The organism is Flavobacteriales bacterium (assembly GCA_016124845.1).
Taxonomy (GTDB): Bacteria; Bacteroidota; Bacteroidia; order UBA10329; family UBA10329; genus UBA10329.
The window spans coordinates 1-54,999 of the sequence record WGMW01000042.1 but is presented as its reverse complement, the minus strand read 5'-3'; the positions used below and the strand labels follow the sequence as shown (position 1 = coordinate 54,999).

Annotated in this window: 50 protein-coding genes; 21 read left to right on the top strand and 29 right to left on the bottom strand. The window is 48.6% G+C overall.

Annotation, left to right across the window (positions count from 1 at the left end; translation table 11 throughout):
• Window positions 1-124: 124 nt before the first annotated feature.
• Complete coding sequence (locus GC178_15325; protein ID MBI1288938.1) at window positions 125-1,297, top strand: hypothetical protein; 1,173 nt, start codon at window positions 125-127, stop codon at window positions 1,295-1,297.
• 40 nt (window positions 1,298-1,337) lie between these two features.
• Here GC178_15325 and GC178_15320 read toward each other — a convergent pair whose 3' ends face one another.
• A complete protein-coding gene (locus GC178_15320; protein ID MBI1288937.1) occupies window positions 1,338-3,569 on the bottom strand; it encodes an amino acid permease in 2,232 nt (743 codons plus the stop codon).
• Window positions 3,570-3,632: 63 nt separating this feature from the next.
• On the opposite strand from GC178_15320, the gene GC178_15315 reads away from it, so the two are divergent.
• From GC178_15315 to GC178_15295, 5 genes are all read left to right on the top strand, one after another.
• Window positions 3,633-5,240 (top strand): hypothetical protein, encoded by a 1,608-nt coding sequence (locus GC178_15315; protein MBI1288936.1) that lies wholly within the window; start codon window positions 3,633-3,635, stop codon window positions 5,238-5,240.
• A 102-nt stretch (window positions 5,241-5,342) separates the two neighbouring features.
• On the top strand, window positions 5,343-6,575 hold the full coding sequence (locus tag GC178_15310; GenBank protein ID MBI1288935.1) for a U32 family peptidase: 1,233 nt from the start codon (window positions 5,343-5,345) through the stop codon (window positions 6,573-6,575).
• Window positions 6,576-6,686: 111 nt separating this feature from the next.
• A complete protein-coding gene (locus GC178_15305) occupies window positions 6,687-6,914 on the top strand; it encodes a ferredoxin (protein ID MBI1288934.1) in 228 nt (75 codons plus the stop codon).
• A gap of 114 nt (window positions 6,915-7,028) precedes the next feature.
• Window positions 7,029-7,874, top strand: coding sequence for a hypothetical protein (locus GC178_15300; protein MBI1288933.1), 846 nt, complete (start codon window positions 7,029-7,031; stop codon window positions 7,872-7,874).
• A gap of 73 nt (window positions 7,875-7,947) precedes the next feature.
• Window positions 7,948-8,721, top strand: coding sequence for a hypothetical protein (locus GC178_15295; GenBank protein ID MBI1288932.1), 774 nt, complete (start codon window positions 7,948-7,950; stop codon window positions 8,719-8,721).
• Between the two features lies 1 nt (window position 8,722).
• Here the strand turns inward: GC178_15295 and GC178_15290 are convergent, their stop codons facing one another.
• The 6 genes from GC178_15290 to GC178_15265 all read right to left on the bottom strand — a co-directional run bounded on the left by GC178_15290 (window position 8,723) and on the right by GC178_15265 (window position 12,201).
• Window positions 8,723-9,694, bottom strand: coding sequence for a hypothetical protein (locus tag GC178_15290; GenBank protein MBI1288931.1), 972 nt, complete (start codon window positions 9,692-9,694; stop codon window positions 8,723-8,725).
• Complete coding sequence (locus GC178_15285; GenBank protein MBI1288930.1) at window positions 9,675-10,229, bottom strand: YceI family protein; 555 nt, start codon at window positions 10,227-10,229, stop codon at window positions 9,675-9,677. Before GC178_15285 ends, GC178_15290 begins: the two co-directional genes overlap by 20 nt.
• 12 nt (window positions 10,230-10,241) lie before the next feature.
• Complete coding sequence (locus GC178_15280; GenBank protein ID MBI1288929.1) at window positions 10,242-10,619, bottom strand: hypothetical protein; 378 nt, start codon at window positions 10,617-10,619, stop codon at window positions 10,242-10,244.
• Window positions 10,619-11,149 (bottom strand): hypothetical protein, encoded by a 531-nt coding sequence (locus GC178_15275; GenBank protein MBI1288928.1) that lies wholly within the window; start codon window positions 11,147-11,149, stop codon window positions 10,619-10,621. Before GC178_15275 ends, GC178_15280 begins: the two co-directional genes overlap by 1 nt.
• 298 nt (window positions 11,150-11,447) lie before the next feature.
• Window positions 11,448-11,864 carry a hypothetical protein gene (locus GC178_15270; GenBank protein ID MBI1288927.1) on the bottom strand — a complete coding sequence of 139 codons (417 nt, stop codon included), beginning with the start codon at window positions 11,862-11,864 and terminating at the stop codon, window positions 11,448-11,450.
• 133 nt (window positions 11,865-11,997) lie between these two features.
• Window positions 11,998-12,201: a DUF2892 domain-containing protein gene (locus GC178_15265; protein MBI1288926.1), complete on the bottom strand. Its 204-nt coding sequence runs from the start codon at window positions 12,199-12,201 to the stop codon at window positions 11,998-12,000.
• A gap of 189 nt (window positions 12,202-12,390) precedes the next feature.
• Here GC178_15265 and GC178_15260 point away from each other — a divergent pair, with 189 nt between their 5' ends.
• Window positions 12,391-12,702, top strand: coding sequence for a rhodanese-like domain-containing protein (locus GC178_15260; GenBank protein ID MBI1288925.1), 312 nt, complete (start codon window positions 12,391-12,393; stop codon window positions 12,700-12,702).
• 100 nt (window positions 12,703-12,802) lie between these two features.
• On the opposite strand, the gene GC178_15255 is transcribed toward GC178_15260, so the two are convergent.
• The 3 genes from GC178_15255 to GC178_15245 are packed head-to-tail and all read right to left on the bottom strand — an operon-like array spanning window position 12,803 to window position 15,303.
• A complete protein-coding gene (locus GC178_15255; GenBank protein MBI1288924.1) occupies window positions 12,803-13,183 on the bottom strand; it encodes a hypothetical protein in 381 nt (126 codons plus the stop codon).
• Window positions 13,158-14,990, bottom strand: a complete 1,833-nt coding sequence (gene mutL, locus GC178_15250; protein MBI1288923.1) for a DNA mismatch repair endonuclease MutL — start codon at window positions 14,988-14,990, stop codon at window positions 13,158-13,160. Before mutL ends, GC178_15255 begins: the two co-directional genes overlap by 26 nt.
• Window positions 14,991-15,000: 10 nt before the next feature.
• A complete protein-coding gene (locus tag GC178_15245) occupies window positions 15,001-15,303 on the bottom strand; it encodes a hypothetical protein (GenBank protein MBI1288922.1) in 303 nt (100 codons plus the stop codon).
• Between the two features lie 253 nt (window positions 15,304-15,556).
• Between GC178_15245 and GC178_15240 the strand changes: the two genes are divergently transcribed.
• Both GC178_15240 and GC178_15235 read left to right on the top strand, forming a co-directional pair.
• Complete coding sequence (locus GC178_15240) at window positions 15,557-18,661, top strand: serine hydrolase (protein MBI1288921.1); 3,105 nt, start codon at window positions 15,557-15,559, stop codon at window positions 18,659-18,661.
• 18 nt (window positions 18,662-18,679) lie between these two features.
• Window positions 18,680-19,261, top strand: coding sequence for a hypothetical protein (locus GC178_15235; protein MBI1288920.1), 582 nt, complete (start codon window positions 18,680-18,682; stop codon window positions 19,259-19,261).
• A gap of 206 nt (window positions 19,262-19,467) precedes the next feature.
• On the opposite strand, the gene GC178_15230 is transcribed toward GC178_15235, so the two are convergent.
• On the bottom strand, window positions 19,468-20,406 hold the full coding sequence (locus GC178_15230; protein MBI1288919.1) for a fatty acid desaturase: 939 nt from the start codon (window positions 20,404-20,406) through the stop codon (window positions 19,468-19,470).
• Window positions 20,407-20,520: 114 nt separating this feature from the next.
• On the opposite strand from GC178_15230, the gene GC178_15225 reads away from it, so the two are divergent.
• The 3 genes from GC178_15225 (at window position 20,521) to GC178_15215 (ending at window position 24,437) form a co-directional block, all read left to right on the top strand.
• Window positions 20,521-21,567, top strand: coding sequence for a hypothetical protein (locus tag GC178_15225; GenBank protein ID MBI1288918.1), 1,047 nt, complete (start codon window positions 20,521-20,523; stop codon window positions 21,565-21,567).
• Window positions 21,568-21,616: 49 nt separating this feature from the next.
• Window positions 21,617-22,441 (top strand): Myo-inositol oxygenase, encoded by an 825-nt coding sequence (locus GC178_15220; protein ID MBI1288917.1) that lies wholly within the window; start codon window positions 21,617-21,619, stop codon window positions 22,439-22,441.
• A 100-nt stretch (window positions 22,442-22,541) separates the two neighbouring features.
• Entirely contained in the window at window positions 22,542-24,437 is a 1,896-nt protein-coding gene (locus GC178_15215) for a tetratricopeptide repeat protein (protein MBI1288916.1), read from the top strand.
• Here GC178_15215 and GC178_15210 read toward each other — a convergent pair.
• The 4 genes from GC178_15210 to GC178_15195 form a co-directional block, all read right to left on the bottom strand.
• Window positions 24,434-25,198, bottom strand: a complete 765-nt coding sequence (locus tag GC178_15210; GenBank protein ID MBI1288915.1) for a hypothetical protein — start codon at window positions 25,196-25,198, stop codon at window positions 24,434-24,436. The genes GC178_15215 and GC178_15210 overlap by 4 nt on opposite strands.
• Before the next feature lie 194 nt (window positions 25,199-25,392).
• Window positions 25,393-25,695, bottom strand: a complete 303-nt coding sequence (locus GC178_15205; protein MBI1288914.1) for a hypothetical protein — start codon at window positions 25,693-25,695, stop codon at window positions 25,393-25,395.
• Window positions 25,696-26,148 carry a response regulator gene (locus tag GC178_15200; protein ID MBI1288913.1) on the bottom strand — a complete coding sequence of 151 codons (453 nt, stop codon included), beginning with the start codon at window positions 26,146-26,148 and terminating at the stop codon, window positions 25,696-25,698.
• Window positions 26,149-26,152: 4 nt separating this feature from the next.
• Window positions 26,153-29,161 (bottom strand): hypothetical protein, encoded by a 3,009-nt coding sequence (locus GC178_15195; protein MBI1288912.1) that lies wholly within the window; start codon window positions 29,159-29,161, stop codon window positions 26,153-26,155.
• Window positions 29,162-29,335: 174 nt separating this feature from the next.
• Between GC178_15195 and GC178_15190 the strand changes: the two genes are divergently transcribed.
• Window positions 29,336-29,713 (top strand): hypothetical protein, encoded by a 378-nt coding sequence (locus tag GC178_15190; GenBank protein MBI1288911.1) that lies wholly within the window; start codon window positions 29,336-29,338, stop codon window positions 29,711-29,713.
• A gap of 62 nt (window positions 29,714-29,775) precedes the next feature.
• Here the strand turns inward: GC178_15190 and GC178_15185 are convergent, their stop codons facing one another.
• Complete coding sequence (locus tag GC178_15185) at window positions 29,776-32,091, bottom strand: hypothetical protein (protein MBI1288910.1); 2,316 nt, start codon at window positions 32,089-32,091, stop codon at window positions 29,776-29,778.
• A gap of 432 nt (window positions 32,092-32,523) precedes the next feature.
• On the opposite strand from GC178_15185, the gene GC178_15180 reads away from it, so the two are divergent.
• The 5 genes from GC178_15180 (at window position 32,524) to GC178_15160 (ending at window position 36,500) form a co-directional block, all read left to right on the top strand.
• Complete coding sequence (locus GC178_15180) at window positions 32,524-33,018, top strand: hypothetical protein (protein ID MBI1288909.1); 495 nt, start codon at window positions 32,524-32,526, stop codon at window positions 33,016-33,018.
• A gap of 88 nt (window positions 33,019-33,106) precedes the next feature.
• Window positions 33,107-33,625 carry a hypothetical protein gene (locus tag GC178_15175; protein MBI1288908.1) on the top strand — a complete coding sequence of 173 codons (519 nt, stop codon included), beginning with the start codon at window positions 33,107-33,109 and terminating at the stop codon, window positions 33,623-33,625.
• 232 nt (window positions 33,626-33,857) lie between these two features.
• On the top strand, window positions 33,858-35,216 hold the full coding sequence (locus GC178_15170) for a T9SS type A sorting domain-containing protein (GenBank protein MBI1288907.1): 1,359 nt from the start codon (window positions 33,858-33,860) through the stop codon (window positions 35,214-35,216).
• 350 nt (window positions 35,217-35,566) lie between these two features.
• A complete protein-coding gene (locus tag GC178_15165) occupies window positions 35,567-35,953 on the top strand; it encodes a hypothetical protein (GenBank protein MBI1288906.1) in 387 nt (128 codons plus the stop codon).
• A gap of 97 nt (window positions 35,954-36,050) precedes the next feature.
• A complete protein-coding gene (locus GC178_15160; GenBank protein ID MBI1288905.1) occupies window positions 36,051-36,500 on the top strand; it encodes a hypothetical protein in 450 nt (149 codons plus the stop codon).
• 510 nt (window positions 36,501-37,010) lie between these two features.
• Here GC178_15160 and GC178_15155 read toward each other — a convergent pair.
• Entirely contained in the window at window positions 37,011-37,742 is a 732-nt protein-coding gene (locus GC178_15155) for a hypothetical protein (GenBank protein ID MBI1288904.1), read from the bottom strand.
• A 108-nt stretch (window positions 37,743-37,850) separates the two neighbouring features.
• On the opposite strand from GC178_15155, the gene GC178_15150 reads away from it, so the two are divergent.
• The 3 genes from GC178_15150 to GC178_15140 are packed head-to-tail and all read left to right on the top strand — an operon-like array spanning window position 37,851 to window position 43,239.
• On the top strand, window positions 37,851-39,164 hold the full coding sequence (locus GC178_15150) for a hypothetical protein (GenBank protein ID MBI1288903.1): 1,314 nt from the start codon (window positions 37,851-37,853) through the stop codon (window positions 39,162-39,164).
• A gap of 14 nt (window positions 39,165-39,178) precedes the next feature.
• Entirely contained in the window at window positions 39,179-40,123 is a 945-nt protein-coding gene (locus GC178_15145) for an HlyD family efflux transporter periplasmic adaptor subunit (GenBank protein ID MBI1288902.1), read from the top strand.
• The gene (locus GC178_15140; protein ID MBI1288901.1) at window positions 40,120-43,239 is read left to right on the top strand and encodes an MMPL family transporter; all 3,120 of its coding nucleotides are present in this window, start codon (window positions 40,120-40,122) and stop codon (window positions 43,237-43,239) included. Before GC178_15145 ends, GC178_15140 begins: the two co-directional genes overlap by 4 nt.
• 4 nt (window positions 43,240-43,243) lie before the next feature.
• Here the strand turns inward: GC178_15140 and GC178_15135 are convergent, their stop codons facing one another.
• From GC178_15135 to GC178_15080, 12 genes are all read right to left on the bottom strand, one after another.
• On the bottom strand, window positions 43,244-45,055 hold the full coding sequence (locus tag GC178_15135; protein MBI1288900.1) for a CBS domain-containing protein: 1,812 nt from the start codon (window positions 45,053-45,055) through the stop codon (window positions 43,244-43,246).
• A gap of 6 nt (window positions 45,056-45,061) precedes the next feature.
• The gene (locus tag GC178_15130; protein ID MBI1288899.1) at window positions 45,062-45,559 is read right to left on the bottom strand and encodes an HAD-IIIA family hydrolase; all 498 of its coding nucleotides are present in this window, start codon (window positions 45,557-45,559) and stop codon (window positions 45,062-45,064) included.
• Between the two features lie 116 nt (window positions 45,560-45,675).
• Complete coding sequence (gene aroF, locus GC178_15125; protein MBI1288898.1) at window positions 45,676-46,674, bottom strand: 3-deoxy-7-phosphoheptulonate synthase; 999 nt, start codon at window positions 46,672-46,674, stop codon at window positions 45,676-45,678.
• Window positions 46,671-47,678 (bottom strand): CBS domain-containing protein, encoded by a 1,008-nt coding sequence (locus GC178_15120; GenBank protein MBI1288897.1) that lies wholly within the window; start codon window positions 47,676-47,678, stop codon window positions 46,671-46,673. Before GC178_15120 ends, aroF begins: the two co-directional genes overlap by 4 nt.
• Window positions 47,679-47,700: 22 nt before the next feature.
• Window positions 47,701-48,060 (bottom strand): hypothetical protein, encoded by a 360-nt coding sequence (locus GC178_15115; protein ID MBI1288896.1) that lies wholly within the window; start codon window positions 48,058-48,060, stop codon window positions 47,701-47,703.
• A complete protein-coding gene (locus GC178_15110) occupies window positions 48,057-49,343 on the bottom strand; it encodes an amino acid permease (protein MBI1288895.1) in 1,287 nt (428 codons plus the stop codon). Before GC178_15110 ends, GC178_15115 begins: the two co-directional genes overlap by 4 nt.
• Before the next feature lie 10 nt (window positions 49,344-49,353).
• Window positions 49,354-50,235 carry a cysteine synthase CysM gene (gene cysM, locus GC178_15105; protein ID MBI1288894.1) on the bottom strand — a complete coding sequence of 294 codons (882 nt, stop codon included), beginning with the start codon at window positions 50,233-50,235 and terminating at the stop codon, window positions 49,354-49,356.
• 97 nt (window positions 50,236-50,332) lie between these two features.
• Window positions 50,333-51,154, bottom strand: coding sequence for a serine acetyltransferase (locus GC178_15100; GenBank protein ID MBI1288893.1), 822 nt, complete (start codon window positions 51,152-51,154; stop codon window positions 50,333-50,335).
• An 81-nt stretch (window positions 51,155-51,235) separates the two neighbouring features.
• Window positions 51,236-52,420, bottom strand: a complete 1,185-nt coding sequence (locus GC178_15095; GenBank protein ID MBI1288892.1) for a hypothetical protein — start codon at window positions 52,418-52,420, stop codon at window positions 51,236-51,238.
• Entirely contained in the window at window positions 52,407-53,162 is a 756-nt protein-coding gene (locus GC178_15090) for a TerC family protein (GenBank protein MBI1288891.1), read from the bottom strand. The genes GC178_15095 and GC178_15090 overlap by 14 nt, the downstream gene beginning before the upstream one ends.
• 242 nt (window positions 53,163-53,404) lie before the next feature.
• Window positions 53,405-53,935, bottom strand: coding sequence for a hypothetical protein (locus GC178_15085; protein MBI1288890.1), 531 nt, complete (start codon window positions 53,933-53,935; stop codon window positions 53,405-53,407).
• A 120-nt stretch (window positions 53,936-54,055) separates the two neighbouring features.
• Complete coding sequence (locus tag GC178_15080; GenBank protein ID MBI1288889.1) at window positions 54,056-54,748, bottom strand: hypothetical protein; 693 nt, start codon at window positions 54,746-54,748, stop codon at window positions 54,056-54,058.
• Between the last annotated feature and the right edge of the window lie 251 nt (window positions 54,749-54,999).

The following is a 54,999-nucleotide window of genomic DNA, read 5'->3' as shown; positions in this document are numbered from 1 at the left end:
TTTGCTTTGACCTGTTCATACTCCTTTATCAGAAAACGGAACTTCTCCAGGTAGTTCCGTTGAAGGGTCATGTCATTGGTGTTTATTCGCATAACAGAAACCTAAAGTTTTGTTACCGAATTAGTTGACTTTTACAATTGCTACGGATGGTTACGTTTCTGTGGATCGCGAAGCCATTGATTTTATCCGCAACAACTTGGGCGAGGCCAATTTCTTCTCGTTCGGAATAGGCAGCAGCGTCAACCGCTTTTTGATCGAAGGCATGGCGCAGGCAGGAAAAGGCGAACCGTTTGTACTCACGAGCCAACAGGAGGCCAAAAAAGGTGCGAAAAAGTTCCGAACGTACATTGAATCGCCTGTACTCACAGACATCAAGATCGAACTGGACGGCTTTGAGGCGTACGATGTAGAGCCGATGAACGTGCCTGATGTGTTTGCTGAGCGTCCTGTCATCGTGTTCGGCAAATACAAAGGATCGCCTTATGGCAAATTGAAGATCACAGGAACAGGCGGTCAGGGAAAGTACGTGAAGGAAATGCCGCTTGAACCCGCTTTCGCATCTGCTGACAATGAGGCGTTGAAATATCTCTGGGCACGGAAACGTATTCAGTTGTTGGATGATTTTGCCCAGTTCGGCAGAACAGAAGAGGCTAAAAAGGAAGTAACCGCACTGGGATTGAAGTACAATCTGCTGACGCAGTACACGTCATTTATTGCCATCGATTCTGAGATCCGCAACAAGGGCGGAAAGCAATCTACGGTTGTGCAGCCATTGCCGTTGCCAGAAGGTGTTTCGGATAGGGCTGTCGGTTATGCGGTTGGCGCAAATAGCATGTACAAGTCGATGAACGTTGCTGCGGCAGAGGATGTAAGCATGGCCATGGAGGCGAAGCGAGAAGAAGCTGAACTGTCTGCAATTGAAGCGTCAGCCAGGAAGCAAAGCGAGCAACAAGCTCAAATCCTCGCGCGTCAAAAAGCAGATTCAAGCATCATTTTCAGCAAGCCTGAAAAACTGGCCGAGTTTGTTGGCGGTAGCACAGCCATGGATCAGTTCATTCGCAAACATCTTGGCCTGACCGATGAGGAGATCGCCAAATGGAAGCAACTTTCCATTACGGTTGAGCTGGTGGTGAAACAGGATGGTTCCATCACGGATGTTCAGATCCATGGTTGCAACGACCGGCAACTGAAACAACGGATCCTGAAGGTGTTTGAGAAAATGCCAAGATGGAAACCTGCGGAAATATCGGGTTTGAAAGTGAACTCGAAGGTCACAATTCCGATTAAGATCGGATGAGATGGGAGCAAGGCCCGACCATTTGGTCGGGCCTTCGTTTTTAAAGCATATTGATCTCCTTCTCGCTCACCGCATGAACGAAGAGGATGTTTCCCAACCCATCGTAACCTTCAAATGTCTCGGCACCTTTACGCTTCATGGTCTCACCACGGAAACCAATAAGGATGAGGTCAGCCTCCTTCGAACGTTCGCACACAATATCGCGGAAGTTGTGGTTCTCTTCCTGCACAATAATGTTGATGTTCTTGGATGAGATGGGCAAGCGGCCGCTGGTGGTCAGATCCATCAGGTATTGCTTCTGTTCCTCCATGCGTTCTTCGCGTACAATGGCGTTGATGCTGATCTCGCATTCGGCCCATTCTGGGTGGCCGAGAATGATGTAGCCCAAGAGGATCATCAGGTTCGCATTCTCGAAATCGGTTGGCGTGATCCAAATGTGCATTTGGCTGTGATAGCCGAAGCCTTTTTCGGTGCTGCCGAGGATCACCGTGTCGAAATTCACCGAACGGATGAGGGAGTAGTTCTCTACGATCTGGTCAAGGTCCTGCGGATGGCTGCGCGCAAATTCGAACATCAGCATGTTATTGTCTTTGCCCGAAATGCCCGGAAGTTGAATGACCTGCGCAATGGCCGAAGTGGAGGATGGGCTGATGAGCGTATCGAGGTAAACATTGCTGCTCGAATGCTCTGCCATCTTTATCAGACGTTGCAACGCCACTTTAGCCTCTTTATGGGTCTTTTTGGAGAGATAACCTTCAATTAGGTGGATGAATGTTCCGAATCCGTATTTGTGCGAGATCCATCGAAGCATGTCGAAGGCGGCAAAGCGTTCGAATGAATGGCTGGTGATGCACACCACGCTTGGGCGCCAATGGTCGCTGTCATCGCCTGTGTCCGATTTCTGAAGGAATACCTGTAAACGTCTGCTCAACTGAAAGATCACACCTTGGAAGACCTTGGCCATCTGCGTTTTCTGCGGACTTAGGAACGTTACTCCGAAATAGATCAAGAGCATGATGCTGAGCGAAGCAATCGCATAAGGCGTGTTGATCTTGAACATGAGCCAAACGCTCAGCACTGCGCCAAGCAAAGAAAGGTACCAACGCGAGCGGAACGTAGGTCGGTAAGATGGATCTGCCGCGAAGTGTTCCAAGAAAGAAATGAGGCAGATGGCACCGTAGGTGACCATGAAGAACATGGTGATGATCTCGGCCACAAAATCCACCGAACCGACTGCTACGAATAACAAGGCAAGTCCCGTGGTGATGAGAGAACCGTTGATCGGTTCGTTGCCTTTCTCGGTTCCTTTGGCCAGCCAGCTGTTCACCGCATCCGAAGGAAAAATGCGGTCGTTGCCAATGGCTTGTAACGTACGTGGTGCGATAATGGCCGAACCCAACGCAGACGAAAGCGTACTTGCTGCCAACCCTATTGGGATGATCGGCCCCCAAAGCGCGATCTTCTCCATGATCATCATATCACTTCCCAGATCTTCTGGCGAAGCCGAAATGAAGAGTTTGTAGGCCACGCCCATGTAGATGACGCCTCCAACGATAGTGGCCACAATGGTTCCTCTCGGAATGGCCACTTTCGGGTCTTTCAGGTCGCCTGAGAGTCCGATGCCTGCTGCAATGCCCGTGAACGCTGGGAAACAGATGGCGAACACTTGAAAGAAATCATCCGAATTGGAAATGGTGTCTGTGAGCGAACTGGAACTCGCCACATATCCCGTAGAACCCATGAAGAACATGGCCAAAGAGGCCGTCAGCAGGATAATGACCAGATACAGCAGTTTGATGCCAATATCTGCGCCTTTGTAAAGCATCAGTCCACAAAGGATAACGGCTGTAGGAATACTGACCGCCTGTGTGTAAAGGATGCGGTAACCGAGCATTTCCGCCCATTGGTTAATGTACGGCATGAATGCTTCGGTGAAAGCCACCACGTAGAAGGCAATGCTGATGGCCTGACTCAGATACAGTGCAATACCGATGGCCGCACCGATGTTCAACCCGAACGAGCGTGAGATGATATGGTACAGGCCGCCACCTTCCACCTTTTGGTTGGTGGCAATTTCGGACACCGCCAACGCTGTTGGCACCGTTACCAAGTGTGCAATAAGCACCAAAGCAAATGTTCCCAGCAGACTGACGTTGGCAACCGAATACCCGAAACGTAGGAAAAGGATGGCGCCCAAAATGGTGGCAATGGAAGTGAGGAACACGGGCATGGTTCCCAACTGCAGCGAATTGTTCTCGAGCTTGCTTGCCATTCTGAGGTGCCAAGGTAAGAAAACCTTAATCCTGCAAAGCCTCACGAATAATAGCTTTGCGTGATGCGTTATCTCATACTGTCTATTCTACTCTTCAGCCTCAGCGGCTGTGCCTATTACTTCGGAAACAGTTGGCAGAACAGTTACAGGAAAATCCCACCAACGGAGTTTCCGACTTATAGCGAGCATTCGCAGCGCATCTCAGATGAAGCATTGAAGAATCATCCGTTGGTACTGCACTTTGCGGAGCAGGATCTTATCGATCCTTCGCAGAAAGCCAAGACAAGCTCTCCGAGAACATTGCTGGCCAAACTTGTTGCAGGTCGGGACATCAAAGAAGTGAATGAGTTTCTGTTGAATTCCGTTCCGTGGGGAAACAGCGGAACCAGCGGCTTTCTCAATCCGAACGGGGACTACGATTTCACAACCATCCTACTTTCGGCCATTCTGTTCCGATTTGAGAAAGATACCGCTACACTTTGGCCTAAAACGGCCGATTACATTGCCGATAATCTATTGATTGAAGAAGGAGGGAGGCCGCATACCAAAACGCCTCATACCATGCACATCATGAAGGATACGGAGAACCACATCCTCATGACCAATATCTCGCAATACCTCAAAAACCAATGGTTGCACGAACACGGAAATGATGCCCCAGAATTCGATAACAGGCAGAATGGCATGGAGCAGTTTCTGCTCGATAACTTGGAGGAATTACAACTGACAGGGCCGTATGAGTTCAACGCCAAGCCGTACGAGGGTTACACCATCAGTGCGTTGCTGGTGTTGTATTCGTATGCCCATTCGCAAGAGCTGAAAGCCAAGGCTGCGGAAACGCTTGATGAATGGGTTTGGGAATATCTACAGACCAGTTCCGATTTCCGAAAGAGTTCCCCGTTCAGAAGAAGGATGGAACGGGCCGAAAAGACATCCTTGGTGGATAATGCCAGCAGCAGCATGATCAAGACCTGGTTCTTGGAAAAAGAGAAAGGAGCATTCGATGTGGATGCGATTCCAGAGAACCTGCATCAGGCATTCTCGGCATTGGTGTTCGATTACAGACCGCCATCCGAAATTTGGAAAAAGGATGATTCGGAGCGGCTATTGCTCATCGGTCACGGAAAGGGAAGCAGCCCAGAGATACACAGCCGAGGTAACGGTTTTCTGCTTTCTGCGGGAGGATTCCAACGCGGAGAAGCATCGCAGATCGTAGCGCGGCCCATTGTGTTGATGTTGGATGACGGTGCCACGGATATTGACAGTTGCTTTTACATCAAAGGCAAGGGTAAATGGCAGCATTGGAACAACACGGGTGTGTATCATCGGTTTGCCGTTGGGAGAAGTACCGTACATGTTCCGCCACAGTACCAAGCGGTTGATTCTATTGGTGATTGGAAACTGTTCCGCCCAAGCGAAAAACTCACCGTGGTCACCTATTCAGAAGAAGACTTCGGACTTATTTACCTACCGACAGAAAGCGTGGATCTGCGGCAGCTGGAAGCGCAAACCCCACAGCTTTCAGAAGGTGTTTTCAAAAGTTCTCGCACGGAAATTCTTTTCGATACGAAAGCGCCCAAAGGAAAATGGGTGATCACCGAAGTGAATGGAAAATCCGTTGACAGAAAAGCGGATGGGTGGAAGCGGGTTTCACCAGATCCAAACGTGTAATTCATATCATGAAAAGAAGCAGACTCCGATTTTTGTGACTGAAAGACGGTTCTCGACAAAACTTAATACCTTCCCTATCTTCACGCCCCAAACCATCAAGTAATGACGGGAGATATTGAAGTAATGAGCCCTGCGGGGTCGTTCGATTCGCTGATGGCGGCCATACAGGGCGGTGCCGATTCGGTGTATTTCGGAATTGAACAATTGAACATGCGAGCCCGTGCGGCCAACAATTTCGTGTTCGAGGATCTGGAGAAGATCGTGGAGATCTGCGAACCGAAGGGTGTGAAGACCTATCTGACGTTGAACACGATTATTTATGACCACGACCTGTCGCTGATGAAGCGGATAGTGGATGGCGTGAAGAAAGCTGGCGTAACGGCCATCATTGCTTCCGATCAGGCCGTGATCAACTATTCGTTCAAGCAAGGAGTGGAGGTGCACATCAGTACCCAGACCAATGTGACGAACCTCGAAACGGTTGAGTTCTTCTCGAACTTTGCAGATGTAATGGTCACTTCGCGTGAGCTGAGCCTGAAGCAGGTGAAGGACATCGTGAAAGGCATTGAGCGCAATCAGGTGACCGGGCCGAGCGGGGAGTTGGTGCGTATTGAGATCTTCGCACATGGCGCGCTTTGCATGGCCGTTTCGGGTAAGTGCTATTTGAGTCTGCATACCAATAACTCATCAGCCAACCGTGGGGCGTGCGTGCAGAACTGCCGCAGAACCTACACCGTGACCGATGAGGAAGGAAACCAGTTGGAGATCGATAATGAATACATCATGTCACCAAAAGATCTTTGTACAATCGGATTCTTGGATCAGGTGATCGATGCAGGAGTAAAGGTGCTGAAGATCGAAGGTCGCGGACGTGCTCCCGAGTACGTGAAGGAAGTGACCAAGTGCTACAAGGAAGCGGTTGAGTCCATTCAGGATGGAACCTACACCAAAGAGAAGATTGAAGGCTGGAACGAGCGTTTGGCCACCGTTTACAACCGTGGTTTCTGGGATGGCTATTACCTCGGTCGTGAGTTGGGCGAGTGGAGCCCAGGCCATGGGTCGCAGGCCACCACCAAGAAGAAATACATCGGTAAGGGCGTTAAGTACTTCCCAAAGATCAATGTGGCGGAATTCAAGATGGAATCACACTCACTGAAGGTGGGAGACAAGATCATCGTCACTGGTCCAACAACAGGTGTGGTGGAGAAGATCATCGAAGAACTGCGCGTGGACGACAAGAGCGTGGATGTGGTGGAAAAGGGCGTAAGTTTCTCCATTGCCATTGATGAGATTATTCGCCCATCCGATAAACTCTACCGCGTAGAAACCCCCTAAGTCCCCCAAAGGGGGATTCATTGCAGACGGTTAGGTCAAAGCGTAATTGCGGCTTGCCCTGAGCGAAGTCGAAGAGAACGAAACAATCTGAATGGAAGGAACACGGATAGGATGATTAGAATTACCCAACAGCGAGACAAATGCATCGGTTGCAACTACTGCGTGGAGGCGGCCTTGCATCGCTGGCGCATGAGCAAGAAGGACGGTAAGTGTACGCTTATCGGTTCCAAGGAAAAGCGCGGTTTCCATTCGGTAATTGTGGGCGATGACGAGTATGACGAGAACGTGCATGCCGCCAATCTCTGCCCCGTGAAGATCATAAAGGTGGAGCAGTTGTAGCAACGAGTTAAGGGTCTCGAGTTTCCAGCATTTGCTAATTCCTCCATTTTCTCATTGAACAGGGATTGGTATGTTTGTTGTAAATCTGGCTCGAACATTAAAATCAAATACCCAATGAAACCACACATCAGTACATTTTTGATGGCAGCAGCCATTATGGTAACATCAGGCCAAGCCATTGCCCAAAAAGACAAAAAAGACGACCCGAAACACACCAATTACTTCCAAGATGTGGAAGAGGCCATTGAGACCAAAGAGTTCGTGGTGGAACTCAGCAATGGGGTCTCCCGCATGGATTTCCTGAAGTTCAAGGCCAAGTTCACCAACAACACCAACGACTTTCTAATGGTGGATCCTTCCAAACTTCTTATTACTGTTGATGGAAAAGAGATGCATCCGAATGAGAAGAGCTTTATTCTTGACCCGAACGATAACAAGAGCAAGACCATTGACCTGAAAGATGGCGCCAATTTTCATGTGGATGAATTTGAAGTGGCGCTGGATGGCTTCTCAGTAATTCCGATTAGCGATGGTAAAGAAGTTCAGATGCCCGATTTTCAACTTCCGGCATCAACCAATTCTGTTGAATCCGGGAATTTCGAGGTGAACCTGAAGAACCTGAAGCAAGAGACCAAGGAGACCTGGGCAAAATTTGAGATCACGTACAAGGGTAATGACTACGGAATTGTGGATCCAAGCCGCATTTCGGTAGTTACAGAAGGTGGCGACAAGTTTGCCAATGACGACCGTAAATCGAAAAACATCCTGTTGGAAAAGGGCGACAGCAAAACTGTAAATGCCGTTTTTCATATTCCAGCCAAGGTTGTGGACATGCAGTTTGCGAAGCTGATGGTACAATGGAATGACGCGATGGTAGAGACCAAGGCCAAGCCGTTGGATGTGGATGAAAACGCCACATTCATGCTGGATGAAGCACTCACTGCAGAAAAGAACAAGTAATTCTACTTACATATTGATGAAGATCCCGCCCAAAACTTTGGACGGGATCTTTAGTTTTACCCAAAACCTTATCATGAAACAACTGCTTTCCGGTCTCTTCTTCTTCATTCCTTTTCATGTGCTTTTGGCGCAACCGCATGAGATTCATTATGAAAAAGTAGATGAGATAGAAACCGATGAAGTGCGGATTTTGATCTATGATCAGCATTCACAGAAAACATTCACTCAGTTTACTGCACGTATCTACAACAAGACCAATGATTTCATCCTTATTCATCGCGAGGATGTGAAATTCATCTTCAACTGGGGTGAAAAGCACATGATGGAATCGGTCATGTTCATTGAGCCGAAGGGAGACATTACTCGCATTTTCAAAGTGAACGGAGGCGAAGATTACTGGCAGGACAAGTTGCGTATAGAGTTTGGAGAATTTTTCCGAGTGAACAAGCAGGGAACAAGTACCGATGCCAATAATTTTCCGATTCCCCCACAGACGAAAAGCCTGATGGACGGACCGTTTTCCATTACCGCATTAAAGTGGAATCCGAGTTCGAAGGAGGCATTTGCAGAATATAAGATCCGTTACCGTGGCGAGGGTTTGGGCATTATTTCACCCAATGAGATAAGGATCAAACTTTCCAGCGGAACCACGGTAGATAATCAGGAAACGGTGAACGAGCCTCTCTACGTCACCCCCAATAAGATGGGGATCGTCCGTGTTCTACATAAGTTCGGAAAAGGAGAGGCAAATGCCAAGGATGGCTTTGAGGTCGTTTTTTCTGAAGCGCTACGTGAGTCAACAACGGAATCGTTCAAGGTTCCGGGTGTTGATTTCATTAAAAGGTAATTTAACCCTCAACTGCTGCCTTGGCAGCACGCTTTTCTTCTCGTTTTCTGCGGATCTTGTTCCTGTCGTACACGTTAAACACGCGTGAGATGTTGAAGCCGATATGAAGGTCGCCTTTGGTGATGTCTCCGTTCGTTTCGGTGAATATCATCTTTTCAATGATGCCGCGTGAGTTGGTTACGTGTATCTGAAACACGTGCCCCCCCGTTTCAATGTTCACACCCAAGGCAAACGAATCGCGCACCTTCTGTCCACCAATGGTAGAGCTTATCTGTCCTGGAATGATCCAGTTGTATTCGGCATTGATGGAAACGCTGCGCGAAACCTTTACACGACCACCCGCACCAATGGCGAACACATCGTTCTTGTCGGCCTTGGTGGCAACCATGTTCCGGTGAACCATCGTTGGCGTCAACTGAAAGGAAAGTCTCTCTGAGAACTTCCTTGCGATCATCACCTGAAACGTGTAGTACAACCTTGAGGTGAAGTAGTTCTTACGGTTCTGGTCGGGCCATTGCTGGCTTTTGATGGCCATGCTGGCAAACAGCGTCATAGTAATTGGCATTTTTCGCTTGCCCGTACTCTGCTTCAGTACGCGGTATTTCAGAAATCCATCATAGGTCTTTTCGTAGGAACTGCGGCCAAAGCCGATATTCAGGTTGTCGGTAATACCATATTCCAATCCTAATCGAATGGTGGCGTTGTCCAGCCCGAAGAATTCCTTGGCGCTTCCGTTAACTCTGCCGAAACGGTGACCGATCATGAAGTTCAGCACACCTTCCTTATTGGTCTCTACGCTCTGACCGATCACAAGCCGCGTGGTCTTGAATGTAGCCTCGGTATAGTTGGTGGTTTCTTCCTTGGGTGGTTCCACGTCATTCAACACATCCATCAGGTCTTCATCCTGAGCGATGGCGGGCAATGAAAGAACTAAGAAGAGAAGGGGTAGAAGTTTACTTTTTGTAAGGTTCATAGGTGGCGTCAACGGTGATCTTAACTTCTTCTGCAATGTTGTCTTTTACTACTCCGGGAATTTCGATGTCATAGTCGGCCAATTTCAACATGAACTCGGCTTTCCCCATCAATTTTCCGCCCTTAACGGTAAAGATGCCATTGGTCTTGATCTCTTTATCCACACCATGCAGGTTCATCGTTCCGGATACACTTGCAGGATATTCACCGTCCTTGCTCATGTCAATGGGCTTTTCAGGTTTGAATGTTCCTTTGAACTGCGCCTTCGGAAACTTGTCCGATTCGGCATATTTCTCGTTGAAATGCTCTTCCATCAACGCCTTATCGAACTCGAACGATTTCATCAGTACGCTGAACACCATTTCATTTTTTTCAATATCCACCACGGTTGTTACCTGATGATTGGTGGCCTCGATCTTTTCCATCGGAGTGTCTGAAAAGAAGCTTATGTTGCCCGAACGTGTGAAATATTTCTGTGCAAAGCTGCCTGTGGCGGCACACATGGCAACCGCCAATATGAATATTGTCTTTATCATTCTTGAGATTGTTTAGTTGTTCGGAGCTCCATTCAAGATCCATGCCTGCATTTGGCTAATTTGACAACTGGTGAGTCCACCGCCTGGAGGCATGTCCTGCGCAACTACCACACGCTGCATCATAGAACCATTGTCGACCTTGGCCTTCACTTCAGAATAGTTCTCGAAAATGCCGTTGCCTGTGCCTCCTGCCATATGGCAGCCACCGCTTACGCAGTTACCCTGGATCATTGGCATAATATCGTTTGCGAAGGTTACCGCAGAGGTATCGCAGGTGTTGTTCTGATTGTAGTATTCGTAAACTTGCTCTTCATTGTCGTAGTAGCATGACGAGAGCAACACCATGCTTATCAGGAAAACGCCATAAAGGCCCTTGTGGTTTTTCTTCATCAGTTGTTCTGAGCTCCTTCGTTTATCCAATTTCTGATCGTACCGATCTTACAGTCATCCAACTTGTTTCCGCCAAGTGGCATGGCGTTGTATCCGTTCTGATGGGTAATGTCACCGATAAGAAATCCATTATTTACATAGGTCATTAGATTCGAGTATGGTTCTAAGGCCACGCCTCCACCAGAATTTGGTGCTGAGGTTGATGAATGACAACCGAAACAGTACAATTCCAAGATAGGAACGACACTTCCCGAATACGAAACGCTTGTGCTATCGCAGGTCGTCTCGGTACAACTGTTGTTTGCGGCTCCCTGCAGAATCCAGTTATATATGGCATCCTTCTGATCCTGCGTGAGCACTACGCCCGAACCGATAGGAGGCATGTGGTTTTCTCCTCCAGCATTCAATGAGTGATAAGCACTACTTGTCTGCGGATCACCGGCATGTATATGTCCAGTACTCATAATGTGCAGGTAATCGGTCAGTATTACACCTTCTCTTGCCGAAATGGCATCATGACAGGTGCTCATAGCGCATGATGATGTGAAAATGGGTAGTACGTCATTCACAAAATAGACCGTGTCCGGATCGCACCCTAGGCTTGTCGTAACGGTATCATCGGGGCTGGGATTGAAACTGGTGGGTACCCATGGATCATGCTTACACGAACTTGTAAAAACAAATAATGCGAGCAGAAGAACGATAGAGGCTGTGGATTTTTTCATTCTAATTCAGAGTTGGTGCAAAATAAACGAAATGGAATTCTTATTTGAATACGGATACGGCTTTTAAGGAAATCTTATGGTTGAAGCAAGTTGCACGAAAGGTTCAAGGAGTTTTCTTCAACGTGGCATCGGTTATGACCACGTCCATCAATTTACCTGTACATCTTCCTTTTACGCACACTTCTTTTCCCTCTTGGAGGTCTTCGCTTGAGAATGTCGTTTTAAAGGTGGAATGAATACCACCGATCATGGCATTGGAAGCTTCAAGTACCGCAAAAGGCTGACCGGCATCATTCGTTCCGGTCTCGATAACGGTTCCGGTTACTTCAATGGTAGCATCAAGATATTTGGCGTTTGCAGCATTCTCATCTGCTTCGTACTCATCGAAGAGTTGGTCGGCCGTAACCGTGAAAGCAGGTTTCTCATTGGCCACATCGCGATGTGGTTTATTGTAAACGAAGTAAACTGCCACACCGGCAACCAATGCACCGGCAAGAATCAGAATGAGGATTTTTTTCATGGTTCAGCGTTGTCTGACAAATGTCAACATCCGAACGGAGAAAACGGAAAGGTGTTGCCTTAAGATTCAGTAAATGTTGTCCACAAAACGACAACCATCAAGTATTCTCCTGAATTACATGAATTCGCTAAGCTCATTCTTTCGGGCAGGTTCGAATGCCAAATGGCACGTACAACGGACAAAAGCTAACGAATGCCGTAAGCAGAAAAACTACGCCTAATACGAGCAACGCAATGCCCAATGCACCCGAAACTGTTCCTGCAAAATAAAGGGCTGCAAATACCACGGCTAAAACCACTCGGATCACTCTGTCGGCCATTCCCATATTCTTTTTCATAGCAATTTGATTTAAAGTTTGCCACAAGATTACCCGACCTGAACACGGTCTTGGGTGATGTCCGTCATCTTGCTGAATGACTTTCGTTCAAGCCTACATTAAGTTGACACTGATCAACTTGGTTGTGTAACTCTGGTTACGCACCGTGCAGAATCCGCTACCGTCCTTTGTGGCAACAATTAGAAAATCATGGGACTATTATCAACACTTTTTGGAGCAAACAAGACGAACGAGAAGGTATCGGAAATGCTGAAGAACGGGGCATTGATCGTGGATGTGCGTACGCCTGAGGAATATAAGGCAGGTCACATCAAAGAATCAGTGAACATTCCGTTGAATCTCATTCCGAATAAGGTGAACGAACTGAAGCGTAAAAACAAGCCAATAATCACTTGTTGCCGATCTGGCGCAAGAAGCGGAATGGCTGCGGATCTACTGCGAAAAGCAGGCGTGGAAGTAGAGAATGGTGGGCCTTGGAATAGTGTGAAGGCGATGATGTAGAAGGTTTCTTGGTTGATGGTTATGGCCCACCTTGAACTGCCCCGAAAAGCGACAGCTTTTCGGGGCTTTCTTTTTTGCCAATGGCAGATTTGGGATTCGATTATCTCCTTAGTTCTTCAAGGTACTCGTATTGGGCACGACTTAATTCCCAATCATCAATGACTTTCCAGATCAATTTGTAGCCTTCTTCGTCCAAACGAAAATTGACTTCATAAAGGTTTTCAAGGAAACTCTCAATACCTAGTTGGGATTCATTGACCTCAACAAATTCCCGCGTGTCTTTCACAAACCTTTTGATTAATTCAGGTTCTGATTGGTCAAATCCGATTACTACTCTTGGAGGTAAATTCTCTGATACCTTTTGTAAATAGTCTACCAAATCGTCCAAACTATTGCGATTTCGACCGAAAACCGTCCTAAACATTTGAGTGTCCATACTTCGAAGCTGCGGGTTTTTACCCAAATCGTTTCTCCAGCTCATCTAAACCAAGTGTGATGAGCGTTGGTTTTCCGTTTGGGGCAGAGTAGGGAAGGTCGCAGGCGAAAAGCTCATCTATCAACTGTGTCATTTCTTCCTGTTGAAGAATCTTTCCGTACGGAATGGCGGCTTTGCGCGCCATGGCCTGCGCCAGTTTTTCCTGCCGTTTGCTGGTGGTAAGGCTGCCCGATTCGTTGTATTCATCCAACAGTTCATCGATCACATCTTTCACCGTATTCTCATCGATGTATGTGGCCAATCCCTGTATAATGAACGTGTTCTTCCCGAACGGTTCAATGTCTATTCCAAGTAATTTTACTTCATCCAAAATGGAAGTGAGCGTTTTGGTGTCCGCACTGCTCAGCTCGATGTTTATCGGGAAAAGCTGTTGCTGTTTCGGGGCCTGATGCAACGCCAAACTGCGGATGATCTGTTCGTAGATGATGCGTTCGTGCGCCCGTTTCTGGTCGATGATGATGGCACCCGAACGGATGCTGGAAAGAATGTACCGACCATGGATCTGCACAGGTTTCTTCTCCACTTCCTCACCAACCGACATGCGGCTTTGCACCGTGGTCGTTTCAGGTTGCGGCTGAATCGACTGCTCGGAAAGTCCTTCGTAGAGTTTCTGCCAATCGTCATCCGATGGCGATTGCCAACCTTCTGTCCGGGTTTTGACCATGGCGGCCGAATGCGCGCCTTTGGTACTTACCGAACCAGAATGTTTAATGGGCAGTTCGGGTTGGAACATCCGAACATCCTTTGGCGGTGGTGGAAAGTTGATGCTCATCTCCTGATCGAAATCGAGCGTAGGAGCAATATTGTACTTGCCCAGCGACTGCCGCACAGCCGAACGCAAAATGGCATAGATCGACTTCTCATCCTCAAACTTGATCTCCGTTTTGGTCGGGTGGATGTTGATGTCGATAAAGGACGGATCCACCGTAAAGAAGATGAAATACGCTGGGTGCATTTTCTCTTCAAGGAGTTCATCGTAAGCCGAGGCAATGGCGTGATTCAGGTACGAACTACGAATGAAACGGTCGTTCACAAAGAAGAACTGTTCACCCCGCTTTCTGCGTGCGAATTCGGGTTTACCAATAAATCCTTCCAGTTTTGCAATGCTCGTCTCCTCCGAAATAGGAACCAATTTCTCATTGAAATTCTTGCCAAAAAGTTCCACAATTCGCTGGCGCAACTTTCCTGGTTTCAGATTGAAGATCTCATCACCGTTCTGGAAGAGGCTCATTTCCACCGAAGTATGCGCCAATGCCACACGCATGAACTCATCCATGATGTGTCGCGCTTCGATTTGGTCCGATTTTAGGAAATTTCTTCGTGCAGGAACGTTGAAGAACAGGTTCTTGATCATCAGATTCGTGCCAACGGGCGTCTGACACGCTTCCTGTTTCTGGATCTTGGAACCCGCAATGTTTATCTGAATTCCGATCGGATTGTCTTCCGTTCGGGTACGCATTTCCACCTGCGCCACAGCCGCAATGGAAGCCATCGCCTCACCTCGGAATCCTTTGGTCTTAATGGCGAAAAGCTGTTCAGCCGATTCAATCTTGGAAGTGGCATGACGCTCGAAACACATCCGTGCATCGTTCTCGGTCATGCCTTTGCCGTTGTCGATTACTTGGATGAGCGTTTTTCCCGCGTCCTCAATAACGAGTTGAATCTTAGTTGAACCTGCATCGATGGAATTCTCCAGTAGTTCTTTTACCGCAGAAGCAGGGCGCTGAATGACCTCACCAGCGGCTATCTGGTTGGCAACGGAATCAGGAAGTAAGCGGATAATGTCTCCCATTCAGCCTCCTTCAACCTATATTGAAGAACAACCAAACGAGAACTCCCAAAGCCGCCAGAATGGTCAGCAGGCGAAGACCTTGGGCCGCGCTTTGACTTTGTCGCTGCTTACGTGCGCTGGCCGACCATTTGTCGCTCAACTTGCCACGAAGTCGCTCAGCCCGATGCTCGTCAGCCACCTTGCCCGAGCGCTGCTCCTCAACCAGTTGCTCCAGTTCCTTCTTGCGCTCCTTCTGCTCATCATAGATCATCGGCTTATAGTCGAAGCTGCGATGCTTCGGTGTCTTGAACATGGATGGAATTCCGGAACTCATGCCTCAAAGTTATTGGATCTGACAGGAAAGTGTGAATAATTAACAGGTTTAACGCAATTCCAAGGCACTTTATTTGTTCACCTTCGAACTTGGGTTCTGTTTTACTGGGCGTTCCCGCGCAAGCTCCGCCAAGCTGCGCAAGCGCGGTCGGGCTTTTCGCTTTTACTCCTCAGTCGCTCACGCGCCTTGCGGGGTAACCGCTACAATCCCTAACGCGGCTGCCAAGCGTATCAGAACCCGAAAAACATATCGTATGAATCTCATCTCACATAAATTTCTTCAATTCTTCGCGTCTTTACGTCTTCGCGAGAAAACCGATCCTTCATCAGTTGCGCACTCTGCTTCTCTGCATCTCCGTGTGAAGAAAATTTTCCCGTCAGTTCTGTCCTTAGCGTCTTTGCGTCTTTGCGTGCAATCGATCTTTCCGTCAGGTTTTAACTCATTTTCCCTGCGTCTCTGTGTGCTATTCCTTTTCGCGTTCATCTCAGTAACGCAAGCCCAGCAGCGCCCCGTTTTCTACAACCACACCAAAAAGGCGTGGGTCGATTCGGTTTTCAATAGCCTTTCGCCAGATGAGCGGTTGGGCCAATTGTTCATGGTGGCGGCCTATTCCAATAAGGATTCAGCACACGTGGCCGAACTCGAAGCACTCATTCGCGAGCAGCACATTGGTGGGTTGATCTTTTTTCAGGGAGGACCTGTCAGACAGGCTGTGATGCAGAATTACTTACAGGAAGCATCAAAGGTGCCGCTGATGATTGCGATGGATGCGGAATGGGGTATTGGTATGCGCTTGGATTCCACTATTGATTACCCGCGGCAGATGGCTTTCGGGGCTATTCAGGATGATAAGTTGCTGTACGATTTCGGGGTGGAGACTGCGCGGCAGATGAAGCGCATGGGCATGCATATCAACTTCGCACCTGTGGTGGATGTGAACAGCAACGCAGAGAACCCCGTGATAGGAACCCGAAGCTTTGGCGAGAACAAGTTCCGCGTGGCGGAGAAAGGCATTGCGGTGATGAAAGGCATGCAGGACAACGGCATCATGGCCTGTGCCAAGCACTTCCCCGGGCATGGCGACACGGATTCCGATTCGCACCTCACGCTGCCTATCATCAAGCACAGTTACGAGCGCATCGATTCCCTTGAACTCTATCCGTTCAAGCAAGCCATCAAGGCTGGCATTGGCAGCATGATGGTGGCGCATCTCTACATTCCCGAACTGGACGACACCAAGAACCTTGCATCCACGCTGAGCCCGAAAATTGTAAACGGACTGCTGAAGGATTCGCTGGGTTTCGAGGGGCTCATCTTTACCGATGCGCTCAACATGAAGGGCGTGAGCAAGTATTTCGGTCCGGGGGAAGTGGAGCTGAAAGCCTTTTTGGCGGGCAATGATGTGATGGAGTTTGCCGAAGACGTTCCGAAGGCCATGGAACTCATCCGCCAAGCGGTGAACGAAGGAATTGTATCTCAAGATGACATTGACGCGCGTTGCCGCAAGGTGCTGGAGGCCAAAGCATGGTTCGGGCTCGATAAGTACAAGCCTGTTGAATTGAAAAACCTGACAGCCGACCTGAACAACAGTCAGGCCCGCGCGGTACACAACCGCTTGGCCGCTGCTGCCATCACGCTGCTCACCAACAAGAACGCGGTTCCCATCAAAAAACTGGCAGATAAGCGAATTGCCTCGCTTGTCATTGGCGATAAGGAGAACAACACGTTTCAGCAGACGCTTTCGAAGTATGCGCCCGTTGACAACTTCGCGCTAAGTGATAATGCCACGCAGCAGGAGCGTTTCGACCTTCTGAATCAGGTGAAATCGTACGGAACGGTGATACTGAGCATTCACGGGCTGAACAACAGACGCAACAAGAACTACGGCATCACGCAGGAAATGCTGGACGTGATCGGGGAATTGAGCTACAGCACCGAACTTATCATCAACATCTTCGGAAACCCATATTCGCTTGCCCGCATGACAGGTGCAGAATTCGCCAATGCGCTGCTGTTCTCATTTGACGAATCGGAAACCTCGCAGCAGATGGCAGCGGAGGCCATTTTCGGAGGCATCGGTATTTCTGGAAAGTTGCCCGTTACCGTCAGTCGCCAGTTCGGTTATGGTGCTGGAGTAAAAACGGAGAAGATACGCCTTGGGTACGGAGAACCCGCGCAGGTAGGCATGGATGAGAATGTGCTGAAGGAGGTGGACGAGATAACCCTCGATGCCATTGCCAAGAAGGCCACGCCCGGGGCGCAACTGCTCATTGCAAAGGATGGAGTGGTGGTGTATCAGAAGAATTTCGGGCATCATACCTATGCGGCCGAGCGCGAGGTGCGATGGAATGACGTGTACGACCTTGCATCCATCACCAAAATTGGCGCATCGCTGGTTTCGTTCATGAAACTGGTAGATGAGGGCAAGGTGAAGGTGGACGACAAGGTTTCGGACCATCTGTCCGAACTGAAGGGCACCAATAAGAAGGACATCACCTTCCGCGATATGCTGGCGCACTATGCGCAATTGCAGGCATGGATTCCGTTCTACACCAAAACGCTGAAGGATGGCGGCCCTGATTCGGCCTATTACAGCAGCACGCAATCGGAGGAATTCCCATGGCATGTGGCGCAGGACCTGTACATGCGCAAGGATTATCCCGATACCATGTACCGCATCATCAACGAGTCGAATTTGCTGAGCCGCAAGCAGTACAAGTACAGCGACCTCGGGTATTACTATATGAAGAAGGTGATCGAGAAGGAAACGGGCGAGCCGCTTCAGGATTACACCGCAGAGCAATTCTACACGCCTTTGGGATTGACCACCATGGGCTTTCTGCCGCGTAAGCGAATTGAATTGAACCGAATTGTACCCACCGAATACGATATGGCTTTTCGCAAGCAATTGGTGCAAGGCGATGTTCACGACCCTGGTGCAGCCATGCTGGGCGGTGTGGGCGGCCACGCAGGGCTGTTCTCCGATGCGAATGATCTGGCGGTGATGATGCAGATGTTTTTGAACGGAGGTGAATACGGTGGGCAGCGGTACATTTCTGCCGAAACCCTCAAGGAGTTCACCAAATGTCAGTTCTGTAAGAACGGCAACCGCAGAGGCATCGGGTTTGATAAACCTGAACCAGATGGCAACGGTGGCCCCACGTGCGAGTGCGTTTCCATGCTCAGCTTCGGACACACGGGCTTTACGGGCACCATGGCGTGGGCCGACCCTGACAAGAAGATCGTGTACATCTTCCTCTCCAACCGCGTTTACCCCGATGCAGAGAATACCAAACTGCTGAAAATGGATGTGAGGACTAAGATCCAGCAGGTGATTTATGATTCGGTAGTGAATTGATGAAAGTTGCTTGGTATTATGAAATGCATCTTACGTATTGGAGTACTTACCTTGGTAGGCGTTGTCCTATGCCTGTTTATATTCATTGAGTTTCTGCTTAGCGACTTAAATCCCGATTATGATGAAAAGGAGGTTCGTCAATTACAGTCTGGTGTAATGAATGCAGAGGAGTTGCCATCAGCGTTTTTGGAGGTTTACGCTCAAGTATCACCGATAGTGACCACAAAAGGTATCCTTTATGATTGGGCACTGAAGAATTACGATAACCAATGTCCTTGCTTGAACGTGGTGGGAATCAATCATCATCTCTACTATAAGAACTATTGGTTGTTCGGAAACAGGTACATAATGAGTTTGAAACTGGAAAGAATGGTCAGTCAGGAGGAGTGTCTTAGCTTTCTAGTACATCATTACGACTTCCTTTATGGAAATACTGACATATATGGTGCTGCCCGATTCTATTTTGACAAGGACTTTAATGACCTTGACAGAAAAGAGTTTGCAACTCTGGCCATAATGCTTCGGAATTCTTCGTTGTACAACCCGAAAAAGCGACCAGAACTTATTGAGGAGCGTTTGAAAGAATTGGGAATAGACTGACTTTGGAGCGATAAGGCAGACCGACAAAAAGCGTCAGACCATTTTTTGCCATTCCGAGGAACGAGGAATCTCAAAGTGTCCATCTTGGGAATTTAGGAAATACTTGCAGTTACGTCCTTCGGCCGTGAACTCCCTTCGGTCGGTTCCTTCGTCAGCATGACAAAGAATGCGGCTCGCCTGAAAACCTGTTTCCTGAAACCTTCTAACTACTGCTCAACCCCAAGCTGATAGTGGTACTTCTCCACATCAGCGGCAGGGATCCAATCCTCATACTTCACGTTATCGTCCAATATCACAGGGTTTCCGAGATAATCCAACCGTTTGGCGGGCCAGATGCAGGTTTTCCAGAGGTAGGGCAGAAGTTGCTTTTGGTTGAGGTTGGGATGCAGGTGCGGTACAATTTCCTTCTCGTGGTAGGCGGGCAACAGGCTCCAATGCATGTACGGATTATTGTGATGGGCCGTGTGGAAACCATTATTGAAGGCAATGAAGTTCAAGAACTTGCCCGTAAAGTTGCGCGAGTGGTTGTACGGATGGTTCTCATCGCAACCATCGTGCTGCCAGTAGTTGGTGCCCACAATGCCCCAAGCAGCATACAAGTGCGGAATCCAAATGAGGAGCAGTGCATACTCCCAATTGTAGATGGTGATGGCGATCTTGAAACCGATGACCAGCACCATTTCCACTACATATTGCGCAAACCATTTGGGACGCTCCTTCATCATGCGTCTCGCAAACTCATTCTCATCCTTCATAATACCGGGCGCATTCTGAAAGAAGATCATGAACTGATTGAGGAAATTCCACTCGTAGCGCATCTGCGTGCTGCGAATGCGGTCCATGGCCTTTTGTGTGTGCTGATGATGACTGAAATTATGCCCCGAAACGTAGGCACTTACCGAATGTCCGTACGTGAAGGAAAGCACCACCTGAAAGACCTTGTTCATCCATCGGCTTTTGAAAATGGGATGATGGATGGTATTGTGAACGATGACCGCACACATGAACGAAAGCACGCACAGCAGCGCCATGATGGGCAGCCGCAGGTACCATTCCTCCGGAAAGTACATCCAACCCAGAACAAGAACCGTAAAGTAGAGCGCTACCACAGTTATGGTCCGGATGTCGGCTTTGTATTCGAGCATGGCGCGAAGGTAGTGATTCGTGTACAGCCAATGCTTGACAGGTCAGTTGGAATGCTGACGCGTATCACCGCTATTTGCCCCAACAGTCTTAACTATGTGGTCTTAAATTGAAGCATGCGTGCTGCGGCCATTATCTTTCTTCAGTTACTACTGGTCAGGACAGCAGTAGTGGCAATTCCCGTTCATGAGAGCGATAGTACGCGCTACACAGGGTTTGTCGTTGCGTTGGCTTGGCCGAAGGCGTGGGCCAAGGAAGCTGGCGATGGCTACGACCACCTCATGCGCGGACTGGGTTTCAACGATGGCGGTTTCTATCGCGTTGGCCACGCGGCCCTTATTCTTGTGAATGCAGCCGATAGTTCGTGCCATTATTTCGACTTCGGGCGTTACCACACGCCTGTCGGTTTCGGGCGGGTACGGGATGCGGAAACGGACCATGAACTCACCATCGCCACCAAAGCCGTTTTTGATGGGAAGCACCTCACTAACTTGGATGCGATCCTCTGCGAAGTGCAGTACAATGGAAGTACACACGCTTCGGGCCCCATGTATGCCAGTTACGTCCGCATCGATTACGAAAAGGCATTTGATTCAGCCAAAGCGTTGCAGGAAAAGGGGGCAATTCCATACGGACCATTCGAGAAAGGAGGTTTGAACTGTTCAAGGTTCGTGCGGCAGATCATTCTGGCAGGAGAACCCAATTGGGCGCATGCGCTTCGCTTGGAAGTGGTGCCAATGATCACGCCCACCACGCTCTATCCGGTCTCTGCGCTTTATCATTGGACCAAGGTTCCAGGCTGTTTGGACAAAGAGGCCGAGGAACGCAAGGAACGGCTCAGCGCCTTGCCCGACTCGCTGTTCAAAAGCGTCATTCCCGAACCTGACCGTCCTTTGCACATTCCCATTGAGGCGCAATGGCTTGCCGGAGAAAGTTCCGGTTCCTGGTTTCACCTGCAAAAGCAGGAGAATGGTTTCCTGTTGGTGCGCTATGCGCAGAATGGGCAACAGGAATGCATGTTGGAGATGCAGCAGACCGATGGAATGCCATGGGATGGTTCGCCTTCCTTTGTCATCGCATATCCAAGCCATTGTGCAGAGGTCAACCTGACCATTGACGGGGAGAAGGTAAGATTGCGGTCGCTTTCACCTCAACAGAAATGACAGTTGTCAGCAGTTGCCATCGCATTGATCCTACATGTAATTTTGCACTATGGAAACGACCACGAAAGCCGCCAACTTCCGCAATTACGATGAGGGCGAACTGATTCCCCGCGTGCGGGAGAACTATAAGAAGATGCGCACCAACCAAACGGTGGAATATGTGCAGCGCATGCGCAAGAAGTACCTCACGTTCAACAGACCGATGCACGTGTGGGAAGCCATGGAGAAGCTGAATGTGTTCGTTGATCTGAGCGATCCCGACATGAACCTTCCCAATCTTCATCATCTTATCCAGACAGCCGAAGGCATGCGCGCAGATGGCCGCCCCGATTGGATGCAGTTAGTGGGTCTGATCCACGACCTTGGCAAATGCATGTTCCTATGGGGAGAGGATGAGGATGGCGCCAGCATGAACGAACAATGGGGATTGGTGGGCGACATCTTTCTCGTAGGCTGCAAATTCCCGCAAACATTGGTCTATCCAGAGTTCAACGACCTGAACCCCGATATGCACGACCCGCGCTACAATACCGACCTGGGCATGTACACCAAAGGCTATGGATTGGACAACGCCCTAAAAGCATGGGGACATGACGAATACCTCTTCCAAGTGCTTTCCAACCACAAGGAGAACAAGATACCGAAGGAAGGGATGATCATGGTGCGTTACCATAGTTTCTATCCTTGGCACACGGGCGGTTCGTACATGGACATCATGGCCGAGGAGGAGAAGCCTTACTTGGACTGGGTTCGCGATTTCAACCAATACGACCTTTACACCAAGCGCCCACAGACCTACACTTTGGATGAAGTGAAGGAATACTACCTACCCATTATCGAGAAGTATCTGGGCAAAGGGCCTGTTTACTGGTAGAATACACCTGTTCTGAGGAATTTCATAAAACCGTTACTTGAAAATGTAACGGAAACTGGTTTTTAGGGTATAGTTTTGTCAAGCACGCCCCATTCAACCCATGAGAGTTCTTTCGGCCATCCTTGTGTTTGTTGCGCTTTCCACGTCAGCAAAAACCGAATTGGATTCGCTCAAAGGTGTGTGGGATGACCGATCGTTTCCCGACACGGTCAGAATTGAAGCCTACTCCAACTACATCAGAAAAGGGTTTCTCCATGCAAACCCCGACAGTGCCTTCAAGTTGTGTCTGGTCATGGAAGAATTTGCCCGAAAAATAGATCGCCCCGATTGGATCGCGGAAGCAGATTACATGAAGGGGACCACTTTTTTTTACAAGGGTGATTTTACAGCGGCTCTGCCACTGTTTAAAGAAGCATTGAAGCTGTGGGAAAAGGATGGGGATATTATGAAGGTTGGAACTGCCAACAACGGCCTGGCCGTGATCCATTCGCAATTGGGAAATCATGACCAGGCCATTTCCTACTACATGAAAGCCCTGAAAATCAGGGAGGCAGAAGGAGATTCACTCGGTGTTTCAAGCATCCTGAACAACATAGGGCTTCTATACAAGGAACAGGAGCAATATGATAGGTCTGTTGAACTTTTCAATAGGGCTCTCAAGTTGGCAGAGAACCTTGGTAATGATACCCGACTTGGCACCACCTTGGAGAATCTCGGAATTCTGTATTCAGTAAAGGGAGAATTGGATTCTGCAACATCCTATTTCAAACAGGCTCTGATCTATAAGTACAAGATGAATGATGTACGAAGTATCGCATCATCGCTGCTGAACATAGGAGGCAACTATGTGAAATTGGGTGAGATCGATTCGGCTGAGGCCTATCTGAACAAAAGCCTTCAGATCTCGCGCGAGAGAGGGCTGAAGGTGTCGGAGCTAAGTGCCCTGGGAAATTTGGGTGAACTGTACAAGACCCGTGGCGAGACCAGCAAGGCCATCGATTATGTTGAACAGGCACATGCCATTGCCACAGGGTTAGGCGCATTGGACAAGCAGCGTTCAACCTCAAAGATGTTATCTGAACTGTACAAAGGTGCTGGTAGATATGAGGATGCCCTGAAAATGTACGAGCTGTACGTCACGACACGCGACAGCTTACTCAGCGAACAGAACCAGCGGGAAATACTCCGTCAGGAATACAAGTACGAATACGAGAAAGAAGCCCTCACAGATAGCTTGGAGTTTGCCAAGAAAGAGGCTGTGATGGTGGAGCATTCAGAAAAGCAGCGGTTGGGACTGGTAGCTGCAGGAGGCGGGCTAGTGTTGTTGATAGCTTTGGCATTTGCCATTTACCGTGGCAAAAAACGGAGTGATGAACTGCTCCTGAACATTCTTCCAGAGGAAACCGCGCAGGAACTGAAGGAAAAAGGTCACTCAGATGCCCAACTCATTGAACATGTAACGGTTCTCTTTACCGACTTCAAGGGCTTTACTGCACTAAGTGAAAAGGTAACGCCAAAGGAGTTGGTGAAAGACCTGCACGAGTGTTTCTCCGCCTTCGACAACATCTGTGGTAAGTACGGCATCGAGAAGATAAAGACCATTGGCGATGCCTACATGGCCGCTGGCGGGCTTCCATCGCCCAATACCACCCATGCACAGGATGTGGTAAAAGCTGCGCTTGAAATGAGGGAATTCGTTGAAAAGGGAAAACGGGATAAGGTAGCGAAAGGACTTCCATTCTTCGAAATCCGTATTGGCGTACACACAGGCCCCGTGGTGGCAGGTATTGTGGGCGTCAAGAAGTTCCAGTACGACATTTGGGGCGATACGGTGAATACTGCTAGCCGCATGGAATCATCGGGCGAAGCCGGAAAAGTGAACATCTCGCAGACCACGTATGAGTTGGTGAAAGACCAATTTACCTGCGAATACCGTGGCGAGGTAGAGGCCAAAGGCAAAGGCAAGCTGAAGATGTACTTCGTGGAGAAGCTCTAACTGTCTGTTTGGCCCTTCTTCTCACGTTTCTTGAACCGAACCCGATAACTCAAACCCAGACCCACATACCAATCTTTCTGTTCGGGATGGGGAGAAACCAGCCATTTGCCAATGCCCGCCTGAACATCCAATTGTAGGTCTTTGGTTGCCAGAAACGAAAGTCCGCCATTAAGTCGTGGATACCAGTAATCCGTTTTCTTATCCGATCGCCCCCAGTAATACAGGCTCCCATATAGCGCATAATATTGCCCAAAATGTTCCAGATACATGGTCAACTTCGGTGAAATGGACACGCTTAGGTTAAGCGTGTACTGAAGCGTTGGCGAGTTCACCCAGGTCATTCCAATATTGGAGGAGAGTTTCACCCGTTCCTCCAATTGTTCCTCAATAAGAACAAGGAATTTGGGAATGATGGAGTTCTGATACATAGGTGTTCCACGCTGGGGAAACGTCACCTCTGCCAGCATACCTATCGAGGGAATGTGACCATTGGCCTTTAGCATGTTTCCTCGTAGCCGGAAGCCGTAGCCCAGATTTTGAGAAGCGCCCGTTGTGCCATTGGTTCGTTGCGGTCCCAATCGCTGGTAACCGAGCAGAAAATCAACTTCCAAGCGTTCTACCACACCAACGCGGATCACCCCTTCGGCATAGGCACCGTTCTGACCAGAACCCCATGAGGAATTGTTGGTTGTCTGTAGGAAATCGCTTCCTACTTGAAATTGCAACACACGTGCCCCCACTGTTGTTGCCGCATTGGTCATGCAAGGGCGGTCACTGGCAATGGTTTCAGCGTATTGGGCATAGCAGTGGATGGAAATAGATACGTTTAGAAGTATTAAACGTAACAAATATGTAAAATGCTTTATTATAATAATGTAATTAATATTTTTTATAATGATTAAGTATGTATTAGATACTTTAGTGGTGTTGTTTTTAACATTTGACTTCAATCAGCTTAAAATAAACCTAATAATCGTTCTCTTCCTGCCCTTGATACCGGTAGTTCCTTACCGTCTGTGGTTATCAGCGTTCCACCATCAGCTTTTGAGAATACCTTGATCTTGTCTGTATTGACCAGATGAGACCGATGTATCTTGAGAAACTGATTGCCTTCGAGCATTTCAGCGAATTCACCCAAGTTCTTTGAAGAGGTATGCACTTTCCCGTCATCGCAGTATATCTCAGTATACTTGCCTTGGGCCTCCAATCGCACAATTTCTATTACGTTCAGTGGCAAAACATCTTTATGTGAATGCACTCAAATGCGCTTCGGTGTGTGTTCTTCTGTACGGATCTGTCTGACCAGCTCCTCCAAACGTTCAGGAGTGGAAGATGATCGTAAACGCTCGACAACACCATTAACGCATTCGATCAGATCGGTGATAGAGATAGGTTTTAGAACGTAACCAATGGCATGCGAACGGATGGCCCGCAAAGCGTAATGTTCGTAGGCTGTAACGAATACCACCTCATAGTTGTACTTGGGCAGGCTCGGAAGCAGGTCGAAGGTGGTGTTGTATTTGGAGGATGCCTGCGCGATCTCGATATCGAAGAACAGGACCTGAGGTCGCAGCTTTGAAATGATCTCATGTGCCTGCTCTCCGGAAGATGCAACTCCAACGATGTCTATCTCTGGGCAGTATTCGGTGAGGAACTTGTTCAGCGAATTCCGTCCTTTCTCCTCGTCATCCAAAATAATTGCGGTGTACATGCGCTTATCGGTTTATCTCCAACTTCAGTTTCAACTCAACACGGGTTCCGATCGGGCCGTTGTCATCTTCGAGGTCAATATAATGCATTTCTATGTGGTCGTTTGACCCGCTGTTGATGATCTGTATCCTTTCTTCAATGATGCTTGCCGCCTTGCTAACGTGATCTTTACGCCTTGTGGTATTTATCTCAGCGGATCTTTTTCTGCCAACGCCATTGTCTTCAATGGAAACGAGCAGGCCATCATCTTCCTCCAGTTTGAATAATATGCTGAGTTTTCCTTCTCCTTCCTTGTATCGTAGCCCATGCAGAATGGCATTTTCCACAATTGGTTGCAGTATCATGGTAGGAATGCGGTAGTGGTCCGTATCGAGGTCATCATCCACCAGAAATTCGAATTCAAATTTCTTATCCAGCCGCATCCGTTCCAGCTCCATGTAGTAGGAGAGGAGTTTGATCTCTTTGCTCAGCGTGATGAATTTATCATCGGACGATTCGAGAAACAGCCGCATGAGTTTGGAGAAATCGGTCATGTACCTGTTGGCCTCCATAACGTTGTTGCTTACGAATGCATCTTGAATACTGTTGAGGACGTTGAACACAAAATGCGGGTTCATCTGCGACTGTAGGGCGTTGAGTTTGAGTTCCGCGATCCGGTTGTTCATCTCAGTCCGTTCCTGTTCCCGCTTTCGCAACTGCCGGAATCGAATCATGAAGAATCCGGTAATGGAAGCGATGCCACTTAGAAAAGCCAATGCAAAGAACCAAGTGGTTTCCCACCAATGCTGCTTGACGGTTATCTTCAGGTTGATGTTTTCGGTTGATGGAATTCCGTTGATGTCCTTTGCGCGCAGTTCAAACCGATAATCCCCTGCCGGAAGGAAGGGATAGTTCACGCGTGTCTCATCCGTTGTCTGCCATTCATCATCAATTCCCTCCAGTTTATATTCATAGGTGATCTGTCCATCACTCTTTGGCGAGATGTAGACATAATCCAGCTCCAAGGCATTATTGTCGGGCTCAAGTATGAAGACGCTGTCAAGGACAAGTTCTCTTCCACGCGACCTTGCGTTGGTCAGAATGACGTTATGGCCTTTTGAAGCATCGGATAGCTTCCGTCTGTCAATCACGTTCAACCCTTTGGCCGTACCGACATACAGAAAGGTACTGTCAGTATAAATGGCCGTGACATCGTTGGTCAGCAGTCCGTTGGCCATCGTAAGTTTGCCATGGTAAGCATATTGGTCGGTTGTTCGGTTGTATCTAAGCTTAAACAATCCCTCATTGGTTGCTGCAAACGCAACACTATCTGAATCGAACCATATATCCCTGACAAACATATTTCTTAAAACCAGTACATCTTTCAGTAGGTAGTTTTCATCGAAATACTGTATCCCTCTTCCTTGTTGATAAATCCAGGTTCTTCCGTATCGGTCACCACGAAAACATGTTGCCTGGGTTTTGCACACAAGTGTCGAATCTGCACCTTTCTTTTTCAGGTAAACACCAAGATATGAGGATGTCAACTCGTTTCCATTGGAATCTTCAAATGTGCTTACGGCCATCGACCTTTTCTTCAATTTCAAACTCTTATTCCTCAGATCCAAATACCAAATTCCCCAGAAGTCGGTTAGAATCACATTTCCATCTCCATCAACGGTCATGTTTTTCAAATTCTCGAATTCACTGAATACAACTGGTTTGTAAATGCCCTTGTTAAGTTCATCAAGGTCCACCAATTGAACTTCATAATGACCGATCATAAGAACCATCAAGTTCCCTATTATTTCCACTTGTCGAACCGTCCAATAGGAGTCTCTTTTTCCTTTTGGGTGAACCATATAGGTGGTGACCTTGGTGTTGGTCAATTTGACAATCGCTCCGCGCTGAAAACCGGCCCAAACATTTTGTCGCTCATCTTCTCCAATAAAAGTGACACCGCCCTGATCAGAATCAGTTGGTTCATAGCTTCTGGTGGCCAAAGCATCTTGACTTATATAGTAGAGACCTTGACCAACGGTAGAGATCCAGAGTCCTTTCTCATTATCCTCATAGACCGTGTTGATCTGAAGTTTTGATAGAAAATCATATTCAACCAGGCGGTTGAATCTATGGTCGGTCACAAAGCTCTTGGAAGAATTGATGAACGCATACTTATTTTTCAGTTTGGTGACCCTATTGCTTTTCGCTTCAAAACCCAGAGGATCCGGTAACGGTCCAAGGTCGATCGCCTTACCTTTTATAAGTCCTCTGACCCTTCCATTTCTGACGATAAATAGTGAATCCGGAGAATGTGGTACAAAGGAGATATTGAAGTCGCAGTATCCGAATTCTCGATCTTCGGGTGGAGGTTGACCGCTAAGAACTCCCGGCTCAAAATGGGTGTATACGCTGAAAAGTGTATCAGGGTAGGAGTAAACTTTATCGAAGAGTCCTTCTTCATTGGCCCTCCAAACAGTAACCGGGTATTTGGTGATAAAGTAGAACTCGTTCGAATCTCCTTCAATAATTTCTGGATATGAATGATTCATTTGCTTGCGAGGAGCAATAAAATAGCTATAGTTATCGAAGGTATGGCATGAGTCTTCGTTGAAGCGGTGCAGCCTGGAGCCAGCTAAGAGCCAATAATTTCCAAAGTTGTCTTGATGTAGGGTTTGGAAAGCGGTCTTCGGCCCAGTATGAACGCATGACAGGCTTCTCACTTTGAAGGAGTCATGTTCAAGATAAGTCAGATCGGTTCCTTTCGAAAGTCCCCATATACGCCCCTTGCTATCCTCATACGTCCACCAGATGTCCTTGCTGAAAGGGCCATCGAAAGGGATGAACCGATAGCCATCATATTTCACCACTCCATGGTCGGTGGCTATCCAATAAAAGCCCTTGCTATCCTGTTTCACCTCATACACATGATTGCTTGGCAGTCCGTCATCAATGGTGAATTGCCGCAGAGCTTGATTTTGTGCCGAACCTACTGTTGCAAAAAGTAAAAGGAATAGAAATGAAAGCGATCTCATTTGTGCAGTAGTTTCCAAGGATAGTGAAAAAACCAAGGTTCGGCACAATGATGGCCAATTGTCTGTTCATTCTCTTAGCAGTCTGTTTATTACGTCAAAACCGCCATCCATTAACTCGGGCAGATTTGTTGATGCCGCTTGATTTAGATTCGTGGCATACCAAACAGCCGCTAAATGAATCTGAGCCAGACCACCGACAGTACCGACCTGTTTCTGAGGGAATGTTATTCTGAAACAAGGGGCTGGGCCTGTAGCGATGACTTCCGCATCGGTCGGTTTCTCATCGATTGCAGGTTCGAGCATTTGGATGGAAGAGTGAAATTGATTCAAAGGGTGCATGCACCTTTGGTAGATAGAATGGGTTTGAAAGAGGCCAGGAACATCCTGGCCTCCTATCTACTTCTTCATCCGCAAGATGATGTGGAGTTGATTCTTGTCTATCGTGAACTGCTCATTCCTCCGTCCGATCTTCCTGCAGGCGTCATGGTTATCTCTCTTACTGAAGAACAAGAGCAAGTGCCTGGGTATGGTCTGGTTTCCTTGCCAAACTGAATTCATTCATCATGTCATAACTCCATGCTAATTCTGCACAATCAACATAACATGAAGGTCTATTAACGGATCTCTTCCAAAAGCTCCTTCAACCGCATCATCGCGGCCTGGTTCTTTTTCGTGTAGGCCGATTTGCGGATAATGTCCTTTTCCTTCGTGGTCAGGTGCCAGCTCAGGGAAATGTCCTCCAGTTCAGGGCGGGTCAACTCCAGGTCAATGACCTCAAGGTCAGAATGCAACCAGTTGTGGGCATAGACGGTCAGATCATCGTTGATGTAATCCTGCATCACAAACAGGTTATCGTAGATGTGTCCCAGCGGATTGGTGATCATACTGAACAAAGAACGTGGCGGATTGCCATGGATCGGCTCGATCTTCGGACTGTCGCGTATCTGAAGAATGACCACACCGCTGGTGTTCTTCTCCACCCATTTACGAATGGCGTACAAATGCTTCAGCGCAATGGAAACACCGTACGTATCGCGGAAGCCTGCGTCCATCACTTCAATAGCGGGTTTACTTGGCAATGTGACCTGAGGTGAGATGTATGGGAATGTGGCGTTCATGCGCAGCACACTTGTGAACCACGTGTTGTCTGCATCCTGGTCTTTGAACAGTCTTCTGAATTCAACGGCAGATTGTAACGCCTGCCCGTTCAAAATGCTTGGATGATTGAATGTGAGGTGAGCAATGGGTTGCGAACTGATGTACAGCGAACGACCATCGTTGATGATGCTCGGAGAAAAGAACATCATCGGAATCAGCGCATCACGCTCTGGCGCGGCATAATCTCCCAATCGCTTATCAACGATTCCCAATGTGTTGTCGTTGAACTGTTTCTCCAGCGCATAACCTCGGTCCTTGGAATAGATGTACGTGCCATCACGGAATTTCTCAAAATGGATGAACCAGTCGTTCAGCGCCAACGAGGTGGCTATCGGGTTCAGAATGTCGAACCCGATGCGGTCCACATATTCGGGATCGTTCAGGTCAATGCTGTCATTTCCCAAAGAGCGCAGATACAGTTCGCGTCTGTACGCCAATCCGAACATGCCGCCCGAAGCACCGCACATCACCTGTGTGTGCTTCATCAACTTGCCATCGGTGAGGCTGTCTGCCACCTGCATGGCCTTGTAGCTCCAAAGTGCCGATCGGGCACCCCCGCCCGTTACGCAGACGATCACCATTTTAGGCTTTTCCCACCTGCGGTCGATGTTCTTGAGTTTCCACTTGTTCAGGATCTCATAATGAAAACTCAGATCCTTCTCGTAAGTCGCGAAGTTCTGTTGTGCGTTTTCCAGCGAATCGAGCTGATAGACCGCCTTCGGGCCATCGTAATCCATTCCGTAAGCACGGTTCTCATAGAGGAGAATGTCATTCTGAACAAGGAAATGCACCGTGATGACCATGGCGATCAGGAACACGGTAGACCATCCTCTGGTGGCAGAATGGATCGCGCTGGAGATCATCAACATCATGGTGCACACCAGAAAAATGACGGCACCCGCAGGAAGCGTCAGTTCAGGAATTTCGCGGTACGCACCCAGAATGATGAATGAGACTATGACCGCTATCTCAAAAACGGCCGCTATCATGTGGTTCTGCTGAAATACCTTCTGCACCATTTTAGGGTCGTAGTGGTCCGAGTCGCGCGTCAATCCAATCTTGAACCAGTTGATCATGTAAGTGACCACCTTCCATTCGTAGTCGTTCTCGCGCGGAGCGTTTACCGTGCGCCATTGCAGGTTCTTCTGGAGCAGCACCTGTATGGGTTTGTTGCCCTTGCGGGATTTCTTGATGTCGTCCGGGTTGATGCCGAAAACCTTGAAGATGTTGCGGCTCAATGCCAAAAAGTAGGTGTGGCCGGGAATCATGAAGAGCAGCACACCCGAAATGAAACCGGCCAGGTCCCAAAGCAGCACATTGGTCACTTCCAGGTCGTTGCCCAATCGGAAAAGCTCATTCTGATACTGGAAATTCAGAATATGATAGAGGTACAACGCCAGAAAGATCCCTGGAATGATGGAATTGTTGAGCGAGTACTTGAAGAACGGTTTGCTTACCGTGGCCAGAAACGGAAACCGAAACGCATTCTGAATGTAGCTTGAGATATGGAATGCCATCAGAAAACCACCGAACGAGAAGCCGAGGATCATGAACGACCAGAAATCCACACGGCCCATGTATTCAGGGTCCCAGAACAGATAAGGCACTCCATAACCTTGGCCCACAGCCCCAGAGGCAAACGCCCCAAGGGCCAACCAGAAGAAAATGAGAACGTGGTTCTTTTTGAGGTGAAGTACCAATAGCCGCAGCGGAAAGAAATACAGCGTCCGCTGAACGAACGAACTGTTCCATACTTTCTTCAAAAAGGCCATTGGTCCTTTGGGTTGGGGCAAAGCCTTGGCAAAAGGCATGCCTGTGCCTTAGAACGCACTTTTTGCGCGGATGTTACCATGAATGTGAACGGATCTAAATTCTCAGGTTCCGGCCAAACGCTAACCAATGCTTGTGACGGTAGGGTAGAGACGCGATGCATCGCGTCTCTACATGTTCTGTGCTGTCCATGCGTGGGTCAGTCCGAGTGTCCGCCACAAGCGGACGTATCGAGGACCGTGGGGAGGCCCAACCGCGCACTCCAATTGACCCATGTCCCAAACCTCGTAGGTCTTTTGCAGGACAGCAGTTGCTAACGCATTATCTTTAGCGGTACCCGTTGGGCACTATTTAAAATGAAAATCAGAATCAACATATTGTTTCTCGTGTTGTCCATTCAATTATGGTCAATCACAGTCTGAGGACAATGTGTATTGAAAAATTGGACAGATTCAAACCTAGTTGAACACTTAGAGTTTGGACCTGACAATTGGCAAGAAGCATACTACAGCTATTTCTTGACCGATTCCTGTGACAGATTAATCAAAGCCGACTCAGTTCTTATATCGTACTTTTCGCATCCTGAGAACGAAACAAATTACGGCATGCCATGCTGTTATGTGTTAGCACGAGAATATGCTGAGAATGAGCTGAATATCCTCATCGACTCACTTTACAAGAACCTTGGAAAAGTTGATGATCTTAATCTCAAAAAAAGTCAAGCTTCATGGCAAGAGTTTTACGACAACGAAAAGGAATTTGTATATCACGCTTTTGTCGGCTATGCTAACTACTCGAAATACGGACAAGGTAGGGAAATCATGATTCATGACGCTGCAAAGCTTTACGGATTGATAAAGAATCGAATACTTGACGTCATGTATTACATTGAAATTTCAGACTACTACGAAGAAACTAATGATGATTAAAAAAACGGTGCGCAACAAAGTCTAACAAAACATGACCTTCAGGACACGTTTGTTAGCCAAACCGTTGGGATTAATTGAAAAATAACGCATGAAGCACTCTATCAGCATACTATTTCTCATCATTCCCCTATTCGGAATGTCTCAAGTGGACAGAATTTTAAAAGAGTATAAGTTCAGTTCAACTTATTTAAAACATAAACTTGAAGCTTATCAAGTTCACAAAGAATTGATAAGTGGAAAGGTTGGACCGACTCTTGAAATGTATCTGGTCGACACTTTGAACGCGGATAGTTCTAACCTGCAGTATATCAACGAAGCTTTAGCCTCTGAACAGTTTAAGCAACATTCTGCACGAATTGATACACACGTGACGTTTGGCGGCACAACACCGGTCAATTTCACAACAATGGTTGCATTTCGGGACATTTTTTACCTGGGGAACGATATGTTCAGGCGATTTATGGTCAACGTTTCAATTCATTGGGACGAAAAGTTTCAAGTTACCCGAAGAGAGGTGCATTTCATTCCTCGTGACGTCAAGTCTCGCGAAAGTTGGACAAGAGGTGATTGGTGGTCCCTATTGCCGCAACGGTTTAGTTGGCAATAAAAACTACCTACAAAATCTATGATCAAAATAGGGCTTGGCAACATGCACGCAAGCCTCAGTTGTTTCTACCAAGTTCGGTCTTGGGCGAAAGGTCGGAGGAGTTAAAGCCCTATTTTCATAGCAGTTAACGTTGGCGGTAATTTTTGCAGCCATCTGAAAACGCGGCTCGAAGTTGAAAACTAAGCAACCTCTAAACGTGAAACGAAAATGATATCTTCTTAACCCTAATTCAATGACACGAATTTTCATAGTCAATCCCGATGCGAGATTCTCGCTATTATTGATTTTGGTGCTTGTGAATTCATTGACGGGTCTGGCTCAGACAATAGAAACTTATGCTGGGCTCGGAATAGCAGGATATGATGGTGATGGGGGATATGCTGTTTCAGCTTCGTTCAATCGAGTTGGCGGAGTTGCCTTTGGTCCATTTGGTGATTTGTACGTCTGTGATGGAAACAGCGTTATCCGTAAAATTGATGGGAATGGAATAATAAGTACCGTTGTGGGGGTTGGGTACTCAGGGTTTTCAGGAGATGACGGACCCGCAAATGAGGCTGAAATTTCCACTCCACATTACCTTGCATTTGATTCAAATGGGAATCTTTTCTTTTCCGATTATGAGAACAATCGAATAAGGAAAGTTGATTCTAACGGTATTATCACTACTGTTGCTGGCAATGGACAGACCGGTGTTAGCGGTGACGGTGGCTTCGCGAGTGCAGCCAGTGTTGGAAAACCCGATGGCGTTGCTTTGGACGAATCGGGAAATATTTATGTCACACAAGGGAACGATAACCGCGTTCGAAAGATAAATCAGTCTGGTATCATAACGACAATAGCAGGCATTGAGCAGTTTGGATATAATGGGGACAGCATACCAGCTACAACCGCCACATTACACTTCCCAAATGATGTTACCGCTGATTCATACGGTAATATATACATCACAGAAACATTTGGCTCGCGAATTCGGAAAATTGATACACTAGGGCTTATTTATACGGTCGCAGGAAGTGGAGTGCAAGGATACAATGGGGAAAATATTTTGGCAGAGAATTCCCAGATTAACCACCCCCTTGGCATTCTTTGGCACAACGACCAGCTTTTTTTTACCGAAGGTTACAATCACCGAGTTCGAAAAGTGTCTGAGTCTGGGTTGCTCTCAACCGTGGCCGGAAACGGAGTTGGAGGGTTTAGCGGTGATGGACAATCTCCACTGAATGCTCAACTGAATTATCCATATGCGGTTGCAGTCAGTGAGATGGGCAACCTTTTCATTTCGGATAACGCAAATTATAGGGTGAGAACCGTCAACTATTATCCAGATGGTCTTACCACCAGCATTAGCACTAAGGACTTAATCAATCTCTACCCCAACCCTACTTCGGACAGGATTCAAATTGACTTAGGTACTATCAATGAGGCGATAACCATAAATGTGTACAACGTTTTGGGAGAGTTGGTTCAAACGGAATCACGGAATGCCGCTGGACTTATCGAATATATCATGCCGAATCCCAAAGGCGTTTATTTGATTCAACTGCTTTACACGGACGGAAAAGTCGCTAATCTAAAAGTGGTGAAAGAATAAAAAACTACCGCCAACATCTGCTATCAAAATAGGGCGTGACGACAGGTACGCAAGCCTAAGTGGTTTCTACCAAGTTCGGTCTTGGGCGAAAGGTCGGAGGAGTTAAAGCCCTATTTTCATAGTAGTACCCGTTGGCGGTTATGCTGAAAATGAACTGTCTGAAACACTTACTTCTTATAATCTGCGGTTGCTTGTTTCTACATGACACCGTTGGACAAAATAGCGTGGAAATGGTGAAGTATTCCTTCTACGATAACATGAAGTTGGAACCCAACTACAGGTCAATAACTGTGACAATTGAATTCAAGTCCGACAGTTGCCAAGTCCATGTAGAAACGGACAGGTCAAGTATGGATGATCTAATGACGGCAACAGCCGAATTATTCCGAGCCTATGAGACAGCATTGACCAAGGAAGATTCAGTAAAAGCTAAGGTTGCCTACAAGCAAAACGAAAACAGGTTTGACACTATCTTTTCAATACCCGAATCAGAATTTGGGGTAATAGAAAATCTTCTTTTGCAACTGGACCACGACCATTTGAAAGTGGAATTGGCGGAATCAGGTCTTTACGGCACAAGTGGTAATCTCCAAGTAAAAATTGGTGACGACTACATTTACTATGACATTTGGTCGCCTGACTACGAGACGCGGGAAAGGGGGTTGGAAGGCCTTTTCAGGGCAATCAATCAAATTTTGGTTACAGGTTTGATCAATCCGAGTGACGTTTGGAATTAAATGAAAAGCACCAACCGCCAACACCCGCTAACCCAAATGCTTGTGATAGTTTTGTCAGAAGGTTGTTAATTTGGTACTGCTTTTAGGTACATTGAAAATGAAAATACTACCTCTTTATCTGTTGGGTGTCATATTCTTTCTTGCATCTTGCAAAAAGAACGAAAACATCGATATTCCGGAACAAGATCCATACTACTTGGAAAAATGGACCGGTGACTACGATGGCATATCGCATCACTTCAAAAGAGCCCATAACGGAGATTCGATTCAGACCTGGTCTCAAACTAAACATGTCACAGTGAATGTGCTAAAAAGTAGTGTTGACTCTTCGTTGAACGTATTCGTTTCATACAATGACACTTTAACATCATCGTATTTTGATCTGAAACTGCCTGTTTCAGGTGCCTATTCTTCTCAATCGGGCAGTGGTAGTGGATACCGTGAACTTTCTCTCCAATTCGGATCCGACTCAATTGATTATTATCTCTATGAAGCGTGTGGGGTTTGGTGTGAAACCACTGTGCAGTTTGCGCTCCAGAAGAACTGATTGCAAACATCTTTTCGTACCAAATAATTCGAATGCAACCCTTTTAGTTGTTGTGTTGGGGTTAATTTGAAAACGGAATTATAAAGTAAACGGTACAAAAGCGTTGAGTTCCTTCCTTCGTCAGGAAAACAAGAACAAAGTTTGGCTGCTTTTCCGAACGCAGTGAGGAATCTCAGATCGAACCCATCAACTTTATAATTCCGTTTGAAAATGACTAAAGTCCAATTATCCGCTGATGCGCGCTTGCATCGGCAAGGGCGCGTTTACCTTCGGTGAGACCGCTATGCTAAGTTGTGACGCGTTCGTTCGTAATATCAGTATCGTACCAGCAGGTGACATAAGTGGAAGCAGATACTAAACCCCACCATCCCGCGTTAGGTCACTACATGGTTTATTAGAGTTGCCCCGGTCGTTGGCTACCTGCGGTCGGGGTTTCTTTTGGACCAAAGTCCGATCATACCTTCAAGCTTCTCAAAACCTTGATGGTCTTCTCCAGCTGGAGGCTTGTTGCTAAAGCCCCTCAAACGGGTCTTCTTCAGAGAACGATTCCATGTTGGGCGCGGCCTTCAGGTCGGTGAGTTTCAGTTTGAAGAAGGCCAGTTGGTGCAGTGCAGCCGTTTTGGCACCTGTGCTCAGCGTTTGCCAGTTGTCCCAACTTACGCCAATGCCCTTAATGGGAATGATGGAGACCCACATGCGGGCGCGTATCGGCAATCCGTTATCGTCCGTTATCCAGAGGTACGAATCTCCAGGCGTGTTGCCGCCCGTGGTGTAGGTGATGAGCAGCGCATCGCTGCCCTCTTCGGTCTTCACGTAAGCGCGTTCGGTGCCATTGTCATAAAGTTTCTCAAAAGGGTTGAGCCAGAATGAATCGTTGGCCCACGAATTCCACGCCTTTTGGATGAGTTCGCTCAGTTCTTGCCCTTCCACAGGTATACCATCCTTCCAGGCCTTGCCCTGCATGGTGGTGTGGTTGAAGATGACGATGTACTTGCCCCATTCTACACGCGAAAGTTTTCGTTGGCGGTCCCAGATGTGCTTGTTCTTGCCAGCAAATGTCCACCCGATAACGCCCGTCTGCTGCCAGGCATCATATCCTGTGGCATGCATGATCTTCTTGGCCAAGGAATCGGCCCGCGGGCCCGTGTCTTTTTCGGTAATGGCCTTGTCAACCCCTGCACATCCTATCAGGAGCGCACTTGGCAGAAGCATTATTAATAGAACACCACGTATTTGTTTCATGCAACCAAGCTACGGAGAGTTGATTGAAGGGAACGTTAAAAAACTCACAATTCAGAATTTCTTCCAATTCGGTTTTCAATCTTGCACGTGCTAACAAATGGCGGGTACATGGGATTGTCGGTACGGGGCGTAGGAATAAGAGCGGGATGGATGGTGGTTCTCCTTGTCCTGATCGGGGTGATGACCCACGCGCAGAACACGCTGCAATACTACGTGGATGCGGCACAGGCCAACAGCCCTGTCATCAACGATAATCTCAATCAGGCGGATGCCAGCAAGTACGAATCGGAACGGTTGAGGGCGCTGTACTTGCGTCCGCAGGTGGGCATCAGCGCCAGCTACATGTTTGCGCCCATCATTTCCAAGGACAACGGCAAGGTCAGTTTTCAGCCCAATGCGGAGGTGGCCGACCGCTATTTCGGCTACGATCTGGCGGCCAGTAACGGTGGCACTTATCAGGCATTGCTGAACCTGACGCAACCGCTTTTCAACAGAAAGACCTTCGAAACGGCCAACGAGCAGTTGTATGCCGCTGCCGAGATTAACAGGAACAACGCCAAGCTCTCGGCCCACGACATCGAAAAGGCGGTGACCGACCAATACATCCTCTGCACGCAGGATAGGATGCAACTGGACTATGTGCGGTCCATGCACAGTTTGCTGAAGGAGCAGCGCGAAGTGTTGGAAAAACTGGTGGAGCATGGCATCTATCTCCGTTCCGACCTCACCCAACTGCAGATAGAAACACAGAACATGGCCGCGCAACAGGCGGGTTTCATGGCCAATTACCGCAGGGATCTGCTCGACCTGAACATCATGTGTGGCATCAACGATACGGCCATTGTGGACATTTTGCCCCCCGACCTTGAAGTGACGCAGCAGGCCACCGAAAGCAATTCGTTCTTTCTGGAGAAGTACCGACTGGACAGCATGAATCTGATGGCGCAGCAGCACAGTTTTGAGTTGAAGTACCGACCACAGGTGAGCTTCTTTGCCAACACGGGTCTTAATGCGGTGTATGCGCCAACCATGGCCAATCGCTTTGGGCTGAGTGCGGGGATCACGTTCAACTACAACTTCTTTGATGGTGGACAGAAGAAACTGAACCGCAATAAGATCGGTGTGAACCTGAGTTCCATTGAAGGGTACAAGAAGAACTTCATCGATCAGAACACGGTGCGCAAGACCAAGATCCTGAACGAGATGCGTTCGTACGATCAGCGCATGGTCATTCTGGAGCAGCAGTTGGAGGATTATCGCACCCTGCTGGATTCATACAGAATGCAGCTCGTGTCGGGGCAGCTTTCTGTTATCAATTACATCACCACGGTGAAGAACATGGCGGCCGTGCAGCGCGATCATGCCCTGCTTTTCACACAGCGGCAACTGCTCATCAACGCCTATAACTACTGGAACTGGTAACCAATGTCCGAAGCATGAAAATCTCCATCCATATCACCATACTTTCCCTGCTGGCATCGCTGCTGGTATCATGTGGTCAACAAGCACAGCAGGAGGAGCAACCGGAAGCCACGCAGGCACCGAAGACACCCGTTTCGGTTGTGGGGGTTCAACATGGCTCGATCTATCACCCCATTACCCTGCTTGGCACCACCTTTTACCTAAAACGCAATACCATTACAGCACCCATTCCAGCATTCATCAAAGAGGTGAATGTGCATTTGGGCGATCAGGTGCAGAAAGGGGATGTGCTTTACGTACTACAGACCAAGGAGAGCAGGGCGCTGGGCGGAGAGTTGACCCTGCCAGATAGTTCGATGGCCGATTTTGGTATCATCAAAGTGAAGGCCGCGGCCACAGGAATGGTCACCACGTTGGACAAGCAGCAGTCAGGCGATTATGTGCTGGAAGGCGTGCAGCTCTGCACCATTGCCGAGAGCAACGATCTGGTGGTGCAGGTCAACGTACCGTTCGAATACATTCCACTGGCAGACAACGGCAAAAGCTGTCGGATCGTGTTGCCAGACAGATCGGTTCACACCGCAAAATTCACCCGTGCGCTCTCTTCCATGAACATGACCGCACAGACGCAGACCGTGCTTGCCAAATTCAACGAGCAGCTTTTTCTGCCAGAGAACATGATCGTTACCGCTGAGTTGAGAACAGGCGGGAACGGAACAGCTCAATTGCTCGCGAGGTCGTGCGTGCTTTCGGACGAAATGATGCAGGAATTCTGGGTAATGCGGATGATGAACGATTCGGTGGCGGTTAAAATTCCTGTAAAGATCGGACAGCGAACCAAAGATGAAGTGGAAGTGCTATCGCCCACATTCGCTCCAGATGATCGGATCATCTCTGTAGGCAATTACGGCCTTCCGGATACGGCACTCGTTGATATTCAGCATAATACGGCAGAATGAGCACGAAGAATTTCTTTCAGGTATTCACAAAACCGATCCTCTTTGTGGGATTGATGCTGTTGGCGATGGGAATTTATTCCTACACGCAGATGCAGACCAATCTTTTCCCGGAAGTGCTTTTCCCCCGCATAACGCTTGCGGTAGAGGCCGGCCAGCAACCGATCGACCGTATGATGATAACGGTGACAAAACCGTTGGAAAGTGCCGCCAAAAAAGTGAAAGGTGTGAAAGTGGTGAAGAGCAGCACCAGCAGAGGAAGTTGCACCATCGATGTGTTCTTTGACTGGGGAACGGACATCTACACCGCCAAAACACAGATTGAAAACCGTGTGAACGAGATAAAGGCGTTCCTTCCGCCCGGCCTCACCATTGCCACCGAGGCCATGAACCAATCCATTTTTCCGGTTTACGGCTACACCCTCGAAAGCACACAGCACGGTCTGGTAGCATTGCGAGATAAGGCCAATCTCATCGCCCGTCCCGTTTTCTCTCAGGTCAATGGCATTTCAAATGTGGTGGTCAGAGGCGGCAAGAACAAGGAGTTTGTGGTGGTGCCCGATGCGTTGAAAATGGCCACGCTGGGCATCACGCCTGCCAGCATTTCAAATGTGTTCAGCTCCAATAATTTCGTGATGTCGAACGGAGTGATCGAAGATTTCGACCGTTTGTATCTGTCGCTTACCGACACGCGTGTGATGGATGTGGATGATCTGGAGAACCTCATCATCAAAAATGATGGGACACGCATTGTCAAACTCAAGGACATCGCCAAAATTGAACTGAAAGAGCAGGTCGAGTTCATCGTGATCAACGCCAACGGCCACGAGGCCGTGCTGCTCGATCTGGTGAAACAACCGGGTGTTAACCTCTTGGAATTTGCCGCAGAATGCGAAGTGAAGGCAAAGGAAATTCAAGCACAGCTTCCGGCCGGCATGGTGCTGAAGCCGTATTACAACCAATCAGAATTCGTAGGAGACAGTATTCACAGCGTGATAAAGACCATTTACGAAGGGCTGTTTCTGGCCCTGTTGGTCATGGTTGTCTTCCTGCGTTCGTGGCGGGCAAGTGTAGTTGTTCTGCTTACCATTCCGGTTACGTTGGCGTTTTCAATTCTTGTTCTCTATCTGGTGGGAATAACCATAAACATCATGTCATTGGGTGCCATTGCTGCATCCATCGGCCTGATCATAGACGATGCCATTGTCATCATTGAACAGATCTATCGGAAGCACGAAGACCATCCCGAAAAAGACCGTTTCCGTGTTGTGCACGAGTCCATCCATGAACTTTTTCCTGCCATGGTCGGGTCGTCATTGGCCACCATCGTCATTCACTTTCCCTTCGGGTTGATGAGCGGTTTGGCCGGTAGTTTCTTCAAAGAACTTTCCGATACGATGCAGCTCACCATGGTCACATCGTTCTTGGTCACGTGGTTATTGTTGCCCGTCTTTCACATTCTCATCGGTTTCAAAGCGCCTAAAAAAACGCATCACAGAACACAGGCAGAGAGCCTGAAAAGACTGCGATGGCTTACATGGTTCTTCAACAAACCGATCATTTCCTTTTTGCTGATAGGCGCTTTTCTGTTCTCGGCATGGTTCAGTTACGGCAAGTTGGAAACGGGTTTTCTGCCCGATCTGGATGAAGGCGCCATCGTGTTGGATTACTATATGCCTCCCGGCACCTCGTTGCGCGAAACCGACCGCGTTCTGAAGGAGGTTGAAAAGATCATTGTGGCACATCCAGAAGTGGACACCTATTGTCGAAGGACAGGAATAGCCATGCACTTTGGTGCCGTTCCTTCCAATTATGGCGATTATTCCATTCAGTTGAAGAAAGATCATAAGCGGAGTACGGTAGATGTGAGTGATGATCTTCGAAAAGAGATCTCGGCCAAATTCCCCGTTCTCAACATTGAATTTGGACAGCGTATTGCCGATCTGCTGGGCGACCTGATCAGCACCGCACAACCCATTGAGGTCAAGTTTTTTGGGGATGATTATTCGAAACTCCAGAACATTTCGCGCCAAGCGGAACAGATAGTGGAAAAAATTGACGGTCTGGCCGACATCGAAAATGGATTGGTGATCGCGGGACCTTCCATCATTTTCAAACCCGATCAGGCGTTGCTTGCGCAGTACAATATTCCGCTGCTCGACTTTCAGAACCAGTTGGCCGCATATACGGGGGGCGTAACGCTTGGAATGAATGCCAATCAGCCTGTTCCTTCTCCAGCGCAAGCTGCCCTCACCTCGGGTATTCAGGTAGGGCAGATGCAGGATGGGGAGCAAATGCGGAACATCACGCTCCGATTCAGCGATCTGCACCACAACGATCTACAGAAGATCGAGAATCAGCTCATTTTTCTGCCCGATGGCACTACGCGACCACTGAATTATTTCTGCGATGTGGAGGTTACCGAAGGTGAAACCGAGCTGAACAGGGAGAACCTGAAGTCGTGCGTTGTACTTACAGCACGGCTCAATAACCGCGATCTGGGCAGTGCCATCTCTGAAATTAAGAAACAGCTGAACGCCAAACTGGCCTTGCCCAAAGGCTATTATATTGCCTACGGAGGTTCCTATGCCGAACAGCAACGCTCGTTCACCGAACTGCTTACGATTCTCATTTTGGCCTCACTGCTTGTTTTTGCTGTGTTCATGTTCCTCTTTAAAGAATGGCTGTTGTCGCTGCTGCTCCTTTTCATCTCGGTTATGGGCATTTGCGGTTGCATAGTTGCGCTTTACATCACCAATATTCCGCTGAATGTGAGCAGCTACACGGGCATTATCATGATCGTAGGTATCTTGGCAGAGAACGCCATATTCACCATTGCTCAGTTCCAGGCCAATTTCAAGGAATCGAACAATATCGAAGAGTCCATAAAATACGCGATCGCGCTCCGCATCCGTCCAAAATTGATGACCGCCATCGGGGCCATTCTTGCCCTGATGCCGCTGGCACTCGGAATCGGGCTCGGTGCGCAGATGCAGCAACCGTTGGCCGTTGCCGTTATCGGTGGTTTTGTGGTCGGTCTGCCCATGCTGTTGTTGGTGCTGCCCACATTCCTATGGTTGCTCAACCGTTCGAAGATGCAACCCGATCAGGCTTCGTAATTGATCAATCCTCCGAAAACGTTACCAGCATTTTGCGGTATTCCGTGAAGAGCTTTGAGCGGCTGATGAAACCACGGTACTTGCCGTTTTCAAGCACAGGAAGGTTCCAAGCATCGGTGTCTCTGAATGTGTTCACCACTTTTTCCATGGTATCTGTCACCTCCACGGTACCGATGGGCTCCTTCATGAGTTCGGCCACCGTTACGGTTTCGTATCTGCTCGTATCGAACATGATCTCGCGGACATCATCCAGCACAATGACGCCCACCAGTTTCTCCTCATCATCCACCACAGGAAAGATGTTTCTACTTGATGCGCGGATGACGTTTACCAACTGTCCGAGGCTCATTTCTGGACGGACACACATCAGGTTCTTTTCCAGCAGTTGCTCGATGCGCAATAGGGTCAGCACATTTCTGTCGGAATGGTGCGTAAGGAGCTCCCCACGACTGGCCAATCGGAAGTTATAGACCGAATGCGCAAACAGGCTTCTCGCCATGAGGAATGACACCGAGACCGCGATCATCAGCGGTACGAAGAGTGAATAACCGTTGGTGATCTCGGCAATGAGGAAGATGGCCGTGAGCGGAGCGCGCATGTTGCCGCCCATCAGCGCGGCCATGCCCACCATGGTAAAGTTGATCACCGAGATGTTATCGAAACCGAGCATGATGCAGACCTTGGCCACAATAAAGCCGATGGTACTGCCCATAAAGAGTGTGGGTGCGAAGATTCCTCCGATGCCGCCAGAGCCAATGGTCACCGAAGTGGCGATGGCTTTGAAAACCACCACGCCACCAAGGAAAAGCAGCATCAGCGGCAGGTCGGATTCCAAGCCTACAAAGAGTGAACGCGTGAAAATGTGGGCGTAATGACCATCGATCAAGGAGTTGATCAGGTCGAAACCTTCACCGTAAAGCGGTGGAAAAACGAAGATGAGCAGTCCCAGCACGCTGCCACCGATGGCAATTCTCAGGTACGGGTTTCGCTGGCGTCCCAGCACTTTCCCGATGGAGAGAAAACTGACCGTGAAATAGACGGAGAACAGTCCAGCGATCAGGCCGAGCAGAATGTAAAACGGAACATCCATAAGCTGCATTCCTTCCGTAAGCGGAAAATGGAAAAGCGTGTCGTTGCCGAGAAAAAGGCGCGATGTGACCGATGCAGATGCAGATGCCATCAGAAGTGGGACCAGCGAGGTGGTGTTCAGATCGATCATGATCACTTCCAGCACGAAAACGATGCCCGCAATGGGCGCGTTGAAGATGGAGGAGACCGCACCGGCCGTGGCACAACCGATGAGCAGCGTCCGCATCTTAAAATCGAAGTGGAACAACCGTCCGAAGTAGGAACCGATGGCCGAACCTGTGATAACGGTCGGTGCTTCCAATCCCACCGAACCCCCGAAAGCAACGGTAAAGGGTGCGGTGATCAATGACGCATACGTGTGGAAACTCGGAATTTTCCCGCCAAGCCTGCTAAGCGAGTAGAGGATGATCGGCACTCCTTCGCCCACAGGTTTCCGAATGACCCAACGGATAATGGAGTAGGTGATAAGAATGCCCAGCGCGGGCAACACGAAATACATCAGGTGCTGAACCTTGCTGAAAAGTCCGTTGACAACCAACGTTTGGATAACATGCACCGTGTTCTTGATGGTGACCGCCACCAAACCCGATGTGAAGCCTACCAGCACGCTGAGGATAAGCAGAAAAGTGCGGTGCGAGATATTCTTCAACCGCCATTGAACAAACTCCCGAAGGAGCTTTTTAGAGCGATCGGCAAGAAAACGATATGTACGCGCGATCGTTTTCATAGTCAATTACAGCAGGTGTTCGTCCACAAACTCACGGACGCAGGCGTCACCGCCCTTTCGGTTCAAGATCACGTTCACTTTCTGTTTCACGGCTTCTACCGCATCGGCCGGGCAGCCCGTAAAACCGACCGCATCGATCACTTGCAGGTCGTTGATGTCATCTCCGATGTAGGCCACATTCACCAAGCTAAGATTCAGTTCGGAGCACCATTCATTCAGCACTTCCAACTTCTCGCGCGAGCCGACATAGACCCGTTTCACACCAAGCGTTTCAGCACGGTTCTTCACAATCGTTTCTTGACTTCCCGAACTCAGAAACGCTACTTCAAAACCTTTCTTCAACGCCACTTTGATGGCCATGCCATCCTTGGTGTTGAACTTCTTGAACTGGTCGCCACCTTCGGTGTAATACATGCCGCCATCGGTCATCACGCCATCCACATCCAGCACCAGAAATTTGATGTTGTGCGTGGCGAATTCTTCAAATGCGTCTTGGTGTGACATGATGCAAATTTAGGAAGCCCCCTACATCCCCCAAAGGGGGACAAAACTGATGAGGAAGCGTTGGATGGTTTTCAAACTTTTCGGTTTTCCTCTCCTTTGGGGAGGTCAGGAGGGGTTTATATAATCTCTCTCCCAATTGCCTTGGCAATCGGCCTTAACGTTCCAAGCAACTCGCGGAACTCATCGTGGTTCAGTTGCTGCGAGGCATCGCTCTTGGCCACTTTCGGGTTCGGGTGTACTTCCACCAGAAGGCCATCCACACCCATGGCCACACACGCGCGGCTCAGGTCTGGAACGCCATACGCGTAACCCATGGCATGCGATGGGTCGAGCACCAACGGCAGATTGGTGTATTCTTTCAGATACGAAACCCCGCAAAGGTCCAAGGTGAATCGCGTCTTCGTTTCAAAGGTACGGATGCCGCGCTCGCAGAGCATCACATTCTGGTTTCCGCCCGAAAGAATAAACTCAGCAGCCTGTACGAATTCCTGCAAGGTGGTGCCGAAACCGCGCTTCAACAGCACGGGCTGTTTTGCTTTTCCGCACTTCTTCAGAATACCGTGGTCGTACATGGATTTGGCCCCGATCTGAATGATGTCCGCATACTCGATGATGTCATCGATCTGCGTGGCATCGCGCACTTCGGTAATGATGTTCAACCCGAACTCATCGCGCATTTTGGCAAGGAGTTTCAACCCTTCCAATCCCATTCCTTGGAACGAATAGGGCGAGGTGCGTGGTTTGTAAGCTCCCGCACGCAACGTGCTGATGCCCAATTCTTTCATCAGCGAAGCGGAGGAACGGATCTGGTCTTCGCTTTCTACCGAGCATGGTCCGCCAATGACAACCGTGTTGTTCGTGTTGCCACCGATGGCCACTTTTCCGAGTTGGATCTGACGGGTTTCCTTTCTGTATGCACGGCTTCCCAACTGCAGGTCGCTTTCCATTGCAAAGAATTCGTCCGTGTAGTTTTCCAGTTCTGTAGGTAATTCTTTTACGGACGAACTGTTTATAAGCACAAATCGACTTCCATCATTGATGCAGAAAGCCTTTGCTTTCTCGGCCAATTCGTGCGCTTTTGTTTCGCTTAAGTTCGCATTCAGGTTGATGATCATGCTTCTCCTTTAATGAGGTCGTTGAATGTGAGTGAGCCCGTCAACTTTCCTTCAGCATTCGTGACAGGCAGGTAATTAATGGGTATTGATTGATGACGGACGAAGCGCAGCAGTTCGGTCACGGTCATGTCTTCTTTAACTGTGATCGGTTTTGCATTGATAAGCGATTCAACTTGCAATGCATTCAGATTATCAATGCTTCTTAGAAACCCTTTCCGTACATCGGCATTGCTGATGATTCCGCTCAGAAAACCTGCTTTGTCAACGACTGCAGTAAACGCCATTTTTGCATCCTCAATGGATTGAAGCACGTTTTTCAGCGTCAGTTCAGATAGGTTGACGGTCGGGGTCTCGTCAATATCCCGCATAAAATCCGCCACTCGATAGTACGAATCCACCTCTGCGTTCTTCAGATTCAGCATGGCTCCGCCCACCGAATCCTGCTTGAACAGGTACGAACCCGAAACTGCGCAATGCACGCCAAGATTTCGCAGAATGAACGACACTTCGGCATTCACACCGCCATCCACATGCACCTGCTTGTTCGGGAATTTCCGTTTGAACTCGCGGATGCGTCTGAAATTCTGCTTATTGAATGTGCCGCCACTCACGCCTGGTTCAGTGGCCATCAATAGCACGAAATCGCAGCTGTCTGCAAATTCCGCAAACGCCTCCAACGGTGTTTCGGAAGTGAGCGCCAATCCCAATTTCTTGAACCCGATGGAAGGAAGTTCGCGGCTTCCGTTCAGGTTCTCGTATTGGATGGTGAGGTAATCGACAGGATGAACCTTCAATACCTTTTCGTATCGCTTGGGTTCCTCATAGATCAGGTGCAGGTCGATGGGCAATTTTGAGACAGAACGGATGGCTGAAACGTCATCGAACACACGCACATCATCAATACAATCGATGTGCAGCAGATCGGCATGGTGCGCCTCCAATTCCTTCACCGTTTCCAGAATGTCGTTGTTTCCGTTGGCGTATATGGAAGCTGAAATGCGCATCTATCGTGGCGCAAAAGTAGGGTTATTCCTTGTCAACCTCAGGTTCAGAAGCTGTGTTCTTTTCGATGTTTTCCAGCGTGGTGGAATCATTCTTCACCGTGATCAGAAATTGCCCTTCGGGAGTGTTCAGCAGGCGCTGCTTCGGCAAGTTTTTGTACGGGTCTTCCAACGAATCATCCTCCTCTTCCATGAGTTCGGGATCGGGAACGTTCTCATCATCCAGGTAAAATCCATCTTCAGAAACCTCATAGAATTCTTCATCCAAAGGTTTGCCTTTGAAACGTTCCCAGAGGTTGGAAGGCCCCACGAAAAAGAACTTGTAAGCCAAGATGGCCAAGATGGCCGTGAGAAGGACAAGGGCTATGTTCCGCGTCAAACTCATTTGTTCTTCGATTTCTCGTAGCGTTTATAGACCCATTCGATGACCATGCAGAATGCAACAATGGCAGCAGCTACGACCACGCCCGTGAGATTGTCCGAGAGTTGCTGATTAATGAGGACGGCCAGCGCAATGGCACATAGGATCGCACCCAGAATCGGCAGAAACTTGTTCCCACCGATCTGGTCGGAAAGTTTGAAACCGACCAGGTTCACCGTTCCGAAAATGATAAGGAACCCCACGCTACCTGCGGTGGAAATGCTTTCCAGTTTCAGCACGTTGACCAAGATGATGGTGACGATGCTGGTGATCAACAGCCCGATGGGCTCATTCCAAAATGTGGAGGCAAAGTGACGCGGCAGCTCGTCATCTTCCGCAATCTCAAAATTGACGCGGCTACCGCCATACAGCGAGGCATTGATGGCCGAAAAGGTGGAAATGAGGGCAGCAACGGTGATGATGGTGAATCCTACCTGACCCAGCATCGGTTTGGCCGCTTCGGCAAGCACGTAATCTTGCGCAGTGGCAATGGCCGAGAAGGGAAGCGAACCGACCGTGACCACGGCAATGGCCATGTAAAGCAGGATGACGAAAATGACCGAAAAGTAGTAGGCGCGCGGTACATTCTTGTTTGGGTCGATGATGTCGGGAGCTGCATTCGCGATCAGCTCAAAACCTTCGTACGCCACAAAGATGACCATGCCGCCTGCAAAGAGTTTGATCGGGGTTTCCCAATGTTCGGGCGATAGCTGCGGCAGGTTGGCATTGCCGATAAGACCGTAGGCCCCGATGCCCACGAAAGCAAGGAGAATGATCAGTTTGGTGATGACCGCAAACGACTCGATCTTTCCCACAATTACAATGCTGTAGTAGTTGATGATGGTGGCAAGCACGATGATTCCCGTGGCGTAAATGTGGAAGTCGATGCTGCGATTGCCCGTTATCTCCCAAAGGTTCGGAGCGTAGGAGCCGAATGCCGAAGCATACAGCGAGAGCATGATGATGTAGCTGATCCAAAGTAGGTTATTGATGCCACCGCTGAAAACGGAGATGCCGAATCCTTGATTGATGAACTTGACGGTACCGCCCCTGTCGGGAAAGGCCAGCGAAAGATTGACGTAGCTGTAGGAAGTGATCAGAGCGAGCAATCCTGCGAAAAGGAATGCAATTGGAGTTCCTCCCTGCGCAATGGAAACGGCCAGACCGAGTACTGCGAAGATGCCGCCACCGACCATGCCACCGATTCCGATGGACATTGCTTCACGCAGGCCGATCTTCTCCTTCATTCGGCCAAAGTTAGAACTTGAAGAGGTCGGAACTCAGGTAGCGGTCGCCACGGTCGCAGGTAATGCAGACGATGGTGCCGCTTTCGAGTTCTGAGGCCACTTTCAGCGCAGCCGAAAGCGCGCCTCCGCTGCTCATTCCTGCAAGAATTCCTTCTTCGCGGGCCATTCTGCGGGTGATGTCGGTGGCGTCATCCTGACTCACATCCACAATGCGGTCCACGCGTTCCGCGTCAAATATTTTCGGTAGAAATTCAGGAGACCAACGTCTGATACCTGGAATGCTGGAGCCATCGGTCGGTTGTGTACCCACAATCTGAATGTTCGGGTTCTGTTCCTTCAGGTAGCGTGAAACGCCCATGATGGTCCCAGTGGTTCCCATCGCTGAGACAAAATGGGTGATCTCGCCTTTCGTGTCGCGCCAAATTTCTGGGCCAGTGGTCTTGTAATGTTGTCCCCAGTTATCGGGATTGGCGAACTGATTCAGCATGAAGTATTCGCCTGTGGCGGCCATTTCTTCCGCCAGCTGGCGCGAGTATTCGATGGTCTTGGCAGCAGGTGTCAGGATTACTTCTGCACCGTAGGCTTTCATGGTCTGAATGCGTTCCTCTGTGGAATTATCGGGCATGATGAGGTGCATTTCCACACCTTTCAGCTGCGCGATCATGGCCAAGGCAATTCCCGTGTTGCCACTTGTAGCCTCCACCAGTTTATCGCCCGGTTTGATATCACCCCGTTTCAATGCTTCAGAGATCATGCCGTAGGCAGCACGGTCCTTCACGCTTCCGCCCGGGTTGTTGCCTTCCAGCTTGCAGAAAATGCGCACGTTCGGGTTCGTGTTCAGGTGTTGGATCTCTACCAACGGTGTGTTTCCGATAAGACTTTCGATTCCCATGGGTTACGAATTACGAATAAGTGCAAATATGCGAATGAGCTACAGCACAGGCATTGCCGTTGCCCAACATTTCAACGTTATAAACTCTCTCAACTGATCAACTCTTAATGGTGATCCTGTCCGTTTCCCCGCTTTCATCGCTCATGCTGGCGCTGTAATAGACCTTGCTTCCAGCAGGAACGCTTCGTGTGAGCCACACATTTCCACCGATCACCGAACCGCGGCCTACAACCGTGTTGCCGCCTAAGATGGTGGCGCCAGCGTAGATCACCACTTCATCTTCAATGGTCGGGTGGCGTTTGGAGGTGGCGTCTTTCTTGTCCACGCTCAACGCACCCAGCGTTACGCCCTGATACAGCTTCACGTGGTTGCCGATAATGGTGGTTTCGCCCACAACAACACCTGTTCCGTGGTCGATACAGAAATACGCACCTATGGTGGCCGAAGGATGGATGTCAATTCCGGTCTGCGTATGCGCATATTCGGTCAGCGCACGCGGTACCAAATGTGTTCCCATCCTATCCAATGCATTGGCAATTCGGTAGGCGCAGATGGCATAGAAACCAGGGTAGGAGCGTGCCACCACCTGCTTGGTCTTGGCAGCTGGATCGCCAAGGAATGTGGCTTCCAGATCTTTGTCCAATGCTTCTTTGATTGTAGGAAGCTGATGGAAAAACCTTGTCACGGTTTCCTCTGGATTCACTTCCGAACAGGAGCAAAGAATGTCGTTCAGCAGCGATTTCAATCCGTCATAATGCACTTCAAAATCGCCCAGATCCTCAAACTTGGAAGTGCTTCTTTCCGGATAGAGAATGCCCAGAAGTTCGTTCAGCCATTTGGCCACAACTTCTGGCGACAGGCATTTTCCCGTCTTCTGGTGCTGCTCGAACAGCGCTTTTATGAATGATTCCTCTGACATGAAGTTGGCGCGAAGTTAACACGGCCGGTTCATTCAAACCTGCCAGATCCAATAAACATCAGCTATCTGGATCTGTTCCGGCTACTTCTTCCCCCGCTTCTGAGGGGTGACCTCTTGCTTTTCAGGCCCGTTCACGTATTGCAATGCCACCTTCATCGGTATGCGTTTGCGTTTGTTGAAGGCGGTTACGAACGCATCTCCCAACCCTTGCTGCTGTAGCATGTCGCGGTGCGCCTGTGCTTCTTCGTAGGTGTCGAATTTCCCTGCGGTGAGAATGGTGAGGTCGTTCTCGCGGAACTCCTTCAACTTGTCCACCTCGAAATAATACTTGCGGAGGTCTTTGGGCAGCGTTTCGGCAAAGGCACCTATCTGCACACGGAACTCGATCTTCCCTTTCAGGTTCGGGGCAATGCTCAGGTCGTTCAGGCTCATCACTTCTTCGCCATACGTTTCGGGTTGGTTGATGTCCACAATAAAGGCATCGGGATAACCTTTTGCCCGTACCTCGGCCAGCAGTTCCTCCGCCTGTGAACGGAACGTCAGGTTGCCGATCACATAACGGTAGATCTTGTTCTCATCCACATACACGCCCACATTCTTCAGGTCGTGAAACTCGGTGGTGTAATTCGGTTTGAGCGATGCGCCCACCTGCACGCCATACAGCATGGAAGCCGTTGTGAAATTCACCTCGCGGGTCACCACTTCGGGCTCATCGGGCTGCATGCTCACCAAACGATCCTTCAGGTAATTGGCCGAACTGGCGTGTTCCGTATTCCGCGTTTTTATCTCCTGCGCCATGCGCATCGGTTCGTGGCAGAGCTCGATCCATTTCACGGCCTCGTTGGTGTAGAACGGGTCGCCCTGCGAATACACCTCCACAAACTTGTCGTAACGCTCCTTGGCCTTCTCACATTCCTTCATTCGGCTGTAGCCGATAACCAGGTAATACCAGCAGAATTCGGGTTCGCCCATGCCCGGGTCGAGGTCCGTTTTGCTGTAATCGGCCGCGGCCTTTTCCAAGTAGTTGATGGCCTCCTCAATGCGCAGACCTTCCTTAATGAGGCACATGCCGAGGAAGTAATTGGTAGCAGCCGATTGCGGGTCGTTCTTGATCAGGTCTTCCAGTACGGGAATCGCATCCCGTGTGCGGTTGGATGCCACCAACAGCTTGGCCTCCTCCAAGGGCGAACCATCCTTGGCCACGCCAAGTTGCACGGATGCAACATTCAGAAAGAGGGAAATGAGGATGAGGCTACGTGTTTTCATCTTGCTCCATGTGTTTGTTCAGTTTCACCGAGGTCTTGCCCTTGCGCATCCGCATGTTCACCATCTCCACAATGAGCGAGAAGGCCACAGCGAAGTAGATGTATCCCTTCGGAACGTGGAATCCGAGCGCATCGAGCACCAGCATAAAGCCGATGAGGATGAGGAATGCCAGTGCCAATATCTGCAAGGTCGGGTGTTTGTTGATGAAACGGCTGATGGCGCCCGAGAACAGCATCATCACGATCATGGAGATGATCACCGCCCCGATCATGATGAGCACATGCTCCGTAAGACCGATGGCCGTGAGAATGGAATCGAAGCTGAAAACCATGTCCAACGCCACAATTTGCACCAAGGCCGCGCCCAAGGTCAGTCCCGTTTTCATGCCCTTTTCCTGGTCATCGTTCTCGCCTTCCAGTTTGTGGTGGATCTCTGAGGTGCTCTTGCCCAACAGGAACAATCCTCCCGCCATCAGGATCAGGTCGCGGCCGCTGAAGTCTTGTCTGAAGAGGGAGAACAACGGCTCGGTAAAACCGATGATCCACGTAATGCCCAGCAGCAGCCCGATGCGGAAGATGAGCGCCAGCCCCAGCCCCAGGTTGCGCCCCTTGGCCTGTTGCGCCTGTGGCAGCTTATCGGTAACAATGGAAATGAAAATGATGTTGTCGATACCAAGCACGATCTCCAAGAACGTAAGCGTCAGCATGGCGATCCACGTCTCCGAATGCAAGAATATTTCCATGCAATGAAGATATTTCGGCCATATACCGAAACACCGCCACCCGCCAGCGGTTTGCTCACATGGGGGTGTTAATTAGTAGAAATGAGACAGTTTGAAGCACGCGTTGCAACGGTTTGCAGCTACAAGAGGTTGGCGATTTTAACCACAAATGTTGATGCGGAGAACCAAACTTTGGTTAAGCACAAATGTGTCTGCGGAGCACCGAACCGCCAATTTCTTGTGTGCTGTTGTGCGTTCGCTTTTTATTGTTTGTAAAATTCAATTCGTTTAATTATTTCTTGTCCCGATTTATTCAAGTTGGTCAAGTTGTATTTGAAAACGCTTTTGTCTGTGAATAAAACAAGAGTTGTCACCAAACGTCTACCACCACCTTTTTCCATTAGTAAATATTCAGTTATGTCACCCCATTCAAAAGCCTGTTTGCCAAGTTTAATTTTGTCTTTGTCAATAAAGATTTTGTATGACCATTTTGGGTTTAAGAAAAAAGTCCAAAGAACAAGCCCAATCCAAACAGTAACAAGTAATAAGGACACAATTGAAATTGGTAATAGTATATTCTGAATCACAAGTAGAAAAACAGAAAACCAACCAAACAGTCTTAAACAAATAAACAATATGGCAATAAGTCTTCGAAATTTTGAAGGTCTAACAACAAAAGTCTGCTCAAGATTCTTATGTTTTACAATTGTAGTTATGTCTTTAGCGAAGTAAAATACAGGAAAGTTGTCGTAACTCCTTTCCAACCAATTGCATTTTGATTTCTCTTCGTTCATAAATTCTTGAACTACATTCATATTTTGGATGTCTCGCTAAAGTGACGCATAACGGTTAGGCTATGGGGCGTGTCCCGCAGGGCATGCACTATAGCCGTTGTTGTAGCGCGTTTTTCTTTTTTATCTCATGTACTCGTTTTTGTGAACTTTACCTATTGTGTCGTTAGTACTATTCACTAAGTAAAAGTTCTTTCCCCCGGAAAACTCCGTTTCGTAATCTTCAACAAGTACTCGATTTAATTGGTCATCCGTTCTTAAGTCTGTAACGCTGAATTCTATGGTCCTTAAAAGGTCAAAGGGCATGTAAAAAGGCATAGAATTCAACCTGCCAATTCTCTTACTTTTTATTTTTTCCAATTGCGATTTTATTTCCTGCAACTCAATAATTTTTTGGTTGAATACATTTAATGAATCTGATGCTTCTCCCCTCCACGGGCCCGCTTCGGTAATTAGACTATCGTATCTTCTTATGACCTGTTCAACGCAAAATCTAAAATCAAGACTGTCCCATACAATTTGAAGCTCAGATTTACAGTCAATAGCAGAGGCCTCTCGTGACGACCAGATAGAAGTTACTGTATAACTGTTGTCAAAACCATCGTCCTTTGTGCCTTTCAGGTCGATACGGTGTTGAATGATTGTGTTGTCATAAATCTCGTACTCAATTCTTAGAGAGTCGCCAAACACTTCAACTTTCGAAACATTGTCGAAGTGGTTGGCTTGTTCCGTTGACATTTCATTCTGGCCGTTGTCAGTTGGTGCGGAGCAAGCACTAAGAATTGAAATTAATACTATCAGTGTCCAGGTTCTCATTTTAATGCGCTACAACGGGTACCGCTAAAGATAATGCGTTAGAAACTTCCGTCCTTTCGCCATGCACAAACAGCGTAGAACGAAACTGAGCCCGACTGACGTACTGTCACAAGCATTAGATTTTAGCGGGTGTGCCCGTTGCACAACCCAAATATACCTGTTGAAAACTCAGTTTTCCATGATCTTGACTTTTTGCGCGGTCGGTCCGACCTTCGGTAGATGCAAGGCAAGAAGAAGTATTCGGAGAAGCT

Bases quoted from the DNA above. Each gene is read 5' to 3' on its own strand.
- GC178_15320 (MBI1288937.1), bottom strand. From the start codon at position 3,569: ATGGCAAGCAAGCTCGAGAACAATTCGCTGCAGTTGGGAACCATGCCC.
- GC178_15315 (MBI1288936.1), top strand. From the start codon at position 3,633: ATGCGTTATCTCATACTGTCTATTCTACTCTTCAGCCTCAGCGGCTGT.
- GC178_15310 (MBI1288935.1), top strand. From the start codon at position 5,343: ATGACGGGAGATATTGAAGTAATGAGCCCTGCGGGGTCGTTCGATTCG.
- GC178_15305 (MBI1288934.1), top strand. From the start codon at position 6,687: ATGATTAGAATTACCCAACAGCGAGACAAATGCATCGGTTGCAACTAC.
- GC178_15300 (MBI1288933.1), top strand. From the start codon at position 7,029: ATGAAACCACACATCAGTACATTTTTGATGGCAGCAGCCATTATGGTA.
- GC178_15295 (MBI1288932.1), top strand. From the start codon at position 7,948: ATGAAACAACTGCTTTCCGGTCTCTTCTTCTTCATTCCTTTTCATGTG.
- GC178_15290 (MBI1288931.1), bottom strand. From the start codon at position 9,694: ATGAACCTTACAAAAAGTAAACTTCTACCCCTTCTCTTCTTAGTTCTT.
- GC178_15285 (MBI1288930.1), bottom strand. From the start codon at position 10,229: ATGATAAAGACAATATTCATATTGGCGGTTGCCATGTGTGCCGCCACA.
- GC178_15280 (MBI1288929.1), bottom strand. From the start codon at position 10,619: ATGAAGAAAAACCACAAGGGCCTTTATGGCGTTTTCCTGATAAGCATG.
- GC178_15275 (MBI1288928.1), bottom strand. From the start codon at position 11,149: ATGAGCACCTGTCATGATGCCATTTCGGCAAGAGAAGGTGTAATACTG.
- GC178_15270 (MBI1288927.1), bottom strand. From the start codon at position 11,864: ATGAAAAAAATCCTCATTCTGATTCTTGCCGGTGCATTGGTTGCCGGT.
- GC178_15265 (MBI1288926.1), bottom strand. From the start codon at position 12,201: ATGAAAAAGAATATGGGAATGGCCGACAGAGTGATCCGAGTGGTTTTA.
- GC178_15260 (MBI1288925.1), top strand. From the start codon at position 12,391: ATGGGACTATTATCAACACTTTTTGGAGCAAACAAGACGAACGAGAAG.
- GC178_15255 (MBI1288924.1), bottom strand. From the start codon at position 13,183: ATGAGCTGGAGAAACGATTTGGGTAAAAACCCGCAGCTTCGAAGTATG.
- mutL (MBI1288923.1), bottom strand. From the start codon at position 14,990: ATGGGAGACATTATCCGCTTACTTCCTGATTCCGTTGCCAACCAGATA.
- GC178_15245 (MBI1288922.1), bottom strand. From the start codon at position 15,303: ATGAGTTCCGGAATTCCATCCATGTTCAAGACACCGAAGCATCGCAGC.
- GC178_15240 (MBI1288921.1), top strand. From the start codon at position 15,557: ATGAATCTCATCTCACATAAATTTCTTCAATTCTTCGCGTCTTTACGT.
- GC178_15235 (MBI1288920.1), top strand. From the start codon at position 18,680: ATGAAATGCATCTTACGTATTGGAGTACTTACCTTGGTAGGCGTTGTC.
- GC178_15230 (MBI1288919.1), bottom strand. From the start codon at position 20,406: ATGCTCGAATACAAAGCCGACATCCGGACCATAACTGTGGTAGCGCTC.
- GC178_15225 (MBI1288918.1), top strand. From the start codon at position 20,521: ATGCGTGCTGCGGCCATTATCTTTCTTCAGTTACTACTGGTCAGGACA.
- GC178_15220 (MBI1288917.1), top strand. From the start codon at position 21,617: ATGGAAACGACCACGAAAGCCGCCAACTTCCGCAATTACGATGAGGGC.
- GC178_15215 (MBI1288916.1), top strand. From the start codon at position 22,542: ATGAGAGTTCTTTCGGCCATCCTTGTGTTTGTTGCGCTTTCCACGTCA.
- GC178_15210 (MBI1288915.1), bottom strand. From the start codon at position 25,198: ATGACCAATGCGGCAACAACAGTGGGGGCACGTGTGTTGCAATTTCAA.
- GC178_15200 (MBI1288913.1), bottom strand. From the start codon at position 26,148: ATGTACACCGCAATTATTTTGGATGACGAGGAGAAAGGACGGAATTCG.
- GC178_15195 (MBI1288912.1), bottom strand. From the start codon at position 29,161: ATGAGATCGCTTTCATTTCTATTCCTTTTACTTTTTGCAACAGTAGGT.
- GC178_15190 (MBI1288911.1), top strand. From the start codon at position 29,336: ATGAATCTGAGCCAGACCACCGACAGTACCGACCTGTTTCTGAGGGAA.
- GC178_15185 (MBI1288910.1), bottom strand. From the start codon at position 32,091: ATGGCCTTTTTGAAGAAAGTATGGAACAGTTCGTTCGTTCAGCGGACG.
- GC178_15175 (MBI1288908.1), top strand. From the start codon at position 33,107: ATGAAGCACTCTATCAGCATACTATTTCTCATCATTCCCCTATTCGGA.
- GC178_15170 (MBI1288907.1), top strand. From the start codon at position 33,858: ATGACACGAATTTTCATAGTCAATCCCGATGCGAGATTCTCGCTATTA.
- GC178_15165 (MBI1288906.1), top strand. From the start codon at position 35,567: ATGGATGATCTAATGACGGCAACAGCCGAATTATTCCGAGCCTATGAG.
- GC178_15160 (MBI1288905.1), top strand. From the start codon at position 36,051: ATGAAAATACTACCTCTTTATCTGTTGGGTGTCATATTCTTTCTTGCA.
- GC178_15155 (MBI1288904.1), bottom strand. From the start codon at position 37,742: ATGAAACAAATACGTGGTGTTCTATTAATAATGCTTCTGCCAAGTGCG.
- GC178_15150 (MBI1288903.1), top strand. From the start codon at position 37,851: ATGGGATTGTCGGTACGGGGCGTAGGAATAAGAGCGGGATGGATGGTG.
- GC178_15145 (MBI1288902.1), top strand. From the start codon at position 39,179: ATGAAAATCTCCATCCATATCACCATACTTTCCCTGCTGGCATCGCTG.
- GC178_15140 (MBI1288901.1), top strand. From the start codon at position 40,120: ATGAGCACGAAGAATTTCTTTCAGGTATTCACAAAACCGATCCTCTTT.
- GC178_15135 (MBI1288900.1), bottom strand. From the start codon at position 45,055: ATGAAAACGATCGCGCGTACATATCGTTTTCTTGCCGATCGCTCTAAA.
- GC178_15130 (MBI1288899.1), bottom strand. From the start codon at position 45,559: ATGTCACACCAAGACGCATTTGAAGAATTCGCCACGCACAACATCAAA.
- aroF (MBI1288898.1), bottom strand. From the start codon at position 46,674: ATGATCATCAACCTGAATGCGAACTTAAGCGAAACAAAAGCGCACGAA.
- GC178_15120 (MBI1288897.1), bottom strand. From the start codon at position 47,678: ATGCGCATTTCAGCTTCCATATACGCCAACGGAAACAACGACATTCTG.
- GC178_15115 (MBI1288896.1), bottom strand. From the start codon at position 48,060: ATGAGTTTGACGCGGAACATAGCCCTTGTCCTTCTCACGGCCATCTTG.
- GC178_15110 (MBI1288895.1), bottom strand. From the start codon at position 49,343: ATGAAGGAGAAGATCGGCCTGCGTGAAGCAATGTCCATCGGAATCGGT.
- cysM (MBI1288894.1), bottom strand. From the start codon at position 50,235: ATGGGAATCGAAAGTCTTATCGGAAACACACCGTTGGTAGAGATCCAA.
- GC178_15100 (MBI1288893.1), bottom strand. From the start codon at position 51,154: ATGTCAGAGGAATCATTCATAAAAGCGCTGTTCGAGCAGCACCAGAAG.
- GC178_15095 (MBI1288892.1), bottom strand. From the start codon at position 52,420: ATGAAAACACGTAGCCTCATCCTCATTTCCCTCTTTCTGAATGTTGCA.
- GC178_15090 (MBI1288891.1), bottom strand. From the start codon at position 53,162: ATGGAAATATTCTTGCATTCGGAGACGTGGATCGCCATGCTGACGCTT.
- GC178_15085 (MBI1288890.1), bottom strand. From the start codon at position 53,935: ATGAACGAAGAGAAATCAAAATGCAATTGGTTGGAAAGGAGTTACGAC.
- GC178_15080 (MBI1288889.1), bottom strand. From the start codon at position 54,748: ATGAGAACCTGGACACTGATAGTATTAATTTCAATTCTTAGTGCTTGC.